This is a genomic window from Bacillus cereus group sp. MG9, from assembly GCF_040459995.1.
Lineage (GTDB): Bacteria > Bacillota > Bacilli > Bacillales > Bacillaceae_G > Bacillus_A > Bacillus_A mycoides.
In genome coordinates, this window is the sequence record NZ_JARVHC010000001.1 from 4,120,269 (window position 1) to 4,177,939 (window position 57,671).

A 57,671-nucleotide genomic window follows, 5' to 3' on the forward strand; every position below is an offset into this window, starting at 1 on the left:
TTAACACGGCGATAGATTGAAGAGTGATATCAATTGTATTTGGGTTAATAATTACTTCACTCTGTCCAGTACTACTAATAATTCGTCCCCAATTTGGGTCCTCACCGTATATCGCTGTTTTCACAAGACTGGAACCGACTATTTGTTTTGCAATTTTCTTTGCTTCTTCATTTGTTCTAGCCCCTAACACGTTTACTTCTATTAACTTCGTAGCACCTTCACCATCTTGTGCAATTTTTTTCGCTAAATCTTCACATACCTTTTGTAAAGCAACTACGAAAGTTTCCCAGTCTTCATGTTCCATATTCATCGTTTTCGTTTCTGATAATCCACTTGCCATAACGATGACCATATCATTTGTAGAAGTATCTCCGTCCACCGTAATTTGATTAAACGTATGATTCGTAATTTGTGATAATGCTGTTTGCAATACTTCATGCTCTATATTGGCGTCTGTTGTAATAAAACTAAGCATCGTTGCCATATTCGGTTTGATCATCCCTGAACCTTTTGCGACCCCAGCAATGATCACTGCTTCCCCATCAATTATCATCTCATAGCAAGTTTCTTTCGTTATAAGATCTGTCGTTAAAATTGCTTCACAAAAAGAATAAGCTTCACTTACTTCCTTTGTTGGCACAAGAGATTCAATTCCCTTTCGAATGATATCCATCGGTAAAGGTACTCCAATTACACCTGTTGAAGCGACTGCGACGTACTTTTCTTTTACTCCAAAGTGTTCCGCTCCTAATGTTCGCATCTCATAAGCATCTTGCAATCCTTTCATCCCCGTACAAGCATTTGCATTGCCGCTATTTACAACAATTGCTTGTAATTTCCCTTCTGCTGCTATGCTCTCCTTCGTTACTTGCAACGGCGCTGCTTGTATTTGATTTGTTGTATACACAGCGGCACATGATGCTGGCACCTCACAAACGATTGCACCCAAATCCTTTTTCACCTTTTTCAGACCATTTGCAGTACCGATTGCCAAAAAGCCTTTTGGTGTAACAATTGAACCATTTGTTAATTTTGTAATAGACGATGCTTTAATCATAATTTCCCCCTTATGGATAAAGCGGCATATGCTGTAAACCCGTTGTCTCTTCTAGTCCCGCTAATAAATTTGCATTTTGAACTGCTTGCCCTGCCGCACCTTTCATCATATTGTCTATAACAGAAACGACCGTAACTCTTTCTGTTCTTTCATCGTAAGCTATCCCAATATCACAATAATTTGAGCCCCTTACTTCTTTCGGACTTGGAAATTCTCCTTGCGAGCGAACTCGAACGAAAGCTGAGTATTCATACGTTTCTTCATACAACTTTTGAAGTTGCTCTATTTTCATTTCCTCTTTCACTTTCGCATAAAGTGTAATCATAATCCCTCGTGATATCGGTATTAAATGTGTACTAAACGTGATTGGCTTCGTTTCACGATTCCACTCTGCAAGCATTTGCTCAATCTCAGGAACGTGCTGATGTTGATTAACTTTATAAATGTGTAAGTTATCGTATAACTCAGGAAAGTGAGTCATTGTTGTTGGCGTTTTGCCCGCTCCAGATACTCCTGATTTCGCATCAATAATAATCGAAGCTTCTTCAATTATGCCGCTACGTACTAACGGCGCTACCGCTAATAATGCAGCTGTAGCAAAACATCCTGGGTTTGCAATTAAATTTGCATTTTGGATCTCATGCCTTTTCCATTCGCTTAATCCATATACTGCTTTCCTAAGAAATTCTTCCTGTGCAGCTGGCCTTTTATACCACAATTCATATGACGAGGGATCTATCATACGAAAGTCTCCAGATAGGTCAATTACTTTTAAACCTACTGCCAACAATTTTGGTGTTAACTCTGCCGATACTCCCGCTGGGGTTGCTAAAAATACAATTTCAGCTTCCTTCTCTATTTTCTCCGCATCAATTTCTTGTAACGTATGGACAAGAACATTTCGAAAATGCGGGTATACATTTGTTATAAATTCACCAACTTGTGAAAAAGAATGGAGAGATGCTATCGAAAAATATGGATGTTGCTCTAATAACCGAATTAACTCAATACCTCCATATCCAGTTGCTCCAATAATTGCGACTTTCATAAGCTCCTCCTCATATCTATTCTTTAAATTAAGTTTGATTATAATATTGCATAATTATAAAGTCAATTAAATATTTATAATTTTTAAAAACTTCAAAATATTATTCTCACTATAAAAGCAATATACACAAGTGGATTTTTATGCAAAAATAGTGCATAGTAGTATTTTCATTTCACTTCAAGTACAATAAAACAATACATGTATACATACAGGCGGGGAAAAACATGAATAAAAAATTAATTGAGAAAATGATTATAAAAAGCTTTCGGCAATATCAATGTAATCCTGTTTCAAAAGAGGATCAGGCAATGCTAATTAAACATATTCAAATGATAATTCATTTAAATACTGAAATTGATGTATACGAGGCTGTTGAGGATATCGTTTACGATTATGTGACTGGAAAATAAAAAATAGGAGATTTCCATATGGAAATCTCCTATTTTTTACTTAATGATTTGCCTGCAACGCGTTCAAATAAACCTGGGAATAATGCGTAGAGCTTTGGCCCCATTCCCATCCACTTCGGCAAGTTTACTTCACGTTTTTTCGTTTGCATCGCCTTTACGATTTGTTCTGCTACATATGTTGGTTTTAACATGTAACGTCCCATATTTTTCACATATGTACCTGATTGATCGGCTATTTCAAAAAAGTTCGTATCTATCGGTCCTGGGTTAATTGCTGTTACATATACATTTGTGTTAGATAACTCCATACGTAAACTATTCGTAAATCCTAATACAGCGTGTTTTGTTGCTGCATAAGCACTCGACTTCGGAGTTGCAATTTTTCCAGCCAATGAAGCAATATTAATAATTTGTCCTTCGTTCCTTTTTACCATATTAGGTAATACCGCTTTCGTACAAGCTACTAATCCAAATACATTTACTTGAAACATATCCTTTACTTCATCCATTGAAGCATCTTCAAACGTTTTAAAAATACCAAACCCAGCATTATTTACCAATATATCAATACGTCCTACTTCTTGTAATACCTTTGAAAAAACAGATTGTACTTTCGTTTCTTCACTTACATCTAATACATAGTAATAGCAAGGCGTATTATAAGTTACTTTAATTTTGTCTGCTAATGCTTGTAGCTTCTCTTCTGTTCGAGCCATTAATACCGGCGTCGCCCCTTGCTCTGCAACCTGCATTGCCACTTGCTCTCCAATTCCACTAGAAGCACCTGTAATGACGATTACTTTTTCTTGTAAACGTCCCGTCATTGCTGTCACCTACTTTGCATAATAAATCAATTGTTGTGAAGATTCATCAATCATCACCTGTTGATTATATGCTAAAAAGTCTAATTGTCCAACAGTTTCTGAGATAGTAAGTGGTAATTGCTCTTTATATAATACCGGAAATAGTTTTACACACACTTCAAATGCTGTCATTGGCTTTTCCTTTAATAGTTCAAGCACTTTAAAAGCACGTGTCTCTTGCTTTTGTAATCTTGTTTCAATAAGTTGTTTCACATTCAGAACATCTTCCCCATGCCCTGATAAAATCCGTGAAATATTCATTTCACTTAAACGTTTTAACGTTTGATTGTACTGCAATAAAGGATGCGCTCTTTCTGTTTGCCCTTCATATGGTGGTTCTAATATTGGATTTGAAGAAATATGACTAATGAGAGCATCCCCACCAATTAATATTCCATCAGATTCTCTATATAATGAAATATGAGTGGAAGCATGACCCGGGGTTTCAATCACTGTAAATCCAGGTAACGAATCTATACGATCTCCCTCTCTCACGGTATGTGTTAACGATCTATTACAAGAATATTTAAGTGTCTTCGTCGTCAATAACGCCTCACCATTCAGAAATACTGCTGGAACGCCGAACTGCAAGGCTGTCTCTTTAAAAAATTCATGATACCTCTTTAAAAATTCAGCATTCTGTGTAATCCACGGTTCATTCCAAGGATGTCCGATAATCTTTACTTTTTCAGAAAATGTATTTAAAAGTCCGCAATGATCCGCATGGTGATGCGTAATCACTACCGTTTCAATATCTTCTATCTTATATCCTAATGCACCTAATTGACTTTCTAGTGCTTTCTTTGCTTCTTCTGTATTTGTCCCTGTATCAATTAACGTTAATGTTTCTCCCTCAACTAAAAACACATTCACTGTCTCAACTGCAAATGGAACAGGAATCTCCATTCGATGAATCGCCGTCATGCTTAGCCCCCCTGTCTTTTTCCGGTTCAAAAATGAATACCTCTTCAGTTTACAACTTCCCTATAAATTTGTCATTATTTTCAGATAAAAAGAGGTCTTTTCCATAAAAAAACGAATGTATGTACATTTATAAGTATTTCTAACCAAATTTAAAGGAGGCACATCATGTCTATGCAAAACATTTCCTTTCTCGGTGCAGGCTCTATTGCCGAAGCGATTATTGGTGGCTTATTAAACGCAAATGTTGTTAAGGGAGAACACGTCACTGTAAGTAATCGTTCTAACGAGACAAGATTACAGGAGTTACATAAAAAATACGGTGTCAAAGGTACACATAATAAAAAGGAATTACTTGCTGATGCAAATATTCTTTTTCTAGCTATGAAGCCAAAAGATGTCGCAGAAGCGGTTATCCCTCTTAAAGAATACATAAATAATGACTTGCTTATTATTTCGTTATTAGCAGGTGTTTCTACTCATTCAATTAGAAACCTACTTCAAAAAGACGTTCCGATTATTCGTGCAATGCCAAATACATCTGCAGCCATTTTAAAATCCGCTACCGCTATCTCACCTTCAGAACACACAACGGAGGAACATATTCGCACTGCAACATCTTTATTTGAAACGATTGGTCTCGTCTCTGTTGTAGAAGAAGAAGATATGCATGCTATCACTGCATTATCTGGAAGTGGACCAGCTTATATTTATTACGTGGTAGAGGCACTGGAAGAGGCAGCAAAAAAAATTGGTTTAAAAGAAGATGTTGCAAAATCTCTTATTCTTCAGACGATGATTGGTTCTGCTGAAATGCTAAAAGCAAGCGAAAAACACCCTTCTATTTTGCGAAAAGAAATTACTTCTCCTGGCGGAACAACTGAAGCAGGTATTGAAGTATTAAAGGAGCATAATTTTCAACAAGCATTAATCTCATGTATTACACAAGCAACGAAACGATCACACGATCTTGGAAAAACATTAGAAGAAATAGCAAAAGAAAAATAAAAAACGGAGCTCAACTTTATTTGAGCTCCGTTTTTACTTTAATCATATGATATGCTTTTAGTTATTACTCTTACCAAAAATCTCTTCTTGCAAACGACGACCTGTCGGTGTTGCTGCAAGGCCACCTTCTGCTGTTTCACGAAGTGCTACTGGCATCGTTTGTCCAATTCTAAACATCGCCTCAATGACTTCATCACATGGAATTGTACTAGTTACACCAGCTAATGATAAATCAGCTGAAATCATGGCATTCGCAGCTCCTGCTGCATTACGTTTTACACAAGGTACTTCTACAAGCCCTGCAACAGGATCACATACTAAACCAAGCATATTCTTTAATGAAATCGCCATCGCTGTAGCTGCTTGATCTTGTGTTCCACCAGCCATCTCAACTGCTGCTGCAGCTGCCATTCCACTTGCTGAACCTACTTCAGCTTGGCAACCTCCTGCCGCGCCAGAAATACAAGCATTATTCGCAACAACCATACCGAAAGCTCCTGCTGTAAATAAAAATTCAATCATTTCTTCGCGTGTCGGCTGTAATTTTTCTTGCAGTGCAAACAGTACACCTGGCACTGTTCCAGCAGATCCTGCTGTTGGTGTTGCACAAATAATTCCCATCGCCGCATTTACTTCATTTGTCGCAACAGCTTTACTCACTGCGTCCAAAATCGTATCTCCAGATAAACCTTTTCCACTCTGTATATACGCTTGGACTTTCACAGCATCCCCGCCAGTTAAACCAGTCGGTGATTTTACACCACGAATACCGCGTTCTACTGCTTGTTCCATCACGACTAAGTTCTTTTCCATTCCAGCAATTACTTCTTCACGTGAGATATTTCTTGTTTGCATTTCACATTGAATCATAATTTCTGCGATTTTTACATTTTGCTCTTTAGCTTGCGCCACTAGTTCCGCTGCGTTCCGAAACATGGTGTGTCCCCCCTGCAATTAATCCATAATAGTTACTTGACAAATATTTTGTTGCCCATTTATTTCCGCAATTACTTCATCTGCTAATAATTCATCTGTTTCAATGACCATAAGCGCTCTTCTTCCTTTTTCTTTACGAGAAACACTCATTGTACTTATGTTAATCTCATGCTTAGCAAGGATTGAAGCTACAGCTGCTATAGCACCAAAGCGATCGTTATTTACAATAAGTAGTGCTGGACTCGTGCCTGTTAATTGAAGATCGAATCCGTTTAATTCTACAACTTCAATTTTACCGCCACCAATTGAGCAAGCAACAACTTCAATTTCCTCTTCACCTTTATACAGACGAATTTTCGCTGTATTTGGATGCGGAGCATTTGCATCTTCTTCAATGAATTCCACTTCAATCCCGCGTTCTTTTGCAATATCTAACGCACTTGGAATACGTAAATCATCTGTTTCAAATCCTAGTATTCCACCGATTAGCGCTACATCCGTACCGTGACCACGGTATGTTTTTGCAAATGAACCATATAATGAAATGCTAACTCTCTCTGGTTCATGACGAAACAGCTGACGAGCAACTTGCCCCATTCTTGCCGCGCCTGCTGTATGTGAACTTGATGGACCAATCATAACCGGACCAATAATATCAAACACTGAGCGATACTTCATCATAACTCCCCCTAAACCTCTATGAAAAAATTATTTACTATTCTATTAAGCTACCGAATCGGTTGCTGTTCCAGTCGTACCACGAATTTGTTCCGCTGTAAGAATTGGATAGTTTTTGAATAACAGTGAAGCAATATATCCTGAAATAATACCAGTTATAATAATAAATAAGAAACTTAGCATTACCTGCATTTAAAAATAATATAAGATAGTCCACAATAAAGTCTGGTAGCAATCCAAAGTTTAACACAGAACCCCTTACAAGCATAGCATAAACAAGTGAAACTCCCATTGCTTTCATACCTTTTGATATTTTAAAGCTAAAAAGGGAAAAAAGACTTAGTACAAATAATAGTAATATCCTTCCTATTATAATTTCCATGTTGCTCTCTCACGATTTAGTCAACTTCACTTGTTATGACAAATGGCTAAAACGCATGTAGCCTACAATAAATTATAATCTGCCCTCATTATAGCTTGTTTTTAATAAAACGCTTACTTTTAATGAATTTTAAAAGTTCTGAATAAAAATCCATTTTCGCTATTTGTACCACTCGTATGTCGTCTGACTTATATAACAGTTTTTCTAAATAATCGGTATTATGTATTTTTATCCTATATCTTCACATCATTAAAACTTTCTGTGTCATCCTATATAAAAATAAAATGATAACAGTTTTATTTTTAATTTTTTTTAGAAATAAAAAAAATGGCAACCTATCGTCACCATTTTTTCACAACATTATTATCTTTCTACTGGAAATGATTTTAAATCCGTAGCTATTTCTGTATTAGAAAATAGCTCTCTTGCCTCTTTCAATAATTCCTTATATGTATCTCCTTGATAACGAGAACTAATATGAGTCAATATTAAGCGTTTTGCATTTGCCTGAAGTGCAATACTCGCAGCTTGCTTAGATGTGGAATGAAAATAATCATACGCTTGTTGTTCATCTTCTGCCGCAAAAGTCGCTTCATGAACAAGTACGTCAGCATCTTGCGCAAGCTCTCTACTCGCTTCGCAATATCGTGTATCGCCTAAAATTGTAATAACTTTTCCTTTTTGAGGTGGGCCAATAAAATCTTTTCCATCTAACACTGTGCCATTCTCTAATTCAACTACTTCACCATCTTTTAAGCGTTTAAAAACTGGACCAGGTTTCACACCCATTCCCAGTAACTTATCCACTAAAAGAGCTCCCTGTATATCTTTCTCTACAATTCGATATCCGAAGCATTCAATTCCATGTGATAACCTTTTTGTTTCTACACAAAATTCATTATCCTCAAACACAATACCTTCTTCCGTAATCTCAACGATTTCAAGTGGATATTTAACGTGTGTCGTACTTACTAATAATGCCAATTCAATAAATTGTTTAATTCCTTTTGGTCCGTACACTGTTAATTTTGTTGTTCCACCTTGAAACGAACGGCTACCCAATAAACCCGGCAATCCAAAAATATGATCGCCATGTAAATGCGTAATAAATATTTTTTCAATGCGGCGTGGACGTACAGACGTATGTAGTATTTGATGTTGCGTCGCCTCGCCACAGTCAAATAACCAAGTCTGTCCTCGTTCTTCTAACAACTGCAAAGCAATTGCTGAAACATTCCTTCCTTTTGAAGGAACACCTGCACCAGTCCCTAAAAATACAAATTCCACTTTCTTTCCTCCAGCTCTTTATATAATCTATCTTTCATCTTACGGAATGTTATTTCAAATGGCAAATTGAATTTGTATAACCAATCATCTAGACAACTATATAACACGAACATTATACTTAAAAAATTTAGCTATCGTTCGTATTTTGTGGTAAAATGATTGTACTACATTTTAAGGGAGCGTTTTATTATGAAAGAAGTATTTCGTTTACAAACTGATTTTTCATCTTCATTTGATCGCTGGGTAAGTTCTTTCGTTTCTGATCACCCAGCACAATTAGAATGGACGACTTTAAAAGAATTAATCCATGAATATACAACATCACATACAAATGAGACGTTACCAACATATATTTCTTCAGCTTTAACATATTACGCACAACGCGTTTCAACAACAAGTAACTCAGAAATTGTTATTTTTGAAAATCCTACAATCTCATAATCTATAATAAAAAGCACTGGTTACAGTGCTTTTTTATTTATACTTACTTAACAAACAATCATCTTCTGTCCGAAAATCTGTATACATACTCCGATCAAATTCATCTAAAATTATCTTTTCACTTGATTTATTAAATAATCCTTTTGCTTGTAGCGCAATTGAAGCAACTATATTGTATTTTTTTTTGTAAATATCTTGTTTTTATTTAATATCTATAAGTAAAACAGTTTTTATTGGTTGAAAAACTTTGTGTAATGATATTTTTTATAAGATATTTGTTAAAAAGTTATAGCTAATATTAAAGAAATATTAATATTAGTAAATCTATATATTTAATTTTATTTAGTGTGCTATATTTTTTTAAGGGCTTACAAGTAAAAGAATAGGAGGAGAAAAAATGAAAAAAATAACAGTTCTAACTTTAACGGCAGGAATTGCCTTGTCAAGCTTTGCAGCATCAGCAGCAGCAAAGTCTAATCATGAAGATAGACCCTGGTCAAATGTATATCGTGTTTACAGTCCTAATGATGAAACACCATCTCAACCTAAATATAATAAAACGGCTTATTATATGAGGGTAGACAACATGTCGGGATTAGATGGATATTTCAATGCCTGGGCTGCATTAAAAGATGGTACTGATGTTTCGGATGGTCATTCATACAAAATGCGTGATGGTCAAGAAGAATTCTTATACAATTTAGCAGTTGAGAAATATAATTCTGGTATCAAGGTTAAAATTGATACCAGAAGATGGGCTGAGGGTACAGCAAGCGGTGTTTGGAGCCCGGATAGTATTCGTAAATAATTATATAAAAAAATGAACTTATAAATATAATACTTTATATTCTTGTAAGCCTTTCCTCGTAACATTACATATTTTAAATGTTACGAGGAGTATATTTGAATTTTTAAGAGGTGAAACATGGGTACTTATTTTAATGAAAGAATGAATAATAGGAATTTTTATTTTTCGCTTATGTTAGGAATAGCCTTATCTTGTGTATATATATTATATTATGTAATTCCACTAGCCGATAAAAAGGATGTTATCTTCACTCCATATACAACTTGGATGGGAATTAATAGTATTGTAACACCTTCCTTTTTATTTTTCTTTATACTTCCAGTGATTGCAAGTTTACCTAGTTCATCGATCTTTCAGGAAGATAAAAAAAATGGATCTTTTTTGTTTGTAATTATAAGAAGTAATTATAAAATGTATTTTCTTAAGCTGTTTAGTAAAACCTTTTTTATCGGTGGCTTTGTTGTTATTATTCCATTGATTTTAAACATTTTTTTATCATTTATGTTTCTTCCAAATGTAAATCCTGACGAAGTTTTAAATTCCAATATAGGGATGTATGAGCGAGCGACCTTTTTTATTAACATTTATTTCACTCATCCTTTTATTCATATGATGTTATATACAGTTATTGCTTTTGTTTATGGAGGAGCATTTGCTTTGTTTTCTCTTAGTATGTCCTTTTATGCCAAGCATACTTTTGTAACTTTATTAAGTGCTTTTTTATTACAACTTTTTTTAATGATAATTAATTTATTTTATCCTATGCCCCTCGCTCCTATATATTTCTTATCTGAATCCCATATATATCATGGAGCCAATATTATTGTTTCTATTTTAGTGTTAATAGGGATTTTTATTTTATCGATAATTTTATTTTTAAGAGGAGTAAAAAGACATGTTATTTTATAACCTTTTAAAAATGTATTTATTAGAGTTGTTTCAAAAACGAGGGTTATTTGTGATTAATATTTTATTTCTTATAGTTGGTGTGTCTATTCACCTCATTAGATCATTTTACTTTTTATCTAATGATTCTTTGTTTTCATTTCTTAGTACTTCAAGAGATATGAAAATAGTGTTATTTAGTTATCTTCCATTATTGTTGCTTTTTTTCTATTCATTTAATTATACGGATAAGAATGTTTATATGTATTTTAGACATAACACTCGTCAATCATATTGTTTTCATTTAATCATAAAAATTGTAAGTCTAACAATCATCTATTCAAGTATCTATCTGTTAATTGTAGGAATTAATTTTTTTATTGTGAAAGAAAAAATAGTGATTTGGTTGCTCCCATCTTCAAATTGGTTAGTAATTACATATTTTATAGTATCGTTATGGCTAGTAACTGTAGCAATATGCATTTTTGCACAAATACTAGTTTTTTTCATTAAAAATAAAGCTATTTGTATTTTTACTATTTACTTCCTTATTACGATAGATCAGTTGTTAGAAAAAAAATATAATTTCTCTTTATTTTGGTCAAAAGGTTTGATTTTTCAAGAAAAAGATTGGTTTCTAATAGATATAATCTTGATGAAATTGGGTTTTATGTTAGGGATTATTAGTATTTCATTTGCTATATTGAATATTTGTTTACATCGGATGGACTTATATAACGGAAGTGATTAATTACGATGAAAAATAGTATTTTTTATAAATTGGTAAAAAGGGATTTAATATTAAGCATTCATATTATGAAATTAAGATTTATAATATCATTTATTATTTATAGTGTGTTGGTTTTGGGAGAGGTATTTTTATTAAAGCAATCAGCCCTGTATAGAGAACTGCCTTCAAATGCTATAACAATTCTTGATGTTTTATATGAATTACTAAAAGGGATATCTTTTAAAGAAGTTGAAATGGGGCGATTCCAGCTTCCAGTAACATGGCTTATATTACAATTATCTTATTGTTTTATATTAGGTACTTATGTAAGAGCTGATTTTATACAACAGACACCGTATCTTTTAGCAAGGAAAGTGTCTAGGTATCAAGTATTGTTTAGCAAATTTATTAGTACAGGTATACTAACTATTTGTATAACTTTATTATTTTATATTGCCGTGTTCTTCTGGGGAGGTATTTTTTGTTCTTATCAATTTAACTGGGGGATATATACAGAAAATATTAATCCTAAAATTTATAATCATTTAAAAGAAACCATTTTTGTTATAAAAAGCTTTACTTTACAACTAATAACATCTTCCTTATTAGTTTGGGTTTATTTAATTGTGTCTACTAAATTCAAAAGTATTATTTCATATATATTGATTATAGTGATTATTACCATAACTATATTTATACCGGTTATATGTAATCCATTCGATAGTATGTTAATCCGTAAGAGTTTATTTTACGTTAATAATGAACATTTTCTATATTCTATTTCCTATTTTCTTTTGTGCACTTTTTTTCTATGGATAAGTGGTTATTGGGTAGGGAAAACATTTGAATTTGTTAATAGAAAGGATGATTCTGATGATATACATTGAAGCTAAGCACGTTTCTAAAATGCTAAAAGGTAATATTATTTTAAATGATGTTAATTTTGAATTAGAAAAGGGAAAGATTTATGGTTTTAAAGGGAGAAATGGTTCAGGTAAAACAATGCTTTTTAGAGCTTTATTAGGATTGATGAAAATAGATAGTGGTGAAATATTAATAGATAAAAAAATAATTGGTATTGATCATCCGTTTCCTGAAAATACAGGCATTATCATTGAATATCCAGGATTCATTCCAGACTATACAGGATTTAAAAACTTAAAACTATTAGCTTCTATTCAAAATAAAATAACGGATAAAACAATTAGTGAAACAATGGAGCTCGTAGGATTAAATCCAGAAGATAAAAGAAAAGTAAAAAAATATTCACTTGGAATGAAACAAAGATTGGGTATAGCACAAGCAATTATGGAAGATCCTAAGTTATTAATTTTAGATGAGCCTACAAACGCTTTAGATGAAAATGGAATTAGGGATATAACTAAAATCTTATTAGATTTAAAGTCTACAGGTACAACTATATTAGTTGCGAGTCATGATAGTGAAACATTAAATTTAATTGCAGACAGAATATTCCTAGTTGAAAATGGTAAAGTATCACTATCTTCAGAGATGTAGAGGGAGAAAGATATGAATAAAAAACGATATGTTTTTATGATTATTTGTACATTTTTTATATTAGGGGCATGTTGGAGATATCAGGTAGTAAATAATTTAAATGAATCTTATATTGTGAAATCAGAGAATATTAATCTAGGTCAATCATTTAATACAGATATATTTAAATTTAGCATTAATTCTTTCAAGAAGAAACAAGTAATTGATGATAACGGAAATAAAGAAGTTCATTATGTTTTTGATATTGAGGCAACAAATAACACGCAAACGGAACAAACAATTTTTACAGATTTGCATATATTAGCACCTTTAAAAGGTGTTAACAAGACGAATGGAATGTTTAATGAGAGTACAAGGAAAACAATAGTTTCATGGGAGAGTTTACAAAATCATAAAGGCATTGTAACAATGAAAATGAGAGAAAGCTGGGGTGTTGCACTTAGTACACCGGTGAAGTTAGTATATCTAGGCGAAAAAAATGGTAAGAAAATAAAATACATATTAGATTTACCTAATAATTAAAAGCCTAATTTGCTTGTTGATTTCTGGAATGAGATGAAATCACCTTTTCCATCAGATGGTTTGTAATATATAACCTTGCTCTTACTATTAAACAAAGAAAATATTCCTACTGTGGTGCAAATATGAAAAATATACGTTATCAATCTACAAATGCCAATAGAGCCCCGAAAGAGGTTCTATTGGCATTTTAGATTTTAGCAAATCCTTTAAGGCAAAAAAGTATAAAAACACTTTTAAGATTCTCTTATGCACATGGTAAGTTCAGAAGGTATCGGTTTAAAGGAATTGTATAGTGAAGACTTTGATTCTAACCAAAAAGTATCTATACGAGCTACATTACATTGCAATACAAATACAGCCGTCTTAATTGAGAAAATAGTAAGTAGAATGTTATTAGAATCTGGCGTTACTGCCGCAGGTTGGAAGACTTCATTAGATTTGGAAGCGAGTTAAATATGAAAGGTGGCATGATATTTACTGCTTCATGCCACCTTCTACATAAACTTATTTTCTAATTTTTGCTGAAACGACTTTTCTTGCTTACGCAATAATTGACTACCTCTCTGTAAAAGAGGTGTTCCATACTTTTCATTAATTTGATCAATAACAGCAAGTAACGGCTCTTCTTTCGCATCTTCTTCGAATGAAAACAAATCTAACTGTTTCACTGATTCTGTCTTCCACTCTAATTCAGTAGCTGTAACACCTAACAGACGAACAGAATCACCATCCCAGTGTTGCTTCCATAAACGTGATGCTGCTTGGAAAATAACCCGTTCTTCCCATATTGCATTTTTCAATTGTTTACTCCGTGTTACCGTGCGACGATCATGGTATTTAATCATAATTTGAATGTTATAACTAACGAGAGTTCGTTTTTGTAGCCTTTTGCTTACTGATTTCGATAATCTTTCTAACATATCAAGTAATTCTTTTTCTTCGTCCATATCCTTTGAGAAAGTCATCGAATTTCCAACGCTTTTATGTTGTCCCATTTGATTCGGATCAACTTCCCTGTCATCCATACCTTTTGCACGTTTTTGTAAATCAACACCGTGCTTTCCAATTTTAGCGCGAATGATATGCTCGTCTCCTTTTGCTAACTGTTCAATTGTATGTATATGAATGTCTTTTAGTTTTTCAGCTGTTTTCTCTCCGATTCCATGCATCTCTGCAACTGATCGTGGCCAAATAATTTCTGGGATATCACGTTTTCGAAGTACTGTAATTCCAAGAGGTTTTTTCATATCTGAAGCAGTCTTTGCTAGGAAAAGGTTTGGGGCAATCCCAATGCTACATGGAAGCTGTAACTCTGTTAGTAACGCTTGTTGAATCATCTTCGCTATTTCAAGAGGCGAACCGAGCGCATAGCAATCTGTAATATCTAAATACCCTTCATCTATAGAAAACGGTTGTATTTGTTCTGTAAAACGGGAAAGAATTTGAAACATTTGAAATGAAGCTTCTCGATATAATGTAAAATTAGGGTGCCTCACAACTAATTGCGGGCATAATCGCTTCGCTTCCCATAGAGGCATCGTCGTACGTATTCCATATTCTCTCGCCTCATAACTACATGTTATGATAATCCCTTTTCTCTCTTTTTCATTCCCCGCAATCGCTAATGGCTTTCCTTGTAATGATGGGTCATGAGCAATTTCAACAGATGCGAAAAAACAATTCATATCTACATGTAAAATAACACGTCCATTTTTCGGATACATTTCTCGCATACTACTCACCCCTTAAAGAACATTTGTTCCTTCATTATATCAAATTTCTTTACGCGTTATAATAATTATTGGGTTTTCTCTATCTATTTTTTGCTATACTGTACGTAACAAATGGATATTATTGTAAGGGAGGTGAATCGTTATGAAACAACATAATAAACTCAATTATGTATTTATTATTATTATAGTAATCCTTGCGATTAATTATTTGTTACTTCCCCTTTTTAACATTAACATTTACGCTTTAGGAATCTTCTCTCATTTCATACGTTTTACAACAACTTATGTACTTCCGTGGGTCTTCTTATATTGGCTTATCCGCCTTGTGAAAGCAATTGAATCAAAATAAAAAAAGACGTGTAAACCATAATTGGTTCACACGTCTTTTTGACTTTATTACTTACTTCGCTACTTCTTCGATAATAGCTACAACTAATTCTGCTGTTTTCGCTAATTCTTCAACAGGAATTTTTTCATTTGTTGTATGAATTTCTTCATAACCAACTGCTAAGTTAACTGTTGGGATACCATGTCCTGCGATTACGTTCGCATCACTTCCGCCACCACTTTGGTGAAGAGAAGGCGTACGACCAATGTTTTCAGCTGCACGTTTCGCAACTTCTACAACGTGATCGCCAGCAGCAAACTTAAATCCTGGATACATAACGTTTACTTCAACGTCTGCATGACCACCCATTTCTTTTGCAGTTGTTTCAAATGCTTCTTTCATTTTTGCAACTTGTGCTTCCATTTTCTCATTTATTAAAGAACGAGCTTCTGCAAAGATTTGAACATGATCGCAAACGATATTTGTTTGTGTACCACCTTCAAAACGTCCAATATTTGCAGTTGTTTCAGAATCGATACGACCAAGTGGCATCTTTGCGATTGCTTTTGCTGCGATAGTAATTGCAGATACACCTTTTTCTGGTGCTACGCCAGCATGAGCTGTTTTCCCGCGAATAATCGCATTCACTTTCGCTTGTGTTGGCGCTGCAACTACAATTTCACCAACTTTTCCATCACTATCTAATGCATAACCATATTTTGCTGTAATGCGCTCGCGATCTAACGCTTTTGCGCCAATAAGACCAGATTCTTCTCCAACTGTAATAATAAATTCAATTTTACCATGAGGAATGTTTTTCTCTTTTAAGACACGAATTGCTTCAAACATAGATGCTAATCCAGCTTTGTCATCGGCTCCTAAAATTGTAGTACCATCTGATACGATATATCCATCTTTAATAGAAGGCTTAATTCCATTACCAGGAACTACTGTATCCATATGAGAAGTGAAATAAATTGTATCAACACCGTCTTTTGTTGCTGGTAAAGTACAAATTAAGTTACCTGCACCATGACCAGTCACACCCATCGTGTCATCCTCAAATACTTCTACACCTAAAGCAGTAAATTTCTCTGTTAACACTTTGCAAATTTCTGCTTCAAATTTTGTTTCAGAATCTACTTGTACTAACTCCATAAATTCATTTACTAAACGTTCTTGATTAATCATAAGACTGCGCCTCCTGCACTACCATTATGTATGTAACAACATTAATTATAACAGAATTTCGCAAAAGTTTCGAAATACAAGACAAAAAACAGATGGTTAACACATCTAGATACCCATCTGCCTTCTATTACTCGTTTAACAATACCCAGCGCATATGATCTTCCCAGATGCCATTTACCATTAGCATTTTTCGAGATACACCTTCATATTGAAATCCTATCTTCGTCACTACTTGTATAGATGCTAAATTTCGTGGCATAATTGGTGCTTCTATACGATGTAAATGAAATTCTTCAAAGGTAACTTGAATTGCTTTTCTAAGCGCTTCTGTTGTGTAACCTTTATTCAATTCTTCCTTATCTAATTTATAACCGAGTACACAAGATTGATAAATTCCGCGAACAATTAGATTAAATGAAATACATCCAATAATTTTTGTATCATCACCCTTTTTAAAAATCCAAAGCCTGATAATCTTGCCTTCCGCGAACTCTTTTCTATCCTTTTGTAACTTTTTCTTTTGATAATCTAACGTGAAAAACCCCTCCGGTCTATACTCTTCCCACGCTTTTAAAAATTCACGATTTTTGTCGTAATATTGAAGAACTTTTTCCGCATACGACTCATCAATTTCTCTTAAATGTAAACGATCTGTCTCGTATATTTTCATCATTGTATCTCCATTCTTCAGCTTGCATAACAAAAAATTAATAATCTATCTTTTAACATATTCTCTACGTATGCTCAAATTTCCTGTAATATTTTGCATCCCCTTCCCGAATTTTGTCCTTTCTCTCCCCTTGTCCACAATTTCATTTCTCGTTACAATGAAATTGTACTGATTTGCAAGGAGGTTTAACGATGCATAAAAAAGCTCAAAAAATTATGGTTTATATAATGCTAATTTCTATGCTTGTAACAACATTACTTACTGGCGCAAGTATGTTTTGGTAAAAAGGACGATTCACTCGTCCTTTTTTTACTGCTTACACATACAAAATAGACCATCTCGAAATCGAGATAGTCTATCTTGTAATGAACATTTTATTTTATATATATTACAATTGCTACAATGCTAAAGGAAAAGGCCATTACAAGTGCTATTACAAAACTTGTATATTGTTTCTGCTGAAATGCCCCAATAACAAAAGTAAGATTGAGTAATGCCATAAATACAATCGCTACAACGTAAGAACATATATTAAAAGTTGCCAATATGAATGTAATAACAAATAGAAAACCAACACAAAACTGCATGTAAGAAATTTTTGGATTTAAATACATATGAGCAACCCCTTTACTCAATTATCTTTATATATTCTCATTAACGCATGGTTATGTACACATGTCAAGACAACTTATAATAAAAGAAAAAGCCAACCGTTTCGTTGACTTTTCCAAATACTATGGCCCCTTTTTCCTTCGCCAATTGCTGAAATGTTTTTTTCGATTTCACAATCGATACTTTCGTTCCAATTGGAATACGATCAAACAAATATTCCACATCATGTTTCTTCATTCTTATACATCCTTGCGAAATATATTTTCCAATTGAACTAGGCTGGTTTGTCCCGTGTATCCCATACTTACTTCCATCCGTTCCTCTTGCATTAAATCCCATCCACCTCGATCCAAGTGGATTTTTTGGAGAGCCCCCAGGAATATCCTTCGCAATATAATAGGGATCCTTCGCCTTCAATACAATGTCAAAGGTTCCTTCTGGGGTTAATTCATTTGTTTTCCCTGTCGCTACTGGAAAAACCTTTTGGATCTTCCCATCATCGATATAAGCTAGTTTATTCGTTGCTTTATTTACAATTATAAAAGGATCTCCAGCACGTGGGTTATCACCAAGAGGCCAGATCGGTGATAGAGAAAGACATAATACTAAAGAAAGAAGATACGGCATATATAGTTCCTACCTTCTAAATAAGTTCTTTTATATTATCCTTTCCCTTAAAACGACTTTTAATGAGTAAATATTGCTCCATCTCATAAACAAGTTGAACAAGTTTTGCACGTATTTCAAATTCTTCTCGCGAGACTGGTAAAGGCATTTCTCTAAATACTTCTCGCATTTCTTGAAGTTGTCTTAACGAAATGACCCCTGTACTTTCAGGTCGAATAGAATTCCCTATATTTTCAATTACGTCTGCAATCATATCAGCTTGTTCATACGTCCAAGATAGTGATGCAGCTAATGGTATCATGCGCTCCAAAATTTCAAATTGTTGCATACGCATATCAAAATACCGATAATAATAGTCATCTTCACGCATAAATTCATTCTCAAGTTTTTTAAATGATAAATCTTTCGCTTCTTTCAGCATCATTTCTGTTTCAATTAATTCGGCCCCACTCCAATTACTATCTCGATTCCGTAAATAAACGACCATTTCAAACAAAATCGTTCTGAAATGCTCTTCTATTTTTCCTTGATACTCTTTCAGTTTATTCTCACTGCTTGGCATGTACATGTTTACTAATAAAGCGACACTAATTCCAATCGTTAATATAGCAATTTCATTACCAACTATAGACCATGTAATTTGCTTTAATGAATACAGATGCATAACGATAACCGAACTCGTGACAATCCCTTCTTGAATTTTGCACATAACTGCAGTTGGAATAAAGGTAAGCAGTAATACGCTAATCGCAAGTGGTGTATAACCAATCGTTTCAAAAATACAAAACGCAAATACCATCGATAATACACAAGCTAAAAAACGGTGCAACGATACTTGAACGGATTTTCGTTTCGTATTTTGCACACATAAAATGACTAAAATACCAGCTGAACTATAAAATTCTAATCCTAATAACTGAGCAATAAAAACTGCCGCTCCCGTTCCAAGCGCTGTTTTCACTGTTCTATATCCAATTTTAAACATATCATTACTCCTATATGTATAAATGTATTTAAAAATAGTATAAAAAAAGGATGACGCAATGTCATCCTTTTCTACCTATTATTCACGTACCCTTCACATATTACAATATCTTTTGCAAAAATTCTTTTGCACGGTCACTTTTTGGTGCTGTAAAAAACTCTTCCGGATTACTATCTTCTACGAGCTTTCCACCATCTAAAAAGAGAACACGGTCTGCTACTTCTTTTGCAAATCCCATTTCATGTGTAACGATTGCCATCGTCATTCCTGTCGTAACTAATGATTTCATAACTTCTAACACTTCTTTCACCATTTCTGGATCTAGCGCAGAGGTAGGTTCATCAAATAACATAACTTCCGGTTCCATCGCTAACGCTCTTGCAATTGCTACACGTTGCTTTTGTCCTCCTGAAAGACGATTTGGATATGCATCTTTCTTATCTAATAACCCCACTTTTTCTAGAAGTTTCTCAGCTTTTTTTTCAGCTTCTTGCTTCGTTACTTCTTTTACATTGATAGGAGCATACGTAATATTTTCTAATACAGTCATATGAGGGAATAAGTGAAAATGTTGAAATACCATTCCGACATTTTCACGAACGTGCATAATATTTGTTTTCGGATTCGTTACTTCTTCCGTTCCAATCCAAATGTGACCATCTGTCGGCGCTTCCAATACATTCATACAGCGTAAAAACGTTGACTTTCCAGATCCAGACGGTCCAATAATTGCAACAACCTCTCCTTTCTCAATCGTTGTTGTAATTCCTTTTAATACTTCATTTTTCCCAAATGATTTATGAAGGTTGTCAATTTTAATCACTTTTCTTCATTCTCCCTTCAATGGCTTTCCCAACTAATGTAAGAATAATTACTAATATATAATAAATAAGTCCAACAAAAAGTAATGGCTCAAGATATTTAAATGTTTCACCACCTACAATATAAGCACGGCGCATTAAATCAGTCGCTCCTATTACGGTTACTACAGCCGACTCTTTCGTAAGTGTCGCAAACTCATTCACAAGTGCTGGTAATATATTTTTTAAAGCTTGAGGAAAAATAATATTTCTCATCATTTTACTGTACGGAATACCTAAAGCCATTGCTGCTTCTGTTTGTCCTTTATCGACTGCTTGAATGCCGGCACGAATTACTTCTGACATATATGCACCTGAATTTAAGCTAAATGCAAGTACAGCTGCTAAAAAGGCCGGTATCTCATAACCCATCATTTGCGGAACACCGAAATAAATAATCATTAATTGTAATACTAGCGGTGTGCCACGAAATATTGACGTATAAATATCTGCTGCAATATTTAATACTCGTATTCTAGCAATTTTGCAAAGTGCTAATAACGTTCCTAAAATAAATCCTACCACAGCTGATGCAGCTACAATTTTCAATGTAACTTCTAATCCCTTTAATATATATGGTATTGAAGGCGTAATTGCCGAAAAATCTAGATTCATCCTTTTCATTCCCCTCACAGAAAAGTGAAAGGCAGCTTATTTTCCGCTGCCAAACCATTTCTTCACTAATTTATCCATTTCTCCATTTTCTTGCATTTTCTTAATTACTTTATTAAATTCTTCTGTTTTATCACTATTTTTCGGAAGAGCAATTGCTGCACCTACTTCTTCTGGTGCTTCTTGAATTTCAATTCCTTGTAGTTCTTTCATTTTTTCTAAATAATTTTTTGCAACTGTGTCTTCTATAATTGCAGCGTCAAAACGACCAGCTTTAATTTCTTGTACGATTTCTGGTATACGGTCACGTCCCTCAGCTTTGAAATCGACTTGTTTCTGAAATTCTTTTGCCTTTTCTTCTTGAATTGATCCTGTTTGTACTCCTACTTTTTTCCCTTTTAAATTTTCTAACGATTTAATATTAGAGCCCTTTTTTGAAACGATCATATTTTTTGCAACAAAATATATATCTGTGAAATCAGCATTATTTTTACGCTCTGCAGTTGGCGTCATACCCGCCATAACGAAATCAACTTTTCCTGAATTAAGAGATGCTAATAATCCGCCGAAATCCATGTCTTTCACTTTCACTTCGTATCCAAGTTCTTTTCCGATATATTTGGCAATATCAACATCAAAGCCGATAATTTCATCACTTTTTGAAGCTTCCACGTATTCATACGGTTTATAGTCTGCTGAAGTCCCCATAACGAGTACTTTTTTATTTTCGCCATTCGCCTTTTCTTCCCCATTACTACAAGCACTGAACATACTTACAATTAAAATAAGTGCAAACGATATTGATAATAACTTCTTCATCTTTCTTCCCCCTAATAATGTATATTTAAAAGTTTAATAGAATATTTATTCGATGTTTGTATTGTATCAGCACTTTAATTTTTATGCAATATATAAAATAAAAATAAATATAAAAACAGTATTAAAGCTGTTGTTAATGCATAAAAACATGCATAAAATAACAACTTCTGCATGTTTAATTGTTTTAAAAACTAAATAAAAAAGGCGGTACACCCACTTGATTGTGGACGTACCGCCTTTTTCTCTTCCTTATAGTTCTTCGCAATTATCTTCGAAATAAGATTGTAGTTTTGCAATTACTTGCATTGGTTCATGACCTTCAATTTCATGACGTTCTACCATCGTTACAATTTTTCCATCTTTCAATAACGCAAATGATGGAGATGAAGGTGGATATCCTTCAAAATATTCACGAGCTCTTGCTGTTGCTTCTTTATCTTGACCCGCAAATACCGTTACAAGGTGGTTAGGGCGTTTATCATAATGTACGGAATGTGCAGCAGCAGGACGAGCAATGCCACCTGCACAACCACATACAGAGTTTACCATTACAAGTGTTGTACCATTTCTTTTAAATGCTTCTTCGACTGCTTCTGGTGTCGTCAATTCTGTATATCCCGCAGAGACAATCTCTTCACGCGCTTGACGGACAACATCATTCATAAAAAAGTTAAAGTTAATCAATCTTTTCCCTCCTCTAATTCTACCTATTTGTATCTTACCAGTTAATGTTTATGAAATACAAGTAAGTTTACTTGTATTTAGGCATAGAAAAGGTGTTAGAGCCCTTGCTCTAACACCTTTTTTTAATGGCCACGATGCTTTTGCTTTGCTTTTTGTACTTTAATTAAACGTCTTCTTTGTTTTTCAGCTTCTCGCTTCTCTTTAGACTGCACTTTCTTTTCTTGTTTATACAATTCATAAGATAAACTAATCGCTTCTTGTGCCTTAGTAAAACGTTTTACATTTACTTCTTTTGCCGCTTGTCGTATGATACGTTTTATATTTTTGGGACGCTGTTTTTCTTTCACTTCCACACCGCATTTTGCAACGTGCTGGAAATATGCTAACATTGGACCATTCACAAATATAAGTACTTCTTCATCTGAAGGTTCCATTCCAAAAATATACCTTGCTCCATACAATTTTCCTTTTTCTTTATGCGTAATAATTCCTACGAAAAATTGACCATCGTGATATACTGTCAAATCCATTGACAGCCCCTCCTTTAAAAAAATTAGAAATACTGGACATCCCGGAGGGGAAGGTTACTGACATGAAATCATGCGTCTGGACTACCGACCAGAACTGTGTTTTTGTATCTCTTTCATTATATATTATATCTTATTTCCCATAATTTTTATATATTCACCAATCATTTTTTTATGCGATCCTACAATATAGTCAGGTAGTTCTGTTAGTGGGAAGAATGTAAGCTGAACCGCTTCTTCTTTATTCATAACAAAATTCCCTTCGTATTCATCGGTATAATAGGCTGTCGTTACAGATTGAAACTCATCACCGTTTGTTAATTTTGAAAAATAGTTCGCTCCAGAAAATACATTGATTAATTGGAGGTTCTTTACTTCTATTCCTGTCTCTTCATATACTTCACGGTAAGCTGTTTCTTCTGGTGATTCACCAAGCTCCATTAGCCCGCCAGGCAACCCCCACTTTCCGTAAGGCTCTGTTCTTTGCTGTAATAATACATATCCACTTTCATTTATAACGAGTACAACAGCACCAACTAAAATTAAAGGGCGATGACCAACTACTTTTCGTAATTCCTCTACATATCCCATGGAAACACCTCCCATTTTTACGTTGTCCACACTATTGTATCATATGTATGAAACGACAAAATGCGTATATTTTTCATTTTTTTAACAAAATATTTATTTTATGTGCTTCATCTACTGTAGCTAACATAATGGATTCAATTTCTGCATTCTTCTCTAAAAACTCTTTCGCCCACTCTTCTGTTTTTCCTACTAAAGCGAGAACGTCCTGCTGAATTCTTCCATCCTTCACTAAAATAAAAGCAACTGGAGATTTTTTCCCCGCCACTTTAAGATCAAGCCGAGAAACTGCTTCATATTCTGGATACTGAAATATAGAAACAACACCACTTGCTTCCCATAATGCTAATTTAATCGTTTGAATATCGCTCACATTTCGCATGCGAAGTTCCGAAAATAAATATTCCGCCGTAATTCTCGCCTTTTTCAAATTGCTAAAATCAATGGCACCATTGTGTATAAGAATAATAGGTGCAGGCTCTAAAAAGCGTCTCCATCTATCCCATTTCAACATTAAAACAGAGCTTATAATATGAAGTACAACTAGTATAAAAGTTGTAATCATTGAACCGAGTAATCCGACCTTTTCATCAGATAGCGCATTAGAAATATTACCACCAAGTAATAACACTAATACAACATCTAAAAAGCGAAGTTGTGCGATGGATCTTTGTCCCATCGATTTCGCAACTAATATTAAAAATGTGTACGCTATAATAGCTCGAACAACCCATTCACCGTTAGAAAGATGCCGTGCTCCTTCAAAAATATGCATATGCATCACTTTGCACTCCTTACATCCCAAACTGCTAGTCTGTTTTAGTTTGCAACGTTTAGGAGCATATATGTAAAAAAGCTGGTTCGTTTAAAAACGAACCAGCTTTTTTACTTAACTGAAAACATATATTTTTTATACGTTTTCCGTACCGATAATATGAGCCCCATCATAATCATATTCGAGAATAAGGAACTTCCCCCATACGATAAGAAAGGTAATGCAATCCCTTTTACAGGCATTAATCCAACGATCATACCAATATTTTGGAATATTTGAACCGTTAGTATTCCTATTGATCCAGCACATAATAATGTACCAAATAAATTATCAGCAGAATAACCGATAATAATTGTTCGATATAGCAGTAATAGGAACAAGAACACAACTAACGCGGCTACGATAAATCCACCTTCTTCGGCAATTGTAGCGAAAATAAAGTCAGTATGCTTCTCAGGGATATAGACGTTCCCTTCGCCAAATCCTTTCCCTTCCATACCACCACTACCTACAGCTAAAATCGATTGCTGTGTTTGATAACCTTGATCTGTATGTTCAAATGGATCTAACCAACCTAAAATACGTGATTGTTGGTGAGGTTTTAGTAACGTAACTAACTTATTAAAGAAGAAATCCTCATACCTTACGTAAATAAATATTAACGCCGATAATATGGTGACTGGAATAACTGTACATAACGCTATCAATTTCTTCTGAATACCTGACATAAATAAAATACATGCAATTGCAGCAGCATATAAGAACACCATCCCTGTATCCGGTTGGCTATATACAACAGCCATGGGCGGAAGGGATACAAGCACAATTTTACCTACTAATTGTAAATCCGTTTGGAATGTCCTTGCCATATACTGTGCATTATGTTTCACTGCTATACTTGCTACTACGAGAAGCAATGAAATTTTGAAAAACTCAGATGGTTGAATTTGTCCAACTAACGGAAATACAAACCATCTTTTTGCACCTAATTTTTCAGGTGTGAAAGTGGAAACCGGTAGTATTTTCAAAAGAATAAGTGAACCAAATCCGACGATATAAAGTGGCCAAGACAATTTTTGTAATTGATCTAAGTCGATGCTTGCAACAAGCAATAACAATACAACTCCAATTATGTAGTTCAAACCCTGTTTCATCGCAAAGTTTGCCTCTCCATATTGGCCAGTTTGCTGACTGCTATATATAGCAGCTATACTCGTAACACATAATGCTAACAAAATTAATATTAATTTTACATCTAAACTTTTTAGAAACTCGGTACTTCTTTTCATGACATCCTCCTGAAACATTGTTACAGCAAAATAAAAAACCAGGAGTCAACATTCTTCATGTTTTGACGACTGATTACACATTATCTATAAAACACTTATATAGAATAACTCTCTTTTTCATACAATACAATATATTATACTACAGTTTCATCAGTAAGATTTGCCAAAAAAATTATTCTTTTCTTATTTTATATCCATATACCATATATCAGCAATGTATTTTCATAAATTCCTAATACATAATCGTTCATTGTAAGATTACTGGGAAAGATATTATACATATAGTAGGATGTAGATGAAGAAATAAGATGATAAAAAGCTCGCATAAGCGAGCTTTTTATTAATATACAGATGTATTATTTTCTGACGTATTTTCTAGAATTTCTTTTACACGTCCTAAGAACTTACCACAAATTAGGCCATCTAGTACACGGTGGTCAAGTGATAAACATAAGTTAACCATGTCGCGAGCACCGAACATACCGTTATCCATAATTACTGGGCGTTTTACAATTGATTCAACTTGTAAAATAGCCGCTTGTGGGTAATTAATAATACCCATAGATTGAACAGAACCGAATGATCCTGTGTTATTAATTGTAAATGTTCCGCCTTGCATTTCGTCCGCTTTTAACGATTTCGTACGTACTTTTCCTGCAAGCTCTGTAATTTCACGAGCGATACCTTTAATCGTCTTCTCGTCCGCGTGTTTAATTACTGGTACAAATAGTTCATCCTCTGTTGCAACAGCGATAGAAAGGTTAATATCTTTCTTCTGAACGATCTTATCGCCAGCCCACATTGAATTGATTTGAGGATACTCTTTTAACGCTTGTGCTACTGCTTTTACGAAGAAAGCAAAGAACGTTAAATTAAAACCTTCGCGCTTTTTGAAATCACCTTTAATTGAATTACGGTATGACACAAGGTTTGTCACATCTACTTCAATCATCATCCAAGCATGTGGCGCTTCGTGTTTACTACGTAACATGTTCGCTGCAATTGCTTTACGCACACCTGTTACTGGAATTTCGATATCGCCAGGCATTGTTGGTACAGAAACTGGTTTTGCAGCTTCTACTTTTTGTGCTACTGGCGCTGCTTTTGGTGCTTCTGGACGCGCTTCTACTACTGCTGCTGCTACCGCTACCGCTTCCTCTTTCTTCGCACCTGCTTGCGGAATATTTCCAGATTCCACTAGCTTTAAAATATCTTTACGAGTGATACGGCCATTTGCTCCCGTACCTTCTACTAAATCTAAATCAACATTATGCTCACCCGCAAGTTTTAAAACAGCTGGTGAAAAACGTGGTTTTCCATCAGTTGGTTGTTTTGCTTTCGGTGCTTTTTCAGGCGTAGTTATATCTGCCTTTGGTTTTTCTTTTGTTTTTTCCTCAACAGCTGTCGCTGCTACTTCATCTGCGCCTTCTACTTGAATAACACAAACTACTTCACCTACAGCTAACGTCTCACCTTCACCAGCGATTAATTCTTTCACAATACCAGTGAAAGAAGATGGTACTTCAGCATTTACTTTATCAGTCATTACTTCTGCAAGCGGATCATACTTGTTTACGTGATCGCCAACATTAACGAGCCATTTACTAATTGTACCCTCTGTAACGCTCTCCCCGAGCTGAGGCATTGTGATATTTTCTACAGCCATGTATAGTCCCCCCGATTAAAATTCCGCAAGTTCACGCATTGCTTTTTCAACTTTATCTGGATTTACCATAAAGAATTTTTCCATTGTTGGTGCATATGGCATTGCTGGAACGTCTGGACCTGCAAGACGTGCGATTGGCGCATCTAAATCAAACAGACAGTTTTCAGCAATAATTGCTGCCACTTCACTTATAATACTTCCTTCTTTATTGTCTTCTGTTACAAGAAGAACTTTACCTGTTTTAGAAGCCGCTTCAATAATCGCTTCTTTATCTAACGGATATACCGTTCTTAAATCAAGAATGTGTGCAGAGATTCCATCTTGTGCTAACTTCTCAGCTGCTTGAAGAGCAAAGTGAACACATAATCCGTAAGTGATAACAGTAATATCATCACCTTCGCGTTTTACATCTGCTTTTCCGATTGGTAATACATAGTCATCTTCTGGCACTTCACCTTTAATTAAGCGATATGCACGCTTATGCTCAAAGAATAATACTGGATCTTCATCACGAATTGCAGCTTTTAATAAGCCTTTTGCATCATATGGTGTAGAAGGGATAACAATTTTTAAACCTGGTTGGTTTGCAAACATCGCTTCTACAGATTGTGAATGATACAATGCACCGTGAACACCCCCGCCGAATGGCGCACGAATTGTAACTGGACAAGTCCAATCGTTGTTAGAACGATAACGAATTTTTGCTGCCTCAGAAACAATTTGGTTTACTGCTGGCATGATGAAATCAGCAAACTGCATTTCAGCGATTGGACGCATACCATACATTGCCGCACCAATTGCTACCCCAGCAATTGCAGATTCTGCAAGCGGTGCATCAAGCGCACGATCTTCACCAAATTGATCATACAAACCGTGTGTCGCTTTAAACACGCCACCCTTTTTACCAACATCTTCTCCTAAAACGAATACTTTCTCATCGCGTTCCATTTCTTCGCGCATTGCTAATGTAATAGCATCAATATAAGACATTACAGCCATGAAACGTTCCCCCCTATTCTGCGTATACGTGCTTCAATGCATCTTCAGGTGCTGCATACGGAGCATTTTCTGCATATTCTGTTGCTTCATTTACGATATGCATAATTTCGTCTAGCATTTGTTTTTCAAATTCCTCAGTTAACACACCAACTTCTTTTAAATAAGCTGCAAATGTTATAATTGAATCTTTTTTCTTCGCTTCTTCTACCTCTTCTTTATCACGATAAACACGATCATCGTCGTCACTAGAATGTGCTGTCAAACGATATGATACTGTTTCAATTAAAGTTGGGCCTTCACCACGACGGCCGCGGTCTGCTGCCTCTTTTACAGCTTTATATACTGCAAGCGGATCGTTTCCGTCTATTGTATATCCAGGCATACCGTAACCAATTGCACGGTCTGATACGTTTTTACATGCTAATTGTTTTTCAACTGGAATAGAGATTGCGTATTTATTATTTTCACACATGAAAATAACAGGTAGTTTGTGTACACCAGCAAAGTTTGCTCCTTCATGGAAGTCACCTTGGTTTGAAGAGCCTTCTCCGAATGTAACGAACGTTACTAAATCTTTCTTCTCCATTTTTCCAGCTAGTGCAATACCAACTGCATGTGGTACTTGCGTTGTTACTGGTGATGATCCTGTAACAATACGATTTTTCTTTTGACCGAAGTGACCAGGCATTTGACGACCACCAGAGTTTGGATCTCCAGCTTTTGCGAAAGCAGACAACATAAGCTCTTTAGCTGTCATACCAAACGCTAGTACAACACCCATATCACGGTAGTATGGTAATGCATAATCTTTCTCTCTATCAAGAGCGAACGCCGCTCCAACTTGTGCAGCCTCTTGTCCTTGACAAGAAATTACGAATGGAATTTTACCTGCACGGTTTAATAACCACATACGTTCGTCAATTTTACGTGCAAGTAACATCGTACGGAACATTTCTAATACTTGCTCATCACTTAAGCCAAGCTCTTCATGGCGCTTTTCTTTTACTTCTGCCATTTTTCATAACCTCCTAAATCCACATTTTTATGCGTGTAACGCTCTTCCATCTACAGCAAGTGCAGCTTCACCAATCGCCTCAGATAATGATGGATGCGGATGAATTGTATGTGCTACTTCCCAAGGTGTTGCATCAAGTACTCTTGCAAGACCAGCTTCAGAAATCATATCTGTTACATGTGGTCCGATCATATGAACACCGAGAATGTCATTTGTTTCTTCATCAACTACAAGTTTTACAAAACCGTCTGATTCTCCGTATACAAGTGCCTTTCCGATTGCACGGAATGAGAACTTACCGACTTTTAACTTATAGCCTTTTTCTTTTGCTTCTTGTTCTGTTAAGCCGACAGAAGCAACTTCTGGACTACTATATACGCATTTTGATACCATAGAATAATCAATTGGTGTAACTTCTTTACCAGCGATATGTTCTACTGCAACAATTCCTTCATGAGAAGCAACGTGAGCAAGTTGCAAGCCACCGATTACATCTCCAATTGCGTAAATATGAGATTCCTTCGTTTGATAAAACTCATTTGTTTGAATGTATCCTTTTTCCACAACAATATCTGTGTTCTCTAAGCCCATATTTTGCGTATTCGCTTGTCTTCCGACAGATACAAGCATTTTTTCTGCTTTAAATGCTTTGTTCTCACCGTTATGTTCAGCTTGAATTGTTACTCCATTATCTTTTACCAATGTTTCTGGTAATACTTTTGCACCAGTTACCACTTTAATACCTTTTTTCTTGAATAGACGTTGCATTTCTTTTGAAACGTCATTATCTTCTAGTGGTAATATGTTTTTCGCATATTCTAATACAGTAACTTCTACACCGAAGTCAGCAAGCATAGATGCCCACTCAATACCAATTACACCGCCACCAACGATAATGATTGAGCTAGGAAGCGTTTCCATTTTTAGGGCATGATCCGAAGACATTACATACTCTCCGTCTAACTCTAATCCTGGTAATGAATTTGGACGAGAACCTGTTGCAACAAGCACATTTTTTGGAATCAACATTTCATTCTCTTCTCCACTTGCAAGTTCAACTGAAATTGTACCTGGCATTGGAGAGAAAATAGATGGGCCAAGAATACGGCCAATACCTTCAAACACATCAATTTTACCTTGTTTCATTAAATGCTGAACGCCTTTATGAAGCTGCGTTACAATCTTCTCTTTACGCTCTTGTACTTTAGCAAAGTTTAGTTCTACATTACTTGCAATAACTCCGAACTCTTCTCCTTTTTTAGCAGTTGCGTATACTTCCGCACTACGTAAAAGAGCTTTACTAGGAATACATCCTTTGTGTAAACAAGTACCACCAAGATTTTCTTTTTCAACAAGTGCAGTTTTTAACCCTAGTTGTGATGCACGAATAGCAGCAACATATCCACCAGTACCGCCGCCAACGATGACTAAATCATATTCTCTTGCCATTATCTCAACCCCTAGCTACTGTTTGTTTTTCTCGTACAATATATTCTTTTGGAGCTTCTTCTTCACGTAATACACGAAGTGCTCCTTCTGCTAACGCTTGTAATTCATCTTCTCCTGGATGTACGATAACATCTGCAATCCAGTGAACACGTTCTTTTATTTCATCGACAAGAATTTTACTGTACGCAAGTCCACCAGTTAATACGATTGCATCGATTTTCCCGTGAAGTACAGCACTAGCTCCGCCAATCTCTTTTGCAACTTGATACGCCATTGCTTTATAAATAAGAGTTGCCTCAGGATCACCTTTTTCAACCATTTGTTCTACTTTAATTGCATCGTTTGTACCGATAAGGCTTACAAGTCCACCTTGTCCGACAAGTTTTTTAACCATTTCGTCTCGGTAATACTCACCAGAAAAACACATTTCAACTAATTGTCCTACTGGTACTGTACCAGCACGCTCTGGACTAAATGGTCCTTCTCCGTTTAAGCCATTATTCACATCGATAACTTTTCCTTTTTTATGAGCACCAACTGTAATACCGCCGCCCATATGTGTAACTAATAAATTTAAATCCTCATATTTGTGATTTAATTCATCTGCTACTTTACGAGCAACCGCTTTTTGGTTTAATGCATGGAAGATACTTTTGCGTTCCATACCAGCAATACCACTTATACGAGCAATTGGCTCCATCTCATCTACAACGACAGGATCCACAATGAATGCAGGAATGTTTAATCCAGAAGCAATTTCATATGCTAAAATGCCTCCAAGGTTTGAAGCGTGATGACCACTAAACCCATTTTTCAAATCTTCTAACATCGCATCGTTTACTGTATACGTACCGCCTTCGATTGGACGAAGTAATCCACCACGCCCACAAACAGCGTTTAATTTTGAAATGTTAATACCATGAGAATGTAGAACTTCTAAAATCGTTTCTTTACGAAACTCATATTGGTCGATAATTCGCTTATATTTTCCAATCTGTTCTACGTCATGACGAATAGTTTCTTCTAGAACGGGTCTTTCATTATCAAAAACACCAATCTTTGTGGATGTACTACCTGGGTTAATAACAAGAATTCGATTTACAGACAATGTTGCTACCTCCACTAATAAATTTAAAAGGAAGTGGAAACCTCATAAGAGGTAACCACACCTTTTGTAAAAGTTATATATGAATGATTAGCGACGGCTAATAATGTCGTGACCGTTGCGTAAGTATGTGCTACGAGAGTTTTTCAAGCTTGCAATGCGCTCTTCAGCTAGACGATCTGCCGCTACATAAGTTGCTATGCCATCGCGTTTTGAAATTTCGATTACTTTTGCAATTGTGTCATAAATAGACTCAACACGTTTTAATGCACGTTCTCTATTGTATCCATATAATTCGTCTGCTACGTTAATTACGCCACCTGCATTAATAACATAGTCTGGTGCGTATACAATACCCATTTCATGAATAAGGTCGCCGTGACGATCTTCTTTTAATTGGTTATTTGCAGAACCAGCGATTACTTTTGCTTTAAGTTGTGGAATAGTTTCATCATTAACTGTTGCGCCTAATGCACATGGTGCGTAAATATCACATTCAACACCGTAAATTTCATTTGGCTCAACTGCTGTTGCACCGAATTCTTCTACTGCACGTTGTACAGCTTCTTTATTAATATCTGTAACGATTAATTTTGCTCCTTCAGCGTGTAAATGTTTGCATAGGTGATACGCTACATTACCAACACCTTGAATAGAAATTACTCTTCCTTCTAGGTTATCTGTACCAAATGCTTCTTTTGCAGCTGCTTTCATACCACGGTAAACACCGTATGCAGTTACTGGAGATGGGTTACCAGAAGAACCAAATGATGGTGAAATCCCTGTTACAAAATCAGTTTCCTCATGGATAATATCCATATCATCTACTGTTGTACCAACATCTTCAGCTGTAATGTAACGTCCGTTTAGTCCTTGAATGTAGCGTCCTAATGCACGGAACATCGCTTCGCTTTTATCTTTACGTGGATCACCGATAATTACTGTTTTTGCACCACCTAAATTTAAACCAGCTGCTGCATTTTTGTATGTCATCCCTTTTGCAAGACGCAATGCATCTTCAATCGCCGCTTCTTCAGAATCATATGTCCACATTCTTGTTCCACCAAGAGCTGGTCCAAGTGTTGTATCATGGATTGCAATGATTGCTTTTAAACCAGATTCTTTATCTTGACAAAATACCACTTGCTCATAATCATATTTTTCTAAGTATTCGAAGATTTCTAATGTCATTGTCGTTTCCCCCTAATTGTTTTACCCTATTTGGTTTATTTTGAAGCAGTCGCAACTGCCAATGCTAATGAATATACTTTTGTTTCTGCTGAATCAGCACGTGATGTTAAAACAATCGGTGCTTTAGCGCCAGCAATCATCGCTCCTACCTTTGCATTTGCAAAATAGACGAGTGATTTATATAGCACATTTCCAGCTTCAATCGTTGGGACGAGTAAAATGTCTGCCTTACCTGCTACATCACTTACTATGCCTTTATGTTCTGCTGCAATTTGTGATACTGCATTATCTAAAGCAAGTGGTCCATCAACGACACAATTTTTAATTTGTCCGCGGCGATTCATTTGAGTTAACATCGCTGCATCAATTGTCGCTTGCATCGCAGGATTAACAACCTCTACCGCTGCAATTGGCGCTACCTTTGGCAAATCAATTCCTATTGCCTGGGCAACTTCTACAGTATTTTGTATAATAGCAGCTTTTTGTGTTACATCAGGTGCAATGTTCATCGCTGCGTCTGTAACAAAAATAAGACGATCGTAATTTGGAACTTCAAACGCTGCAACATGTGAAAGCACGCTGCCCTTACGAAGTCCCCACTCTTTATTTAATACAGCTTTCAAAATATTTGCTGTTGGGATGTTCCCCTTCATTAGCACATCTGCTTCGCCATTGCTTACAGATTTAACAGAAAGTTCAGCAGCCTCAGCACTTGACGCTGCTGCAATCACTTCAATATGTTCTGAAGTTTGTAGCCCATGCTCTTGTAGCATCCCTATTATTTTCTCTTGATTTCCATATAGACGAAATTGAGCTAGCTGTAACTTGATTGCTTTCGCTACAGCTTCAATTACTTCATGATCTTCAGCTACTGCTACAGCCACAGTTTTTTTAGGCTGTCCTGCTGCTTGATCAATTAAGTGTTCTAACTTCATATTTTGTAATCAACCCTTTCCGTCGTCCCTCGTCTATTCATTAAGCAAATACCGTGCCAACTTCCAAAAGTGGTCTTACCAATAATGAAAACGCATTCAAAATGCAGTAAAATCAATACTTTGGAAAACAACGAAATATTCTGTCTCGTTTTGTCGCTTTTTGTATACCACGCAATAAATTGCACGGTACGCAATTTATTGCGTGCTATTTTTTGCACACTCATACTTTTCTAGCTTGTAATATAAGTTTCGAACTGAAATTCCTAACGCTTTTGCAGTCTTCGTTTTGTTCCCATCACATTTCTCTAAATATTCACGGATAATATTCCCCTCAAATTCTGTCACTAGGTGTTCAAGGGCCTTCTCTTCTAATTCAGGTAATAAATTATTTTGTTTCGTCTCTACTTGTTCTTCTTTATGTAAAGGCGGTAAATGATGTACATCAATATATATTTCGTTATAATTCATAAAGATAATAGCTCGTCCTAAAATATTTTCAAGTTCCCTAACATTCCCTGGCCATTCATATGATTGTAAATACGAAACGGCTGAATCGGTGAGTCCTTCTACATTACGACCATAATCTTGATTAATTTTTTGAATTAACCTTTCTGCAATCGCTGGTATATCTCCTTTACGCTGACGAAGGGAAGGAATTTGAATCGGGATTTTATTTAAACGATAATACAAGTCCTCTCTGAACTCTCCTTCTAGAATGCCCTTTTCTAAATTCACATGTGTTGCTGCAATTACCCGGACATTAATAGGTATCGCTTTCGTTCCCCCTACTTTCACAATTTCTTTTTCTTGTAGCACACGAAGGAGCTTCGCTTGCGTATTTGCAGATAACTCTCCGATTTCATCTAAAAAAACACTTCCATTATTCGCTTCTTCAAAGAATCCTCGTTTCCCGCCTCTTTTCGCTCCAGAAAACGCGCCTTCCTCATAACCGAATAATTCACTTTCTAATAAGGTCTCAGAAATAGCAGCACAGTTTACTCGTACAAACTTATTGTATTTTCGATTACTACTGTTATGAATAGCGTGTGCAAATAACTCTTTCCCCGTACCAGATTCCCCTCTAAGCAATACTGTTGCCGGTGTATTCGCTCCAAGTTTTGCTTGTTCAATAGCTGCCGTCGTTTCATCTGAATCACCAACAATATCATCAAATGAATATTTTGCTTCTAACGTTCGAATAATTTGTCTTGCCCTATTCAATTCATTTGTTAACTTTTGAATTTCTGATACATCGCGAATTACCCCGACGCTCCCTTTCAATATTCCATCGACAATAACCGGTGCTACGTTTACAATTACATCTCGCTTTTTTTGCCCAATCTTCATATGTATTCCTCGTACCGCTCGGCGCGTCCGAAGTACTTTCATATGCATACTTTCACCTTCCACAATATCAGTTGTAGCCGGCTTCCCAATAATTTCTTCTTCAGTCAAACCCGTTAACTTCGTATAAGCAGGGTTTATAACTAGTCCTCTTCCTTTCTCATCAACAACCGAAATTGCTTCCTCAGATGAGTTAATAATCGCCTCAAGTAGCGTTTGAATTTCTTTTAAGTCTGTAACTTCTTCCGCTAAATCTACAACTTCTGTAATGTCTTTAAAAATCGCAAATGCCCCTTGAACCTCTCCACCTTCTTTTAATATCGGAATACGCGTTGTAATAATCTTTTTTTCATTCTCTAACGTCAGTTCATGATTCACTTCTATTTTTTTCGTGCGTATAATACGAAGCAACTTACTCGTTGGAATAACTTCTAAAATATATTTCCCTATTGCTTCCTCTTTTTTATATCCAGTAATACGCTCTGCGCTTTTATTAAACAGACGAACTTGTCCCTCTTGGTCTATAACAATCATACCGTCATGCGTTGAATTTAAAATTAAATTCCCTTGTTGCGTCTGTTCTTCTAGCTTTCCAATTAAGCTTTCCTTCTCATGCGCTAGTCTCGTAACAATTTTTGCAATATCCCCTGGTATAAGAAGGGTGTCTTTATGCTTGCTTCCCAATAAAACTTTATGTAAATCATAATCACCTGTCATATCAAACATTACATCAATATGCATAGAAAGAAACGGAGTTACACTATCACCAATCGGAGTCCCATATTCCTTTGCGATTTGTAATCCTTTCGCAATTGGATTACTATCAATAACTCCTATAATTTGAAATATATTCGAATTTTGCAACAGACTCAGCAGTGTACTCCCACCTTCACCTGCTCCAACAATTAACACATTTTGTTTCATACATTACACTTCCTCTCGAAGTATCTCTGCAAAATTTTTCACATTCTTATCTTACTCGTTCAGCAACCTCTTGACAAACCCCCATTCCATATAACATCATTAAAATACACAAAATAATCTGAAAAGGAGCGTTATGTATGCGGCGTTACCTCGCTCTATTATTAGCACTCATCCCCATTTCATTAGCCGTGCTTGGTATTAAACTAATGAGAGATACTGTATTTGGGATTTTGTTCTCCCCAATCCCTATATTATGGTTACAATTTTTAATCGGCGCTCTTTGCTTCGCACTCGGGTTTTATATCTTCGGCGGCTTCGTCTTACACAGAGATCGTAAGAGAAATAAAGTACAAGCACGCTTCAGAAGATAAAACAAAGTTTTCACATATCATAAATAAAAAATGAGACCATTATATTAGGTCTCATTTTTTTATCGGTAATAAAGTTCTTGCTGTTTCAGGATAATCAGTAATAATCGCTGATATATTCATATCAAAATATTTACGCATAAGCGTTTCTTCATTTATCGTGTAAGGACGAACCTCCACACCACTTCCCATCGTTAATTCAGCGATAGCATCTTGAAGATAACGATAATTCGGATGTACTGCAGTAGCACCCATCTTTTTTGCATATGCCCACGGGCTATGCAAACCTTCACGATACAAAATAGCTGTTTGAATATCAGGAGCCATCATATGACATCGCTTCATACTGTAGTGATTAAAAGAAGAAAACACAATCCGATCCTCTAGACTAAACTTACGTACAAGTGTTATAACCTCTTCTTCTAAACCTCTGTATGGGATTTTATTATTTTTCAGTTCAATATTGAGTAGCAATTTCGTTTTTGCGAGCCATTCTAACACCTCTTCTAGAAGAGGTATTTTGCAAAAACCTACTTTGTCACCGAATTTATAACTCGCATCCAACTTACATAAATCCTCATATAAATAATTTCGAACCGCACCTTTTCCATTTGTTGTCCGATCCACCGTTTCATCATGAATAACGACAACTTTTCCATCTTTCGTGAATTGAACATCGAGTTCAATTCCGTCTGCCCCGAAAGCCTCTGCTGCTTCAAATGAAATCATTGTATTTTCCGGATACGTTCCCGCCGCACCACGATGCGCAAATATAAGAGTCATCCTCACTCCCCCAATCTTATGCTATACTATACGAAAAAGGAGGTACTTCTATGAGACCATTACAAATTTCTCCAGACACTGCAGTCCGCCTATCAAAAGCGTTAGGTGTTCCACTTGAACAACTTATGCATATGCCACAGCATATTTTAATACAAAAGTTAGTTGAATTAGAAAAACAAAATAAAGACGAAGAATAATATAGTCCTGTTTTGCAGGGCTTTTTATTATCACCTATTATATCACGGATAACTTACCCACTAAAATTATGAATGTGGGAAACAAAATAAAAGATCAACGAGTGTTTTAGACTCATTGATCTTTTATAAAAATATTTATTTTGAATATACTAATCTCAACTAGCCTTATGTTCAAGTCTTAGCTTATCCGCAACCATTGCGATGAACTCGGAATTCGTAGGTTTTGCTTTTGACATGGATACTGTATAACCATCACTATATCAAGGCATTGTATGTTTCATAACAATTATTAAAAACTTCTATTTATTGGTTAGAAGTGTAGAATTTATCGCTTATCTAAATTTGATTGTATCATCTATTCAAAGTACTTTCAATTAAAAAAGGTAATGGACATTACAAAAGCTTATGCAAGTTATACATAAGCTTTTTGTTATTCATGCTTGATTACTCTTCATCTTCAAAATCACGTAGGATAGAATGCACCATATTAAAGAAGAGTTGTTTTTAATGCTTCCTCAATCATTGTATTAAAATCACTATATGTCTCCATCACTGTACCCGATGGTTTATCAAGTTCTAGATAAGTACCGTCAGATAAGTTCTTACAAAACCACGCAATATTTGAATCTCCAAGGAACAGATACTCTTTTTGAAATTCATTTTCATACCAAATCTCATTTGTGTCTATAAGTCCACTAATTAGTTCGTCCCTTTCTGTGTCTAGTAAAGAAGGGTCAACTCCATAAATCACCAGCCCATTAAAATCTAAACCATTTACAATTTTAAGAAACTCCTCATATTCACTCGGTAAGTCAACATTAAAATTCTCTTTCACACGTTCTCTTAATTTACCAATTTCAGTATCCGTTGCGGGTGTATTCAGTTTATCATTAAAACTTTTCTCTATCTTTTCAATTTCTAAAATCAGATTTTTCCACATATAAAAACCTCTTTCTAAATTTATTTATTCTCCTTTAGGATAGCTGTTGTATTTTGGTATAGGCCAGCTTATGTCTGCACTATCTCCATCTTGTAAGTGTCTAGTTCATGTACATTAAAAAAGCTTATGTAAGTTATACATAAGCTTTTTTATTCATGATTAGATATTTTTCAAATCCTACGCCTTAAAGCAAGTCTTAAAAAGATTAAATATAATAGTCAGGATTTTCATCCATTTTAATTAAAAATTCTTCTAAAGAACCAGCTATTTTCATTGAACCAGAATATATAGGGCATTGACCTAATTCATTTGCTTGCTTAAATTTAATTGTTAAAAAGCTAAGTTCTGTCACTTCAAAAAACACTAATGATTCTTCATCGTCTACACCATCTATATTAGGGTTATATTCATAGATATCTTGTCTCAAACGAAAATCTACAACAGAAAAGGGGTCCATAAATCTGTTAAAAAAGAACTTACTTGATGCCTCTAAAAAACCATAACCAATTTCTTTATAAAAATTTTTCAATTCTTTAGGGAATTTCATTTTTAATAAATCTTCTGCTTCCTCTATCTCTTCACTTTTTAAAGGATAGAAAATAGGTGTTTGGTCAGATTTTATACTTTCATCAGCTACAACACACTTTTTCAAAAAATCAAACATAACTTTTACTACCTCCGTTAATTACTTTTTAAAAATTTCTCTTGAAATACTTTCCTTAGCATGTATACCACCTTGATGTTCATCAGGGTATTTAGCTGGGTGCATATTCCACCATTCATGTTCTCCACCATGTGCATTTTCAATAAGGTGATGTGCATCAAATGGCTTATCAATTCTCCGTGTTACTTTACCTCTTTTCGAAATAACTTCCTCAGCATATGTAGGCCATGTTTGGTTTGTTTCTTTTTCCCAATCAGCTATCAGCTTATTTTTTTCAGAACGGAACTCGTTCCTTCTTGTATCTACTTCTTCTTTGCTTAATCGTTCATAACTATTATTTTCCAAGTGTTCTTGTAGTAATTCCCTCTGGTTTTCAGGAATCTTTCTATTTGTTATTTCTTCTACTTGGCCAAGATATTCTTGGAATCTAGGTGTATTTAAATTACCAGGGTCAGCAAACATAAATGTATTACGTGCTTCTTCTAAAGAATTAAAAGAAGTTTTCGGAATATCTCTAAACTCACCAACGCCAGCATATGCAAAGCGGTCTCCCATTTGCAATTTATTTGTATAATGCGAGATACCTTCTGATACCTTTGCTAAATTCGTACCCTTTGCAAGTGTAGTGACTTTGCTTATTCCTTTATCACCAATAAGTCCTAAACCAACTTGAGTTAAAGCATAACTTCCCCATTTTGCACGACTTTCTGCGTCACCATTTATTACATCTTTAATAAATGAATCCGACAATACATTATACATGGTACTAAGTGTATCAATAGGATGCAAGGCTGCGTTCCCCATATTTTGCCACGTTTCCCATTTACCAAGTGCCTTAAATCCTTCTATAGTATCTTCAACGGCTTCCCCTGCACCTTCTACAATACCATCCCGAATTTTTTCGAAAGTAGATTTTTCAGGTAGCTTACCACACATTGCCCCTTCTTCTATCTTTCCATCAACTAAATTACCATCATAACGTTCATCGGCATTACGAAACTTTTCAGCAGCGTGCATTAGTTCTTCTGCAATCTTATCAAATTCCCGAAACACATTAAACATTTGAGGTTTTGTTTCATTAAACATCTGATAAAACCTTTGACTCGTTGCACCATTCCACATTGAAGCTACGTATTCCGTTTGGTTATATAAATCTTTATGTATCTGTTCTAACCTATTTTTAGTTTCAAGAACAAGCCTTGCTGACTGTTCTAGCCGTTCTGGCGTAACCTTTATTTGCGTCATGCTACCCCTTCTTCATACAATATTTTACAAACGAATTATATCACGTGAAACTATTTTACTGTACTAAATATTCGGATTTTCTAGCAAAAAAATTTAATCCACTCCTTTTAAAGAAGTTGAAATGAAGCTGTCTGCTATATAAAGCAAATAAATACGAGAACCCTATCAAAATATAAATTCACTTAACTTCCTCTTTGCTGAATCAAGTATCCGTCTCACTCTTTCAGGATGATTTATCCCATGTAAACGCCCTAAGTCTCTATATGATAAATGAGGACTTTCTATATACGTTGTTATTCAACTCACTTCGACATCATTACAATACTGGTCGATTAATAACCTAGTTTCTACATTCCCCTCAATACGAAACGGCGAATCAATCTTTTCTAAGTCTTCCACAAGGTCAATATTTTGATGATTAGCCCTTCTCTTATCAGTCGTTAATTTCGATTTTATTAGGTTGTAACCTGTACATTCTAATGACTTTCTGATTTTTTCATACAGATAATGCTCATCATTCCATGAATGTTCTTGGCAAACACGCCATAACTTCTCCCAAAATACACTTTCGAAATCATCTCGAAAAATCCGCTTATTTTTCCATGCATTTTCAAATTTATTGAGAGTTGATTGAATTAACCATCCAATTAAATAATCATTAAAAATGATATGGAAGGCATCCTCTCCTTCTTCCAATCGAAGTAAAGCATACTTATTCCATGTCTTTTCTACTGCAAGCACCTGATTTACTTTTTTATTATCATAAATTCGCTTTATTCGTTCTAACTTATCTTCCTGCTGTATTTGAATGTGTGTTTTCTTTTCTCTTTTGTATAATTTCATGTTGCCGTCCCTCTCTAATTTTCATAATTTTTAAAATCCAATGTGACAAAATCATAAAAAATGTTGTATTTATGAATGTCTAAAAAGGGAAAGGAACTATCTCTCCCCTTTCTATTGGTCTCTACACGCATAAAACGTGACACTAAACTCTAAAAAATCATTATTTATATGGACGGACGGCACCGAAACCAAAAAAAAGACGAGGAACAATGTCTTCGGCTTGCATACTACAACATTCTCCTGCACGTACACCTGTATCTAAAATAAGTTTAATCATGACGTAACTTCTAAACCCATGGAATGTACTTATATCGATTGAGTATAATACTTTCTTTATTTCATCTACCGATAACAATATCTTTTGTTTCCGTTGCGGCTTAATCGATTCAATTTTAGATACCGGATTCTTAACGATATCCTCTTCAGCTTCTAAAAAGTTGAAAAACACCTTAATATTTCGAAGGTAATTAGCAATTGTTGTTTCACTAATGGTCTTTCCATAATCTGTTCTACGTGTTGGATAATTAATTTGTTCACTAGCCATATTAGATGTAAATGTGTATTTACCACGTTCCCGCAAATATTTAATGTACGTTCGAATATGAAGAGGTTTCACCTTATCAACATCCGTAATCTTTAGTTCTCTTTCTAAATATGAAACAAATAGTTTCAACGTTTGGTCGTATGACCGAATTGTTTTCCTACTTAGATGCTTTGCATCGCAATGAAGCAAAAAGTTTTCAACATTCATCTGAAACTTATTCATACAACAAAAAAACCTCCTAGCTATTGGAATTAAAATTTCAATCCAATAAATAGAAGGTTTTTAAATTAACCGCCAATTACCTATGTACTTTATTGCCTACATACGTAATTCGTTGGTTATTAAATTTTGTTATGAAATACGCTTAACACCTTGATATTACAGCGTTTACGAAGCCTTATGTTCAAGTCTTAGCTTATCCGCAACCATTGCGATGAACTCGGAATTCGTAGGTTTTGCTTTTGACATGGATACTGTATAACCAAATAAGGACGAAATAGAATCAATATTCCCACGGCTCCAAGCTACTTCAATTGCGTGACGGATTGCGCGCTCGACACGACTTGCTGTTGTATTATATTTCTTTGCAATATCTGGATATAATACTTTCGTAATAGATCCTAGTAATTCGATATCATTGTACACCATAGAGATTGCTTCTCGTAAGTACATGTACCCTTTAATATGAGCGGGTACACCAATTTCATGAATGATACTTGTAATACTCGCATCTAAGTTTTTCGGTTTTCCATCTATCGTTGTTGCTGATCGGAAAGATGGTAATGGACGTTTAATAGTAGCACTTTCCTTACCACTAACTTGACGAATATGACTTGTTAAATTCTCCATATCAAATGGTTTTAATATGAAATATGATGCCCCTAAATCAACCGCTTTTTTCGTCACATCTTCTTGTCCGAATGCTGTCAACATAATAACGCTAGGTTGTCTTAACCTTTCAATATGTCGCATTTTCTCTAGCACAGCTAGACCATCTAAATGTGGCATAATAATGTCTAAAACGAGTATATCAGGCTGCTTTTCTTTCAATAAGTTTAAACATTCTTGACCATTGTAAGCAATTCCGATAACTTCCATATCATCTTGGGCAGCAACATAACTCTCTAGCATCGATACCAATTCTTTATTATCATCCACAAGACATACTTTAATTTTCTCCACAGTTTTTCCTCCCTTACCGAATCGATTCTTCCGACATGTGTAAGCTTCTAGGCTACATGAATTGTTCGACAATTGTGTGAAAATTCCCTTTAAAGTTTCTTACTTTCCGATAAAATCACAAAAAAATATGTTTATCGTTCATTTTTTTACTTTCGCAACACATTCCATCATAGAATTACAGCGAAACGTTCAACCCTTTGCTTATATCTTACAACAAAAAACAGCTCTTGCGGAGCTTTTACAAAATTTCAACGAATTTTTCAAAAGAAAAGCGAGCTAATATGTATTAGCTCGCTTTTTTCTCTTGATCATAAATATTAATTCCAGCCTCATGTAACATCCATTCAATATGAACACCGTATCCTGACGTTGGATCATTTACAAATACATGTGTAACCGCACCAATTACTTTCCCATTTTGTACAATCGGACTTCCACTCATTCCTTGTACAATACCACCCGTTTTTGCTAGTAAACGTTTATCTGTCACTTTTATAACCATACCTTTTGTAGCCGGGAACTTTTGTGGTACCGTACTAACAACTTCAATATCAAACGCTTCCACCTTATCTTGATCAATAACTGTTAATATTTTCGCTGGCCCTTCTTTTACTTGATGGGATAATGCGATAGGCATTGCTTTATCCATTATGCCGTTTGTCATATCTGTGTTTAATTTCCCAAAAATACCATACGGGCTATTTATTGTAATATTACCAATCACTTCACGATCCGGTGAAAATCTTGCTAATTTTTCTCCCGGGTTCCCGTGACTTCCTCTTTCAATAGACGTTACTGTCGAACGCATAATTTGTCCATCTTCTACTTGAATTGGCTTTTTTGTATCATTATCGGAAATTACATGACCAAGCGCTCCATATTTCATAGAATCTGGATGTACAAATGTCATCGTTCCGATACCAGCTGCTGAATCACGAATATACAGTCCAATTCGGTAAGAGGATTCACCATTGTCTTTTTGTGGTGTTAGCTTAGCACGAATATATTTTCCATCTCTTAATAAAACAAGATTAAGCGGTTCACCTGTTTCTCCACTATTATGAATAAATGGTGCTACATCACTCATTCTTTCAATTATTTTACCATTGATTTCAGTAATCATATCTCCAATCTGTACACCAGCTGTTTCACCAGGAGATACTTTACCCTTTTCAGTTTGAATTAAATGATGGCCTACAACAAGTACACCTTTTGTGTTCAATTTTACACCAATCGATTGTCCACCTGGAATAACTTTAAAATCTTTTAATACTTTCACATTTACTTTTTTCACTGGAAATCCAGCAAGTTGAAACACCATATCAGCTTCACCATTTTGGTGAGAATTTACCATAAGTTCTTGTTCATTTGAACTTACAGTAAACACATTACGATTTGTAGATGCAGCCTTAAAAACTGGTAATGATGCTATTTCTGATTGTTGTCCTTCAAAAACAACAAGTTGCTTCGGAGATGAAATAAACGTTCGAAGCGGTTTAAAACATCCAATAAAAACTAGAGAAACAAGGAGACAAAGACCTATTATTTTTCGAAATCTTTCTAATTTCAATTTGTTCACTCTCCTCGCTCCTACCCCACATTCAGCCTCTTGGCTTCACTTTTTAATCTCTCCTTGCAGCGCTTTATTTATAACCGGAAGAATTAAGAAATCGTCATTTGAGAAAAAAAAGCTATCCATTACTGGATAGCCTCTGCTGTCTGTTTGAAATGATGCGCTTGCGTAAGTAACTCTTTCGCATGCTCTGTCGTTAAATCTGTAATTTCAACACCAGAAATCATTCGAGCAATTTCTGTTACTTTTTCATCCGTACTTAACACAGTAACCGATGTAATCGTACGATCATTCGCCACTTGTTTTCTAATAAATAAATGAGAGTCCGCCATTGAAGCTACTTGAGGTAAGTGCGTAATACAAAGTACTTGCGAGTTTACTGATACACGATAAATTTTTTCCGCAATAGCCTGTGCAACCCGACCACTCACACCCGTATCCACTTCATCAAAAATAACAGATGCAACACCTTGATGCTTAGAAAAAATGCTTTTTAAAGCTAAAATAATACGAGATAACTCTCCGCCAGAAGCGACCTTTGAAAGTGGCTTTAACGGTTCACCCGGATTCGTTGAAATATAAAATTCCACATGATCGTAGCCATCCGCCGTAAGTTTTACCGGTGTTCCTTCCACGAGAGGTTCTTCTACATTTCCTACCCTCTTCATAATTCTCACTTCAAATTTCGTTTTTTCCATATATAGTTCTTTTAATTCTTGATGAATAGCGCTTGTAAGATGATCTGCAAGCTCATGACGCATAGTACTTAACAACGTTGCTTCTTTTACAATAACACCTTCTAATTTCGTTAACTGCTTTCTCGTCGTTTCAATATGTACGTCTTTATTTTCAATCGTAAAAATTTCTTGTTCAATTTTATCAGCATACGCTAAAATCTCTTCTACAGTATTTCCATACTTTCTCTTTAACATACGGATTTCATTCAAACGTGTTTCAATTTCATCTAGACGTTTCGGATCATATTCCATCATATCTAATTTTTCTCTAAGCTGGTATGCAACTTCTTCTAATAAGTAATAACTATTCGCAATAGAATCATGATTTTCTTGATACGCTTCATCTAAGTGCGTAATACTCTCCATTTGTCCCATTGCATTTCTTACGTGATCCAATCCCTGTCCGTCTCCACTTAACGAACGATACGCATCTCCTAATGCTTTATAAATCTTTTCAAAATTGGAGATTTTTAATCGTTCCTCAGTCAATTCATATTCTTCATCCATTTTTAAATCCGCCTTACGAATTTCTTCATGTTGGAATTGAATTAAATCTAGACGATGGGCCATTTGTTGTTCATTTTCACTTAAAGATTTCAGCTGTTTTTTTAACTTCTCATAGTCTGTATATACATTTTGATATATGCCCAATTGTTTAACAATGCGATTTCCATCAAAATGATCAAGCATAAACATATGACGTTCTTCATTCATTAAATCTTGTGTTTCATGCTGTCCATGAATATCAACTAGCGTTTTTCCAATCTCTTTTAATATGCTGAGTGTAACAAGTTTCCCATTTACACGACAGACACTTTTTCCGTTCGCAGCGATGTCACGCTTCAAAATAATCATGCCATCTTCTATTTCTATATCTAACTCTTCTGCCTTTGCGATACATGGATGCTTGTCATCTTCTACATAGAATAAGCCTTCTATCTCAGCCTTTTCTGTTCCATATCGAACAAATTCTGCTGAACCACGGCCACCAACAAGCAAACTAATTGCATCAATAATAATGGATTTTCCAGCTCCTGTTTCACCACTTAAAACGGTTAAACCTTTTTGAAAAGAAATATTTAATGCCTCAATAATAGCAAAGTTTCTGATCGATAATTCCGATAACAATGCCCCATTCACCTCGTTATAAACTAATCCCCTATTAAGGGCTTTTCTCAGTATTCTTCATTCAAATAGTTATACTATATGTTTGTATGTATAAATTACTCTTCTAACCCGCTCCATTGTACCAAACATTCGTTTTACGGGTCAATCCACCTATTTTCTAACTTCATTCAAAAAAAATAATGTATTGTATTTGAAAATCCGTATTTTTCGCCAATAAAAATATCTTGTTTACTTTCCACTTTACAGAGGAAAGTAAACAAGATTTTTCTGTTAAAGCATATTTAAGAAACGATCAGAGACAACACCTGTATCTTCAGGTGTACGGCAAATAATTAAGCAAGTATCATCACCACAAATGGTTCCGACGATCTCATCCCACTCTAAATGATCAATGAGTGCCCCAAGTGAATGAGCGTTACCAGGCAATGTTTTTAGCACAAGCATATGTCCTGCCGTGTCTAATTTTACAAATGAATCCACTAGATTTCGTTTTAATTTTTGCAACGGATTAAATCGTTGATCTGCTGGCAAGCTATATTTATAGCGGCCATCATGTAATGGCACCTTCACTAAGTGCAGTTCTTTAATATCGCGCGATACTGTTGCTTGCGTTACATTAAACCCCACATTACGTAAAATATCAACTAGTTCATCTTGTGTTTCAATTTCTTTGTTAGCAATAATTTCCCTGATTTTAATATGGCGCTGACCTTTATTCATACATTTGCACCTCACACTATCTCTTACCATAGTTTAAACATTGGTATACTTCATTTATTTATGTTACCGTATAATCCATTACTTGTACACAATTGTTTTTACAATCATTATACGATTACAACAAAAAGAGGAACAACATATGTTATTCCCCTTTCCCTTTTTGTTTTAGAACATCATGTGCTTCTGTAACAACTTGCTCAATAGAAACCGGAGAATGATTTTCGCCATTCTCACGCTCACCGTGCCACTTTAGATGAATTAAAAATTCAATATTTCCATCCCCGCCTGTAATTGGTGAGAATGTTAAACCTTCGATATTATAGCCTTCCTTAAGAGCAAAATCGACAATCATTTCCACGACAGCTTCATGTACTTTTCTATCACGAACAATGCCTTTTTTCCCGACTTGTTCTCGTCCAGCTTCAAACTGAGGTTTAATCAATGCAGCTACATCACCATTTGGCATAAGCATTGTTTTTAAAACCGGCAATATAAGCCTTAATGATATAAATGAAACATCAATACTTGCAAACTGCGGTAAACCACGCTCTAAATCTGCCGGTGTCACGTAACGGAAGTTCGTTCGTTCCATCACAACAACACGCTCATCTTGACGCAATTTCCACGCAAGTTGATTATATCCTACATCTAATGCGTAGGATAACTTCGCCCCATTTTGAAGCGCACAGTCTGTAAAACCACCAGTTGATGAACCAATATCTATCATAACCTTATCTTGTAAATCAAGTTGAAATGTTTCTAATGCCTTTTCAAGCTTATAACCACCACGGCTTACATACGGCATGACTTGCCCTTTCACCGTAATCTCCGTATCTTGTGAGATTTTCTCCCCTGGCTTATCGAGTCTCATTTCATTCGCATATACAAGACCTGCCATAACAGCACGTTTAGCCTTCTCACGCGTTTCTATAAGTCCTCGCTCTACTAATAGTACATCTACTCTTTCTTTTTTTACGCTCATTTGTTACGCCCTTTTTTGTTTTGATGGAATCATTGTATGAATACGGTCTACAACAGCATCTGTTGTTAAACCAATTTCTTCTAACAGTTTTGTTACACTACCATGCTCTATGAAGCGATCAGGAATACCCATTCGTTCAATTAAAGCACTATGGTATCCGTTCTCAGAAGCAAATTCAACTACTCCCGTTCCAAAGCCACCGATTAAACAAGCCTCTTCAATCGTTAAAATCGGTATATTTTTCCCTAAAAGCTCATGTAAATATGTTTCGTCCATCGGCTTAATAAAGCGAGCATTCACTACTTTCACTGATACTCCAGCTTGTTCAAGACGCTCAGCTGCTTCCATTGCCATCGGGATTGTCGTACCAAACGTTAAAATTGCTGCTTGTGTGCCTTCTTTTAACGTTTCCCATGTACCGATTGGAATCGCCTTTAATTCTTCATCCATTTGAACGCCAAGTCCATTTCCGCGTGCATAACGTAAAGCAATCGGTCCATCTTCGTATTGCATCGCTGTATATACTAAATGTTGACCTTCATTTTCATCTTTCGGCATCATAAGCACCATATTCGGCAAGTGACGTAAAAACGCGATGTCAAATACACCTTGATGCGTTTCACCGTCTGCTCCTACTAATCCAGAGCGATCTATTCCAATGAAAACATTTAAATTCTGGCGACAAATATCATGAACAACTTGGTCGTATGCTCTTTGTAAAAATGTTGAATAAATTGCTAAGAACGGCTTCATCCCTTGTGTTGCCATACCAGCTGCCATTGTTGTAGCATGCTGCTCTGCAATACCTACATCAATCATGCGATCCGGAAATTCTTTTTGGAATTTCTCAAGTTTCGATCCAACAGGCATTGCAGGCGTAATTGCAACGATACGTTCATCCGTTCTCGCTAGCTTAAGCACTGTTTCACTAACAACAGCACTCCATGCTGGTGCAACTTCTTTCGGTTTAACGAAGTCACCTGACTCAATTTTATACGATCCTGTTCCATGCCAAGTTCCAATAACGTCACTTTCAGCTGGTTTATAACCTTTTCCTTTTTTCGTAATAACATGAACAAGTACTGGGCCTTTTGTTTTCTTTGCATATTGCAACGTTTCGAATAACTTTTCATAATCATGCCCATCGACCGGACCTAAATATGTAAAGCCTAATTCTTCAAAAAAGACGCCTGATACTAGTAAATATTTTAGACTATCTTTTATTTTCTCTGCTGTCGCAGCAACTTTCCCGCCGACTGCTGGGATTTTCTTCAATATATACTCTAGTTCATCTTTTACCCAATGGTACTTCCCTGCGGTACGTAAACGACCAAGTACATTATGAAGTGCACCGACGTTTGGTGCAATTGACATTTCATTGTCATTCAAAATAACAATCATGTCCGTTTTTTCATGCCCAATGTGGTTCAATGCCTCTAAAGCCATTCCGCCTGTTAATGCACCATCGCCAATGATTGGTATAACGTATTCTTCCGTTTTCTTTAAATCACGTGCTAGAGCCATTCCCATTGCAGCAGATAACGATGTCGAACTATGACCAGTTTCCCAAACATCATGCTCACTCTCGCAGCGTTTTGGAAAACCACATAGACCTTGGTATTGCCTTAATGTGCCGAATTCTTTCGCACGCCCTGTTAAAATTTTATGTACATAGGATTGATGTCCTACGTCCCATAAAAACTTATCTTTCGGACTATCAAATAATTTATGCAGAGCAATTGTGAGTTCTACTACACCTAAATTAGGTGCAATATGTCCACCTGTTTGAGAGAGCTCTTCAATTAAAAACTTACGAATATCCTCACTCAACCCCTCTAGTTCACTGATAGACATATCTTTCAAAAAACTAGGGTTTTGAATTTGCGTTAGATCCACATGGATCACTCACTTTCATTTCATAATCTGTCAACATGTCAAATATTATAAGAAACATTTACACAACACAAGAAATTATCTTTTCTATTCTTTTTATCTTGTCCTGCTTTCAGAAAACACTTCCATTTTTTCACTTATCATATTATACATCATATTTCTTTACGTGATGAAAAAAATAGCCGCTAACACGAAGTGATAACGGCAATGTAATCTACATATATTTTTGCCAATAACAAGAAAAGAAAAACCTTTCCTACATTTATATCATAAAATGATGAATGACTCAACAAATGGAAACGCTGTTATATTAGTTATTACGTTTTGCGATTAAATCACAAATAGATAGTAAATATTCATCTTGTAATTGTAAGGAGCTAATAGAATCTTTTGCTTTTGCAATTTTCTCCTCTAAAATAGATTTTGCTCTATCTACAGTAAATAACGTCGTATATGTGCTCTTCTCGTTGGAAGCATCACTACCAATCGGTTTTCCAATCTCTTCTTCTGTTCCTTCTACATCCAAAATATCATCTCTAATTTGGAAAGCTAGACCGATATATTTCGCAAATGCAAGTAACTTCTCTTCTTGCTCTTCTGTAGCATCAGAAAGTATCGCGCCTGCAAGTACAGCAAACTCAAGCAGTTTACCTGTCTTATGATTATGAATGTACTCTAATTCATTAATTGTAAGTCGTTTTCCTTCAGCTTCCATATCTGCCACTTGTCCAGCAACCATTCCTTCAGGTCCTGCTGCTTTCGCAAGCTCAAGTACAAGTCTTACTTTTTTTTCAGCAGAGATTTCTTTTTGCTCATATGCCATAATAACTTGAAAAGCATATGTCAACAAACCATCTCCCGCTAAAACTGCCATTGCTTCACCAAATACTTTATGATTTGTAGGCTTTCCTCGTCTTAGATCATCATCATCCATACAAGGTAAATCATCATGAATTAACGAATATGTATGAATCATTTCAAGGGCACAAGCTGCACCCACTCCAAGATTTCTTTCTTTCCCAAACGCTTGTAACGTTGCAAATAAAAGTAACGGGCGGAGACGTTTCCCACCCGCTTCCAAAGAATATGCCATCGCTTCACGAAGCACATTTGGACATTGTAATTCATTTGCATAGCTTACAAGCTTTTCTTCTACGAAAGTTTTACTCTCTTTCAAAAAAGCATCAAAAGCTATATGTGTCACTATGCTTCATCTCCTAAAGCAGTAAACGGTTTAAGCTCTCCATCTTCCCCAAGGATAACTGCCATTTGTTCTTGTACATCTTTCAATTTCTCATCACAAAGCTTAGATAATTCCATGCCTTCCTTAAAATAAGAAATTGCTTCCTCTAAAGGTACATCACCTTGTTCAAGCTTAGAAACGAGATGCTCAAGCTGCGAAATTGCTTCTTCAAAGCTTAACTTATTTTCCATTATTCAATTCACGCTCCTCTATGCTTGATACGCTACAATCTAGTATTCCATCTTGTAATTGAACCGAAACAGCATCTCCAAGGCTAACATCTTTCACGCTTTTTAATACTTGTTTCTCTTCATCGTATACAAGCCCATACCCTCTCATCATTACTTTAAGCGGGCTTAATACCTCAAGCTTTTGAGCCGCTCTCACAAATACGAACTCCTTCGTTTGAAGTAATGTTTGCATTTCACGTTGCAACTGCTTTTGCAACGTTTCAATTGCCGTTTTCGTTTGTATAATTTTTTGAGATGGGTGGTGCTTTTCTAAATAAAATGAAAGTTGCTTTAATTGATTTACTTTTTTATCTATATAACGCTCTTTCGCTAAAACAAGTTGTTCAAGAGCCCTGTCTAACTGCTCTTCTTTTTGCTCGTACACTTGCCTTGGATAACGGAACGCATAAGATTTTTGTAACACTTGCAGTTTTTCTTCTTTTTTATGTACTCTCTCTCTCATTGCTCTTTGCAATCTCAGAGTTCTTTGTAATACCTTTTCTTGTAACTCTATAGTATTAGGTACCGCCAATTCAGCTGCTGCAGTCGGTGTTGGTGCACGTAAATCCGCGACAAAATCTGCGATTGTAAAATCTGTTTCATGGCCTACAGCCGAAATAATCGGAATCTCACTTGTGAAAATTTCTCTTGCAACTACTTCCTCATTAAAGGCCCATAATTCTTCAATAGAGCCTCCACCACGTCCAACAATTAAAACATCAATATCTCCCATTTCATTCGCTGTACGAATTGCTTGTACAATCGAGGGAGCTGCTGACTCCCCTTGTACAAGTACAGGAAACACAATAACATTTCCAATTGGATAACGACGTTTAATTGTTGTTATAATATCGCGAATTGCTGCTCCTGTTGGCGACGTGATTACACCTATTGTTTTAGCATACGGAGGAATTATTTTTTTATAAACTTGAGAAAACAAGCCCTCTTCCTCTAAACGAACTTTTAATTGCTCATAAGCTAAATGCAAGTTTCCAATTCCGTCAGGCTGCATGTCTTGAATATAAATTTGATAAGAACCACTCGCCTCGTAAACAGAAATTTTTCCTTTTACAAGTACTTTCATTCCATTTTCCGGCCTGAATTTAATGTTACGATTATGACCCGCAAACATAACCGCTGCAATTCTTGCATTTTCATCTTTCAATGTAAAATACATATGACCACGACTATGATATTTAAAGTTGGAAATTTCTCCTTTTAACCAAACAGACTGTAAATGCGGATCATACTCTATTTTTGTTTTAATATAGCGTGTTAATGCTGTAACGGTTAAATATTGTTTCTCCATTTCTCTCTCCTCATAGCCGATTCAAATTATTGAAAAACAACACCTGCACGCTTTGCAGACTCCACAGTGTTGTGAAGAAGCATTGTAATAGTCATTGGGCCGACTCCTTTTGGCACAGGCGTAATGTAACCTGCAACGTCTAATACATTGTCAAAATCAACATCACCACAAAGTTTGCCTGTTTCTAAACGGTTAACACCAACATCAATTACAACCGCACCCTCTTTAATATAGTCAGCTGTTACCATTTTCGGTCGTCCAACGGCTACGATTAAAATATCAGCTAACTTCGATAATTCTTTTATATTTTGCGTCTTAGAATGACAATATGTGACAGTTGCATTTTCATTTAAAAACAGTTGCCCCACTGGTTTACCAACAATATTACTTCTTCCAATTACAACAACATGCTTTCCAGAAATATCAAGATTCGTTTCTTTTACTAATTCTAAAATGCCATGCGGTGTACATGGAAGGAATGTGTCTTGTCCCGTCATCATACGTCCTACGCTGATTGGGTGAAATCCATCTACATCCTTTTCCGGTGAAATTCTTTCAATGATAGCTTTTTCTTCAATATGTTTTGGTAAAGGTAATTGTACCAATATGCCATTAATGCGGTCGTCTCCATTTAAGCGATCGATTTCAGCAAGCAAACGCTCCTCAGTAATCGTTTCAGGAAGTTCAATTAGCTCTGAATAGATTCCTACTTGCTCACAGCCTTTTTCTTTTCCTTTTACATAAGAACGAGATGCTGGATCTTCTCCAACTAAAATAACTGCTAATCCTGGTACAATCCCTTGCTCTTTTAACTTCACAACTTTTTCTTTTAATTGTGCTCGTTTTTTCTCCGCAACTTCATTTCCTTTGATGATTACTGCTACCATTTTAAGTTTCCCCCTTAAAGAAATTACAGTGTATCTTTTATATTAGATAAAACGCCGTTAATAAAACGACGAGATTCCTCATCCCCAAATGTTTTTGCGATTTCAATTGCTTCGTTAATTGTTACATTGTGCGGAATTTCTTCCATGTATTTCATCTCACACACAGCTACACGTAAAATACTGCGATCAACAATACTAATACGCTCAAGCTTCCACTTTTTTAAATTTTGACGAATTGCTGCGTCAATCTCTTCTTTGTTGTCTACAAATCCTACAACAAGTGATTCTAGAAACTCATTTGTTTCTTCGCCTTCATCTAGCGTATTTTCCACCGCTACTTTCGGTTCTAATTCACCTGTAATATCCATTTGGTATAATGCTTGCATTGCTCTTTCTCTAGCCGTCCTACGTTTCATTGTAACTCTCCTTTATACTTCAAGTCTTTCCTTATGTTTTGTTATATTATTATAATTTATAAGCCGTCAATTCACTTACTCTTGCAGTTTTCATTGATTTTCCAACCTTATAATACAATGATAATAACACAATTTATCGTTTCACACACGGGGTACAAGGCTGAAAAATAATAAAAAGATTAACTTCAAGTTCCATATCTTATCACAATGTACGTTTTTTGGAAAAATGAAACATACCGTTTTATTTTTCTTTTTTTTTGAAATAGTATAATAATTAGAGGGTTTTAATTTGTGAAGAAATGAAACGATAAAAAAGATGCCTATTTTACTAGGCACCTTTTTCCACTCTTACACTGGTTCGATTTCTGTTTTTTGTGTTTCGAATGTTACGCCAACGATGTGAACGTTCACTTCTTTTGGCTCAAGTCCTGTCATTGTAAAGAGTGCTTGGCGAATATTGTCTTGAATTTTTTGTGCAACAACCGGAATCGCTACACCAAAATACATCACAACATAAAGGTCAACAATAATATCTTCGTTTGCTAATTCAACCTTTACACCTTTACCATGATTTTTCTTACCTAACTTCTCAACAACATCTGTAGCAAAATTACCACGCATTGCCGCTACACCTTCTACTTCAGCAGCTGCAATACCTGCAATTACTTCGATTACTTCTGGTGCAATTTCTACTTTTCCAAGAGTTGTATCTTGACCCATATCTAACATATGTTCAGCCATGAAAAAAACCTCCTTTAATGTATCACTGCGTCACAAGTTCATGCTCTTCCAAAAATTTCGTGTTAAACTCACCTTTTACAAAATCAGGATGCTCTAGCAATTGCAAATGGAACGGGATTGTTGTATGTACGCCTTCAATGACAAACTCACTGAGCGCTCGCTTCATTTTTGCAATTGCCTCTTCACGTGTTTTTCCGTGAACAATTAATTTAGCAACCATCGAATCATAGAAAGGTGGTATTGAATATCCCGGATATACAGCTGAATCGACGCGAATACCAAATCCGCCTGGTGGTAAGTACATTTCTACTTTACCTGGAGATGGCATAAATTTTTTGGCAGGGTTTTCCGCATTAATTCGACATTCCATTGCCCAACCATTAAATTGTACTTCTTCTTGCTGTAACGATAACTTTTCTCCAGAAGCAACAAGAATTTGTTCTTTAATTAAATCCATCCCTGTTACCATTTCAGTAACTGGATGTTCAACTTGGATTCTCGTATTCATCTCCATGAAATAAAAGCTTTTCGTTTTATATTCATAAATAAACTCAACCGTACCAGCACCTGTATAATCAACCGCTACCGCCGCTTTAACTGCTGCCTCACCCATTTGCTTGCGAATATTCTCATCAAGTGCAGGTGATGGACTTTCTTCTAATAGTTTTTGCAGACGGCGCTGAATTGTACAATCACGCTCTCCTAAATGAATGGCATTTCCATGTGTATCTGCCATTATTTGAATCTCAACATGGCGGAAATCTTCAACGTACTTCTCCAAGTATACACCAGGGTTCCCAAAAGCGGTACTGGCTTCTTGCTGTGTAATTTGAATTCCTTTTACAAGCTCTTCTTCATGGCGCGCAACACGAATACCTTTTCCGCCGCCACCTGCAGTCGCTTTAATGATAACTGGATATCCAAGTTGATTAGCAAGCTCGATCGCTTCTTCGGTATTTTTAATAATCCCTTGTGAACCTGGTACAATCGGAACCCCTGCTTCTTTCATTGTATCACGTGCAACGTCTTTTGTGCCCATCTTTGAAATGGCTTCTGGGCTTGGACCGATAAAAATCAAGTTACACTCACGGCATAATTCTGCAAAATCTGCATTCTCTGCTAAAAATCCATATCCCGGATGAATTGCATCACAACCTGTTAATTTCGCAACACTAATAATGTTCGTCAAATTTAAATAGCTTTCTTTTGAAATCGTTGGTCCAACACAATAGGCTTCATCTGCAATTTGCACATGAAGTGACTCTTTGTCTGCTTCTGAATAAATTGCAACTGTTTCAATATCCATTTCTTTACAAGCACGAATAATTCGTACAGCAATTTCCCCACGATTGGCTATTAATACTTTTTTTATCATCACAAAGACTCCCTTATTACGCTTTTACAAGAAATAGCGGTTGTCCATACTCAACAAGCTGTCCGTTATTAACAAGAATCTCAACAATTTCGCCCTCTACATCTGCGTCAATTTCGTTAAATAATTTCATAGCTTCAACAATACATACGATAGAATCTTTCGATACTCTGTCCCCAACACTTACATATTGAGGTGTATCAGGCGAAGAAGAGGAATAAAATGTCCCTACCATCGGTGATGTGATTTTATGTAGGTTTTCATCTTGAACAACTTTCTTCTCTTCTTGTTTTGGCGCTTCTACTTGCGCTGCCGCTACTGCTGTTTCTACTTCGACAGATGCTGCTGGCTGTACTACCTGTTTCGTTACCGGTGCTTGCACAGTAACTACTTCATTACCACGTTTTTTCATTTTGATTGTTGTACCGTCTTTTTTGTATTCAAATTCATCAATATTAGAGCTATCAATTAATTTAATTAATTCACGAACTTCTTGAATTTTAAACATGTAAAATCCACTCCCATACTCTTGTTTGTCCCGTTTTTACAGATTGGCATCAAACTGATTTACTGTAAAAATACGATGTATTCTATTAGAAAATTTATTCCTATGACATTTACTAATAGAAATATTTACTATTCCCATCTTACGCTAAATTTTTTAAACATTCCAATTTATATTTCTTTATTATAAATCGAAACTCCTGTAAAAATATTATTCCACCAAAAAATTATTACCTAGTAATAATACCAAGTTTCACACAAAATTGGCAAGACCACTTCCTAAAAAACATTCTTTACTTTTTCAAAACTGCAAAGTGTAAAAACGTAATTCCCTCAGCATTCTTCATTTTATCCACGGTAAAAAAACATATTTTTACCAAATATTATTTTTTTGTTTACGCGCCGTTCATTCTTCCTTCATAAAAGAATAGTATGTTCAAAGTGTAGCAAATTTATTGTAGTGAGGTGCGGACATATGATATGGCTCATCCTGTTCTTGCCTGCCGTAGTGATTTGGACATTGGTCCTCTTCATTCACGTCAAATCTGGAAAAACTAATCACCATCATCACGAACCATTAATCTTTTACTCACAGCGTATTTCCCCGTTTCCAATTGAAAATACTAAATACAACTGCAAAGATGAAATAGAAAAAAGCTATCGAAAACGATAGCTTTTTTCTATTATTCTTTTATCTAATTTGAAGCAGCAACACCTATTATAATTTCAATTTATTTTACTGATGGAT

65 protein-coding genes and 2 pseudogenes (2 of these 67 cut by a window edge) are annotated in these 57,671 nt (G+C 35.5%); 15 read left to right on the top strand and 52 right to left on the bottom strand.

Features of this window, described 5'->3' with window-relative positions; translation table 11 throughout:
* Both argJ and argC read right to left on the bottom strand, forming a co-directional pair.
* Window positions 1–1,057, bottom strand: the 5' portion of a protein-coding gene (gene argJ, locus QCI77_RS21070; RefSeq protein ID WP_353825438.1) for a bifunctional glutamate N-acetyltransferase/amino-acid acetyltransferase ArgJ. It extends 167 nt beyond the left edge of the window; only the first 1,057 of its 1,224 coding nucleotides appear in the window; the start codon lies at window positions 1,055–1,057; its stop codon lies off the left edge, out of view.
* Window positions 1,058–1,067: 10 nt separating this feature from the next.
* The gene (argC, locus tag QCI77_RS21075) at window positions 1,068–2,105 is read right to left on the bottom strand and encodes an N-acetyl-gamma-glutamyl-phosphate reductase (protein WP_353825439.1); all 1,038 of its coding nucleotides are present in this window, start codon (window positions 2,103–2,105) and stop codon (window positions 1,068–1,070) included.
* Between the two features lie 224 nt (window positions 2,106–2,329).
* Between argC and QCI77_RS21080 the strand changes: the two genes are divergently transcribed.
* Window positions 2,330–2,515 (top strand): YqzH family protein, encoded by a 186-nt coding sequence (locus tag QCI77_RS21080; protein ID WP_078184410.1) that lies wholly within the window; start codon window positions 2,330–2,332, stop codon window positions 2,513–2,515.
* 29 nt (window positions 2,516–2,544) lie between these two features.
* On the opposite strand, the gene QCI77_RS21085 is transcribed toward QCI77_RS21080, so the two are convergent.
* Entirely contained in the window at window positions 2,545–3,339 is a 795-nt protein-coding gene (locus QCI77_RS21085) for an SDR family oxidoreductase (protein ID WP_002143077.1), read from the bottom strand.
* A gap of 9 nt (window positions 3,340–3,348) precedes the next feature.
* Entirely contained in the window at window positions 3,349–4,302 is a 954-nt protein-coding gene (locus QCI77_RS21090) for an MBL fold metallo-hydrolase (protein WP_002014957.1), read from the bottom strand.
* Between the two features lie 165 nt (window positions 4,303–4,467).
* Between QCI77_RS21090 and proI the strand changes: the two genes are divergently transcribed.
* On the top strand, window positions 4,468–5,307 hold the full coding sequence (gene proI / locus QCI77_RS21095) for a pyrroline-5-carboxylate reductase ProI (protein WP_002066991.1): 840 nt from the start codon (window positions 4,468–4,470) through the stop codon (window positions 5,305–5,307).
* A gap of 57 nt (window positions 5,308–5,364) precedes the next feature.
* Here the strand turns inward: proI and sdaAA are convergent, their stop codons facing one another.
* From sdaAA to rnz, 4 genes are all read right to left on the bottom strand, one after another.
* Entirely contained in the window at window positions 5,365–6,243 is an 879-nt protein-coding gene (sdaAA, locus tag QCI77_RS21100) for an L-serine ammonia-lyase, iron-sulfur-dependent, subunit alpha (protein WP_353825440.1), read from the bottom strand.
* Window positions 6,244–6,261: 18 nt separating this feature from the next.
* Window positions 6,262–6,921, bottom strand: a complete 660-nt coding sequence (gene sdaAB / locus QCI77_RS21105; RefSeq protein ID WP_002088527.1) for an L-serine ammonia-lyase, iron-sulfur-dependent subunit beta — start codon at window positions 6,919–6,921, stop codon at window positions 6,262–6,264.
* 45 nt (window positions 6,922–6,966) lie between these two features.
* Complete coding sequence (locus QCI77_RS21110; RefSeq protein WP_158080567.1) at window positions 6,967–7,113, bottom strand: hypothetical protein; 147 nt, start codon at window positions 7,111–7,113, stop codon at window positions 6,967–6,969.
* 553 nt (window positions 7,114–7,666) lie between these two features.
* A complete protein-coding gene (gene rnz, locus QCI77_RS21115) occupies window positions 7,667–8,590 on the bottom strand; it encodes a ribonuclease Z (RefSeq protein WP_353825441.1) in 924 nt (307 codons plus the stop codon).
* A 189-nt stretch (window positions 8,591–8,779) separates the two neighbouring features.
* Between rnz and QCI77_RS21120 the strand changes: the two genes are divergently transcribed.
* From QCI77_RS21120 to QCI77_RS21160, 8 genes and pseudogenes are all read left to right on the top strand, one after another.
* Window positions 8,780–9,031, top strand: a complete 252-nt coding sequence (locus QCI77_RS21120) for a DUF3932 family protein (RefSeq protein WP_000665712.1) — start codon at window positions 8,780–8,782, stop codon at window positions 9,029–9,031.
* A gap of 397 nt (window positions 9,032–9,428) precedes the next feature.
* Window positions 9,429–9,839: a hypothetical protein gene (locus QCI77_RS21130; protein WP_002033980.1), complete on the top strand. Its 411-nt coding sequence runs from the start codon at window positions 9,429–9,431 to the stop codon at window positions 9,837–9,839.
* Window positions 9,840–9,956: 117 nt separating this feature from the next.
* Window positions 9,957–10,748 (top strand): hypothetical protein, encoded by a 792-nt coding sequence (locus tag QCI77_RS21135; RefSeq protein ID WP_002143079.1) that lies wholly within the window; start codon window positions 9,957–9,959, stop codon window positions 10,746–10,748.
* A 373-nt stretch (window positions 10,749–11,121) separates the two neighbouring features.
* On the top strand, window positions 11,122–11,475 hold the full coding sequence (locus QCI77_RS21140; RefSeq protein WP_253719104.1) for a hypothetical protein: 354 nt from the start codon (window positions 11,122–11,124) through the stop codon (window positions 11,473–11,475).
* A 5-nt stretch (window positions 11,476–11,480) separates the two neighbouring features.
* Window positions 11,481–12,341: a hypothetical protein gene (locus tag QCI77_RS21145; protein WP_002143082.1), complete on the top strand. Its 861-nt coding sequence runs from the start codon at window positions 11,481–11,483 to the stop codon at window positions 12,339–12,341.
* The gene (locus QCI77_RS21150) at window positions 12,328–12,972 is read left to right on the top strand and encodes an ATP-binding cassette domain-containing protein (RefSeq protein ID WP_002143084.1); all 645 of its coding nucleotides are present in this window, start codon (window positions 12,328–12,330) and stop codon (window positions 12,970–12,972) included. Before QCI77_RS21145 ends, QCI77_RS21150 begins: the two co-directional genes overlap by 14 nt.
* Window positions 12,973–12,984: 12 nt before the next feature.
* Entirely contained in the window at window positions 12,985–13,494 is a 510-nt protein-coding gene (locus QCI77_RS21155) for a hypothetical protein (RefSeq protein ID WP_113769827.1), read from the top strand.
* 243 nt (window positions 13,495–13,737) lie between these two features.
* Window positions 13,738–13,947 (top strand): annotated as a pseudogene (locus QCI77_RS21160) (MgtC/SapB family protein); the annotation flags it as partial.
* 41 nt (window positions 13,948–13,988) lie between these two features.
* On the opposite strand, the gene QCI77_RS21165 reads toward QCI77_RS21160, so the two are convergent.
* Entirely contained in the window at window positions 13,989–15,227 is a 1,239-nt protein-coding gene (locus tag QCI77_RS21165; protein ID WP_002033973.1) for a DNA polymerase IV, read from the bottom strand.
* 142 nt (window positions 15,228–15,369) lie between these two features.
* On the opposite strand from QCI77_RS21165, the gene QCI77_RS21170 reads away from it, so the two are divergent.
* Entirely contained in the window at window positions 15,370–15,576 is a 207-nt protein-coding gene (locus QCI77_RS21170) for a hypothetical protein (protein WP_000809197.1), read from the top strand.
* 51 nt (window positions 15,577–15,627) lie between these two features.
* Here QCI77_RS21170 and QCI77_RS21175 read toward each other — a convergent pair whose 3' ends face one another.
* Both QCI77_RS21175 and QCI77_RS21180 read right to left on the bottom strand, forming a co-directional pair.
* Complete coding sequence (locus QCI77_RS21175) at window positions 15,628–16,746, bottom strand: tripeptidase T (RefSeq protein ID WP_002015107.1); 1,119 nt, start codon at window positions 16,744–16,746, stop codon at window positions 15,628–15,630.
* 127 nt (window positions 16,747–16,873) lie between these two features.
* Window positions 16,874–17,419, bottom strand: a complete 546-nt coding sequence (locus QCI77_RS21180; protein ID WP_002015105.1) for a GNAT family N-acetyltransferase — start codon at window positions 17,417–17,419, stop codon at window positions 16,874–16,876.
* Between the two features lie 188 nt (window positions 17,420–17,607).
* Here QCI77_RS21180 and prli42 point away from each other — a divergent pair, with 188 nt between their 5' ends.
* Complete coding sequence (prli42, locus tag QCI77_RS21185) at window positions 17,608–17,700, top strand: stressosome-associated protein Prli42 (RefSeq protein ID WP_000549036.1); 93 nt, start codon at window positions 17,608–17,610, stop codon at window positions 17,698–17,700.
* A gap of 90 nt (window positions 17,701–17,790) precedes the next feature.
* On the opposite strand, the gene QCI77_RS21190 is transcribed toward prli42, so the two are convergent.
* The 19 genes from QCI77_RS21190 to QCI77_RS21280 form a co-directional block, all read right to left on the bottom strand.
* On the bottom strand, window positions 17,791–18,030 hold the full coding sequence (locus tag QCI77_RS21190; RefSeq protein WP_002088543.1) for a DUF3894 domain-containing protein: 240 nt from the start codon (window positions 18,028–18,030) through the stop codon (window positions 17,791–17,793).
* A 64-nt stretch (window positions 18,031–18,094) separates the two neighbouring features.
* Window positions 18,095–18,655 (bottom strand): L,D-transpeptidase, encoded by a 561-nt coding sequence (locus tag QCI77_RS21195; RefSeq protein WP_002067076.1) that lies wholly within the window; start codon window positions 18,653–18,655, stop codon window positions 18,095–18,097.
* Window positions 18,656–18,671: 16 nt separating this feature from the next.
* On the bottom strand, window positions 18,672–19,640 hold the full coding sequence (locus QCI77_RS21200) for an aromatic acid exporter family protein (protein WP_002033971.1): 969 nt from the start codon (window positions 19,638–19,640) through the stop codon (window positions 18,672–18,674).
* Window positions 19,641–19,740: 100 nt separating this feature from the next.
* On the bottom strand, window positions 19,741–20,463 hold the full coding sequence (locus QCI77_RS21205) for an amino acid ABC transporter ATP-binding protein (RefSeq protein ID WP_002088545.1): 723 nt from the start codon (window positions 20,461–20,463) through the stop codon (window positions 19,741–19,743).
* The gene (locus QCI77_RS21210) at window positions 20,456–21,115 is read right to left on the bottom strand and encodes an amino acid ABC transporter permease (RefSeq protein ID WP_002067073.1); all 660 of its coding nucleotides are present in this window, start codon (window positions 21,113–21,115) and stop codon (window positions 20,456–20,458) included. Before QCI77_RS21210 ends, QCI77_RS21205 begins: the two co-directional genes overlap by 8 nt.
* Before the next feature lie 36 nt (window positions 21,116–21,151).
* Complete coding sequence (locus QCI77_RS21215) at window positions 21,152–21,931, bottom strand: transporter substrate-binding domain-containing protein (protein WP_353825442.1); 780 nt, start codon at window positions 21,929–21,931, stop codon at window positions 21,152–21,154.
* Between the two features lie 249 nt (window positions 21,932–22,180).
* A complete protein-coding gene (locus QCI77_RS21220; RefSeq protein ID WP_002015097.1) occupies window positions 22,181–22,594 on the bottom strand; it encodes a BrxA/BrxB family bacilliredoxin in 414 nt (137 codons plus the stop codon).
* Window positions 22,595–22,737: 143 nt separating this feature from the next.
* Window positions 22,738–23,145 carry a YjdF family protein gene (locus QCI77_RS21225; RefSeq protein ID WP_002015096.1) on the bottom strand — a complete coding sequence of 136 codons (408 nt, stop codon included), beginning with the start codon at window positions 23,143–23,145 and terminating at the stop codon, window positions 22,738–22,740.
* Window positions 23,146–23,268: 123 nt separating this feature from the next.
* Entirely contained in the window at window positions 23,269–23,733 is a 465-nt protein-coding gene (locus tag QCI77_RS21230) for an NUDIX hydrolase (protein ID WP_113769830.1), read from the bottom strand.
* A 73-nt stretch (window positions 23,734–23,806) separates the two neighbouring features.
* Entirely contained in the window at window positions 23,807–24,511 is a 705-nt protein-coding gene (locus QCI77_RS21235) for a DUF421 domain-containing protein (RefSeq protein ID WP_002033965.1), read from the bottom strand.
* 104 nt (window positions 24,512–24,615) lie between these two features.
* A complete protein-coding gene (locus tag QCI77_RS21240) occupies window positions 24,616–25,794 on the bottom strand; it encodes an FtsW/RodA/SpoVE family cell cycle protein (protein ID WP_000831201.1) in 1,179 nt (392 codons plus the stop codon).
* A 340-nt stretch (window positions 25,795–26,134) separates the two neighbouring features.
* Entirely contained in the window at window positions 26,135–27,460 is a 1,326-nt protein-coding gene (locus QCI77_RS21245; RefSeq protein ID WP_353825443.1) for a dihydrolipoamide acetyltransferase family protein, read from the bottom strand.
* Window positions 27,461–27,475: 15 nt separating this feature from the next.
* Window positions 27,476–28,459: a 3-methyl-2-oxobutanoate dehydrogenase subunit beta gene (gene bfmBAB, locus QCI77_RS21250; protein ID WP_000290070.1), complete on the bottom strand. Its 984-nt coding sequence runs from the start codon at window positions 28,457–28,459 to the stop codon at window positions 27,476–27,478.
* 13 nt (window positions 28,460–28,472) lie between these two features.
* Window positions 28,473–29,474 carry a 3-methyl-2-oxobutanoate dehydrogenase subunit alpha gene (gene bfmBAA / locus QCI77_RS21255; RefSeq protein WP_144506478.1) on the bottom strand — a complete coding sequence of 334 codons (1,002 nt, stop codon included), beginning with the start codon at window positions 29,472–29,474 and terminating at the stop codon, window positions 28,473–28,475.
* A 27-nt stretch (window positions 29,475–29,501) separates the two neighbouring features.
* Window positions 29,502–30,923 (bottom strand): dihydrolipoyl dehydrogenase, encoded by a 1,422-nt coding sequence (gene lpdA / locus QCI77_RS21260; RefSeq protein ID WP_002033960.1) that lies wholly within the window; start codon window positions 30,921–30,923, stop codon window positions 29,502–29,504.
* Window positions 30,924–30,927: 4 nt separating this feature from the next.
* Window positions 30,928–32,031, bottom strand: coding sequence for a butyrate kinase (gene buk / locus QCI77_RS21265; protein WP_002088555.1), 1,104 nt, complete (start codon window positions 32,029–32,031; stop codon window positions 30,928–30,930).
* 87 nt (window positions 32,032–32,118) lie between these two features.
* Window positions 32,119–33,219, bottom strand: a complete 1,101-nt coding sequence (locus QCI77_RS21270) for a leucine dehydrogenase (protein WP_002015088.1) — start codon at window positions 33,217–33,219, stop codon at window positions 32,119–32,121.
* Between the two features lie 35 nt (window positions 33,220–33,254).
* Entirely contained in the window at window positions 33,255–34,154 is a 900-nt protein-coding gene (yqiS, locus tag QCI77_RS21275) for a phosphate butyryltransferase (RefSeq protein WP_002033959.1), read from the bottom strand.
* A gap of 195 nt (window positions 34,155–34,349) precedes the next feature.
* Window positions 34,350–36,422: a sigma-54 interaction domain-containing protein gene (locus QCI77_RS21280; protein ID WP_002088558.1), complete on the bottom strand. Its 2,073-nt coding sequence runs from the start codon at window positions 36,420–36,422 to the stop codon at window positions 34,350–34,352.
* A gap of 137 nt (window positions 36,423–36,559) precedes the next feature.
* On the opposite strand from QCI77_RS21280, the gene QCI77_RS21285 reads away from it, so the two are divergent.
* Entirely contained in the window at window positions 36,560–36,793 is a 234-nt protein-coding gene (locus QCI77_RS21285) for a DUF2627 domain-containing protein (RefSeq protein WP_353825444.1), read from the top strand.
* 51 nt (window positions 36,794–36,844) lie between these two features.
* Here the strand turns inward: QCI77_RS21285 and QCI77_RS21290 are convergent, their stop codons facing one another.
* A complete protein-coding gene (locus QCI77_RS21290) occupies window positions 36,845–37,573 on the bottom strand; it encodes a glycerophosphodiester phosphodiesterase (RefSeq protein ID WP_002033957.1) in 729 nt (242 codons plus the stop codon).
* Window positions 37,574–37,623: 50 nt separating this feature from the next.
* Between QCI77_RS21290 and QCI77_RS21295 the strand changes: the two genes are divergently transcribed.
* On the top strand, window positions 37,624–37,770 hold the full coding sequence (locus QCI77_RS21295) for a YycC family protein (RefSeq protein WP_001247671.1): 147 nt from the start codon (window positions 37,624–37,626) through the stop codon (window positions 37,768–37,770).
* Between the two features lie 155 nt (window positions 37,771–37,925).
* Here QCI77_RS21295 and QCI77_RS21300 read toward each other — a convergent pair.
* From QCI77_RS21300 to accB, 20 genes and pseudogenes are all read right to left on the bottom strand, one after another.
* Window positions 37,926–38,021, bottom strand: a pseudogene (locus tag QCI77_RS21300) (sporulation initiation factor Spo0A C-terminal domain-containing protein); the annotation flags it as partial.
* Between the two features lie 236 nt (window positions 38,022–38,257).
* Window positions 38,258–38,710, bottom strand: coding sequence for a YrhA family protein (locus tag QCI77_RS21305; RefSeq protein WP_353825445.1), 453 nt, complete (start codon window positions 38,708–38,710; stop codon window positions 38,258–38,260).
* 205 nt (window positions 38,711–38,915) lie between these two features.
* On the bottom strand, window positions 38,916–39,374 hold the full coding sequence (locus QCI77_RS21310) for an SMI1/KNR4 family protein (protein WP_353825446.1): 459 nt from the start codon (window positions 39,372–39,374) through the stop codon (window positions 38,916–38,918).
* 21 nt (window positions 39,375–39,395) lie between these two features.
* Complete coding sequence (locus QCI77_RS21315) at window positions 39,396–40,619, bottom strand: WXG100 family type VII secretion target (RefSeq protein WP_353825447.1); 1,224 nt, start codon at window positions 40,617–40,619, stop codon at window positions 39,396–39,398.
* A gap of 297 nt (window positions 40,620–40,916) precedes the next feature.
* Entirely contained in the window at window positions 40,917–41,462 is a 546-nt protein-coding gene (locus tag QCI77_RS21320; protein ID WP_353825448.1) for a sigma-70 family RNA polymerase sigma factor, read from the bottom strand.
* A 160-nt stretch (window positions 41,463–41,622) separates the two neighbouring features.
* Window positions 41,623–42,228, bottom strand: coding sequence for a tyrosine-type recombinase/integrase (locus tag QCI77_RS21325; RefSeq protein ID WP_353825449.1), 606 nt, complete (start codon window positions 42,226–42,228; stop codon window positions 41,623–41,625).
* Window positions 42,229–42,393: 165 nt separating this feature from the next.
* Window positions 42,394–43,188, bottom strand: a complete 795-nt coding sequence (gene spo0A / locus QCI77_RS21330) for a sporulation transcription factor Spo0A (protein ID WP_002015081.1) — start codon at window positions 43,186–43,188, stop codon at window positions 42,394–42,396.
* Window positions 43,189–43,474: 286 nt separating this feature from the next.
* Window positions 43,475–44,767, bottom strand: coding sequence for a SpoIVB peptidase (gene spoIVB / locus QCI77_RS21335; RefSeq protein ID WP_353825450.1), 1,293 nt, complete (start codon window positions 44,765–44,767; stop codon window positions 43,475–43,477).
* A gap of 119 nt (window positions 44,768–44,886) precedes the next feature.
* Window positions 44,887–46,626, bottom strand: a complete 1,740-nt coding sequence (gene recN / locus QCI77_RS21340) for a DNA repair protein RecN (protein WP_002088564.1) — start codon at window positions 46,624–46,626, stop codon at window positions 44,887–44,889.
* A gap of 270 nt (window positions 46,627–46,896) precedes the next feature.
* Entirely contained in the window at window positions 46,897–47,346 is a 450-nt protein-coding gene (gene argR / locus QCI77_RS21345) for an arginine repressor ArgR (protein WP_002015076.1), read from the bottom strand.
* Between the two features lie 142 nt (window positions 47,347–47,488).
* Window positions 47,489–48,328 carry a TlyA family RNA methyltransferase gene (locus QCI77_RS21350; RefSeq protein WP_002015074.1) on the bottom strand — a complete coding sequence of 280 codons (840 nt, stop codon included), beginning with the start codon at window positions 48,326–48,328 and terminating at the stop codon, window positions 47,489–47,491.
* Between the two features lie 3 nt (window positions 48,329–48,331).
* The gene (dxs, locus tag QCI77_RS21355; protein ID WP_353825451.1) at window positions 48,332–50,224 is read right to left on the bottom strand and encodes a 1-deoxy-D-xylulose-5-phosphate synthase; all 1,893 of its coding nucleotides are present in this window, start codon (window positions 50,222–50,224) and stop codon (window positions 48,332–48,334) included.
* Between the two features lie 307 nt (window positions 50,225–50,531).
* Window positions 50,532–51,425 carry a (2E,6E)-farnesyl diphosphate synthase gene (gene ispA / locus QCI77_RS21360; RefSeq protein ID WP_002015072.1) on the bottom strand — a complete coding sequence of 298 codons (894 nt, stop codon included), beginning with the start codon at window positions 51,423–51,425 and terminating at the stop codon, window positions 50,532–50,534.
* Window positions 51,425–51,655 (bottom strand): exodeoxyribonuclease VII small subunit, encoded by a 231-nt coding sequence (gene xseB / locus QCI77_RS21365; protein WP_000428422.1) that lies wholly within the window; start codon window positions 51,653–51,655, stop codon window positions 51,425–51,427. The genes ispA and xseB overlap by 1 nt, the downstream gene beginning before the upstream one ends.
* Window positions 51,645–53,003 carry an exodeoxyribonuclease VII large subunit gene (xseA, locus tag QCI77_RS21370; RefSeq protein ID WP_002015068.1) on the bottom strand — a complete coding sequence of 453 codons (1,359 nt, stop codon included), beginning with the start codon at window positions 53,001–53,003 and terminating at the stop codon, window positions 51,645–51,647. The genes xseB and xseA overlap by 11 nt, the downstream gene beginning before the upstream one ends.
* Before the next feature lie 26 nt (window positions 53,004–53,029).
* A complete protein-coding gene (gene folD, locus QCI77_RS21375; protein ID WP_353825452.1) occupies window positions 53,030–53,890 on the bottom strand; it encodes a bifunctional methylenetetrahydrofolate dehydrogenase/methenyltetrahydrofolate cyclohydrolase FolD in 861 nt (286 codons plus the stop codon).
* Window positions 53,891–53,913: 23 nt separating this feature from the next.
* A complete protein-coding gene (gene nusB, locus QCI77_RS21380) occupies window positions 53,914–54,306 on the bottom strand; it encodes a N utilization substance protein NusB (protein WP_002067080.1) in 393 nt (130 codons plus the stop codon).
* A 348-nt stretch (window positions 54,307–54,654) separates the two neighbouring features.
* Window positions 54,655–55,047: an Asp23/Gls24 family envelope stress response protein gene (locus QCI77_RS21385; RefSeq protein WP_000807630.1), complete on the bottom strand. Its 393-nt coding sequence runs from the start codon at window positions 55,045–55,047 to the stop codon at window positions 54,655–54,657.
* Window positions 55,048–55,069: 22 nt separating this feature from the next.
* Entirely contained in the window at window positions 55,070–56,422 is a 1,353-nt protein-coding gene (gene accC / locus QCI77_RS21390; protein WP_002015065.1) for an acetyl-CoA carboxylase biotin carboxylase subunit, read from the bottom strand.
* 16 nt (window positions 56,423–56,438) lie between these two features.
* The gene (gene accB, locus QCI77_RS21395; protein WP_002033941.1) at window positions 56,439–56,927 is read right to left on the bottom strand and encodes an acetyl-CoA carboxylase biotin carboxyl carrier protein; all 489 of its coding nucleotides are present in this window, start codon (window positions 56,925–56,927) and stop codon (window positions 56,439–56,441) included.
* Between the two features lie 471 nt (window positions 56,928–57,398).
* Between accB and QCI77_RS21400 the strand changes: the two genes are divergently transcribed.
* On the top strand, window positions 57,399–57,596 hold the full coding sequence (locus QCI77_RS21400; RefSeq protein WP_012261697.1) for a hypothetical protein: 198 nt from the start codon (window positions 57,399–57,401) through the stop codon (window positions 57,594–57,596).
* Between the two features lie 58 nt (window positions 57,597–57,654).
* On the opposite strand, the gene QCI77_RS21405 is transcribed toward QCI77_RS21400, so the two are convergent.
* On the bottom strand, window positions 57,655–57,671 hold the end of the coding sequence (locus QCI77_RS21405; protein ID WP_353825454.1) for a SpoIIIAH-like family protein. It continues 640 nt past the right edge of the window; the window shows 17 of its 657 coding nt (coding positions 641–657); the start codon falls outside the window, past its right edge; its stop codon occupies window positions 57,655–57,657.

Excerpts from the sequence above, each read along its gene's own strand:
- yqiS (WP_002033959.1), bottom strand. The coding sequence starts at position 34,154 with ATGAAGTTAGAACACTTAATTGATCAAGCAGCAGGACAGCCTAAAAAA.
- QCI77_RS21120 (WP_000665712.1), top strand. The coding sequence starts at position 8,780 with ATGAAAGAAGTATTTCGTTTACAAACTGATTTTTCATCTTCATTTGAT.
- QCI77_RS21090 (WP_002014957.1), bottom strand. The coding sequence starts at position 4,302 with ATGACGGCGATTCATCGAATGGAGATTCCTGTTCCATTTGCAGTTGAG.
- QCI77_RS21400 (WP_012261697.1), top strand. The coding sequence starts at position 57,399 with ATGATATGGCTCATCCTGTTCTTGCCTGCCGTAGTGATTTGGACATTG.
- nusB (WP_002067080.1), bottom strand. The coding sequence starts at position 54,306 with ATGAAACGTAGGACGGCTAGAGAAAGAGCAATGCAAGCATTATACCAA.
- argC (WP_353825439.1), bottom strand. The coding sequence starts at position 2,105 with ATGAAAGTCGCAATTATTGGAGCAACTGGATATGGAGGTATTGAGTTA.
- QCI77_RS21385 (WP_000807630.1), bottom strand. The coding sequence starts at position 55,047 with ATGGCTGAACATATGTTAGATATGGGTCAAGATACAACTCTTGGAAAA.
- QCI77_RS21245 (WP_353825443.1), bottom strand. The coding sequence starts at position 27,460 with ATGGCTGTAGAAAATATCACAATGCCTCAGCTCGGGGAGAGCGTTACA.
- QCI77_RS21210 (WP_002067073.1), bottom strand. The coding sequence starts at position 21,115 with ATGAATCTAGATTTTTCGGCAATTACGCCTTCAATACCATATATATTA.
- QCI77_RS21325 (WP_353825449.1), bottom strand. The coding sequence starts at position 42,228 with ATGAATAAGTTTCAGATGAATGTTGAAAACTTTTTGCTTCATTGCGAT.
- QCI77_RS21155 (WP_113769827.1), top strand. The coding sequence starts at position 12,985 with ATGAATAAAAAACGATATGTTTTTATGATTATTTGTACATTTTTTATA.
- QCI77_RS21350 (WP_002015074.1), bottom strand. The coding sequence starts at position 48,328 with ATGAGCGTAAAAAAAGAAAGAGTAGATGTACTATTAGTAGAGCGAGGA.
- QCI77_RS21305 (WP_353825445.1), bottom strand. The coding sequence starts at position 38,710 with ATGTGGAAAAATCTGATTTTAGAAATTGAAAAGATAGAGAAAAGTTTT.
- bfmBAA (WP_144506478.1), bottom strand. The coding sequence starts at position 29,474 with ATGGCAGAAGTAAAAGAAAAGCGCCATGAAGAGCTTGGCTTAAGTGAT.
- QCI77_RS21080 (WP_078184410.1), top strand. The coding sequence starts at position 2,330 with ATGAATAAAAAATTAATTGAGAAAATGATTATAAAAAGCTTTCGGCAA.
- QCI77_RS21235 (WP_002033965.1), bottom strand. The coding sequence starts at position 24,511 with ATGCATATGCATATTTTTGAAGGAGCACGGCATCTTTCTAACGGTGAA.
- accC (WP_002015065.1), bottom strand. The coding sequence starts at position 56,422 with ATGATAAAAAAAGTATTAATAGCCAATCGTGGGGAAATTGCTGTACGA.
- QCI77_RS21150 (WP_002143084.1), top strand. The coding sequence starts at position 12,328 with ATGATATACATTGAAGCTAAGCACGTTTCTAAAATGCTAAAAGGTAAT.
- xseA (WP_002015068.1), bottom strand. The coding sequence starts at position 53,003 with ATGGAGAAACAATATTTAACCGTTACAGCATTAACACGCTATATTAAA.
- QCI77_RS21085 (WP_002143077.1), bottom strand. The coding sequence starts at position 3,339 with ATGACGGGACGTTTACAAGAAAAAGTAATCGTCATTACAGGTGCTTCT.
- QCI77_RS21180 (WP_002015105.1), bottom strand. The coding sequence starts at position 17,419 with ATGATGAAAATATACGAGACAGATCGTTTACATTTAAGAGAAATTGAT.
- QCI77_RS21190 (WP_002088543.1), bottom strand. The coding sequence starts at position 18,030 with ATGTATTTAAATCCAAAAATTTCTTACATGCAGTTTTGTGTTGGTTTT.
- QCI77_RS21315 (WP_353825447.1), bottom strand. The coding sequence starts at position 40,619 with ATGACGCAAATAAAGGTTACGCCAGAACGGCTAGAACAGTCAGCAAGG.
- QCI77_RS21135 (WP_002143079.1), top strand. The coding sequence starts at position 9,957 with ATGGGTACTTATTTTAATGAAAGAATGAATAATAGGAATTTTTATTTT.
- QCI77_RS21215 (WP_353825442.1), bottom strand. The coding sequence starts at position 21,931 with ATGAAGAAGTTATTATCAATATCGTTTGCACTTATTTTAATTGTAAGT.
- proI (WP_002066991.1), top strand. The coding sequence starts at position 4,468 with ATGTCTATGCAAAACATTTCCTTTCTCGGTGCAGGCTCTATTGCCGAA.
- QCI77_RS21220 (WP_002015097.1), bottom strand. The coding sequence starts at position 22,594 with ATGAATGATGTTGTCCGTCAAGCGCGTGAAGAGATTGTCTCTGCGGGA.
- QCI77_RS21110 (WP_158080567.1), bottom strand. The coding sequence starts at position 7,113 with ATGCAGGTAATGCTAAGTTTCTTATTTATTATTATAACTGGTATTATT.
- QCI77_RS21310 (WP_353825446.1), bottom strand. The coding sequence starts at position 39,374 with ATGTTTGATTTTTTGAAAAAGTGTGTTGTAGCTGATGAAAGTATAAAA.
- QCI77_RS21270 (WP_002015088.1), bottom strand. The coding sequence starts at position 33,219 with ATGACATTAGAAATCTTCGAATACTTAGAAAAATATGATTATGAGCAA.
- QCI77_RS21130 (WP_002033980.1), top strand. The coding sequence starts at position 9,429 with ATGAAAAAAATAACAGTTCTAACTTTAACGGCAGGAATTGCCTTGTCA.
- QCI77_RS21320 (WP_353825448.1), bottom strand. The coding sequence starts at position 41,462 with ATGAAATTATACAAAAGAGAAAAGAAAACACACATTCAAATACAGCAG.
- argR (WP_002015076.1), bottom strand. The coding sequence starts at position 47,346 with ATGAATAAAGGTCAGCGCCATATTAAAATCAGGGAAATTATTGCTAAC.
- folD (WP_353825452.1), bottom strand. The coding sequence starts at position 53,890 with ATGGTAGCAGTAATCATCAAAGGAAATGAAGTTGCGGAGAAAAAACGA.
- QCI77_RS21285 (WP_353825444.1), top strand. The coding sequence starts at position 36,560 with ATGCGGCGTTACCTCGCTCTATTATTAGCACTCATCCCCATTTCATTA.
- QCI77_RS21170 (WP_000809197.1), top strand. The coding sequence starts at position 15,370 with ATGAAACAACATAATAAACTCAATTATGTATTTATTATTATTATAGTA.
- QCI77_RS21145 (WP_002143082.1), top strand. The coding sequence starts at position 11,481 with ATGAAAAATAGTATTTTTTATAAATTGGTAAAAAGGGATTTAATATTA.
- QCI77_RS21230 (WP_113769830.1), bottom strand. The coding sequence starts at position 23,733 with ATGGGATATGTAGAGGAATTACGAAAAGTAGTTGGTCATCGCCCTTTA.
- QCI77_RS21240 (WP_000831201.1), bottom strand. The coding sequence starts at position 25,794 with ATGAAAAGAAGTACCGAGTTTCTAAAAAGTTTAGATGTAAAATTAATA.
- QCI77_RS21290 (WP_002033957.1), bottom strand. The coding sequence starts at position 37,573 with ATGACTCTTATATTTGCGCATCGTGGTGCGGCGGGAACGTATCCGGAA.
- xseB (WP_000428422.1), bottom strand. The coding sequence starts at position 51,655 with ATGGAAAATAAGTTAAGCTTTGAAGAAGCAATTTCGCAGCTTGAGCAT.
- QCI77_RS21195 (WP_002067076.1), bottom strand. The coding sequence starts at position 18,655 with ATGCCGTATCTTCTTTCTTTAGTATTATGTCTTTCTCTATCACCGATC.
- QCI77_RS21295 (WP_001247671.1), top strand. The coding sequence starts at position 37,624 with ATGAGACCATTACAAATTTCTCCAGACACTGCAGTCCGCCTATCAAAA.
- sdaAB (WP_002088527.1), bottom strand. The coding sequence starts at position 6,921 with ATGAAGTATCGCTCAGTGTTTGATATTATTGGTCCGGTTATGATTGGT.
- accB (WP_002033941.1), bottom strand. The coding sequence starts at position 56,927 with ATGTTTAAAATTCAAGAAGTTCGTGAATTAATTAAATTAATTGATAGC.
- prli42 (WP_000549036.1), top strand. The coding sequence starts at position 17,608 with ATGCATAAAAAAGCTCAAAAAATTATGGTTTATATAATGCTAATTTCT.
- QCI77_RS21280 (WP_002088558.1), bottom strand. The coding sequence starts at position 36,422 with ATGAAACAAAATGTGTTAATTGTTGGAGCAGGTGAAGGTGGGAGTACA.
- lpdA (WP_002033960.1), bottom strand. The coding sequence starts at position 30,923 with ATGGCAAGAGAATATGATTTAGTCATCGTTGGCGGCGGTACTGGTGGA.
- sdaAA (WP_353825440.1), bottom strand. The coding sequence starts at position 6,243 with ATGTTTCGGAACGCAGCGGAACTAGTGGCGCAAGCTAAAGAGCAAAAT.
- QCI77_RS21200 (WP_002033971.1), bottom strand. The coding sequence starts at position 19,640 with ATGTTTAAAATTGGATATAGAACAGTGAAAACAGCGCTTGGAACGGGA.
- QCI77_RS21175 (WP_002015107.1), bottom strand. The coding sequence starts at position 16,746 with ATGATTAATCAAGAACGTTTAGTAAATGAATTTATGGAGTTAGTACAA.
- bfmBAB (WP_000290070.1), bottom strand. The coding sequence starts at position 28,459 with ATGGCTGTAATGTCTTATATTGATGCTATTACATTAGCAATGCGCGAA.
- QCI77_RS21225 (WP_002015096.1), bottom strand. The coding sequence starts at position 23,145 with ATGGATTTGACAGTATATCACGATGGTCAATTTTTCGTAGGAATTATT.
- QCI77_RS21165 (WP_002033973.1), bottom strand. The coding sequence starts at position 15,227 with ATGCGAGAAATGTATCCGAAAAATGGACGTGTTATTTTACATGTAGAT.